This window comes from Sphingomonas cellulosilytica (assembly GCF_052321755.1).
GTDB lineage: Bacteria > Pseudomonadota > Alphaproteobacteria > Sphingomonadales > Sphingomonadaceae > Sphingomonas.
The window spans coordinates 563873-621543 of sequence record NZ_JBQRTT010000001.1; the positions used below are offsets into that span (position 1 = coordinate 563873).

46 protein-coding genes and 1 riboswitch (1 of these 47 cut by a window edge) are annotated in these 57671 nt (G+C 69.4%); of the genes, 25 read left to right on the plus strand and 21 right to left on the minus strand.

The window, feature by feature from the left end:
• The 4 genes from ACTZQ5_RS02640 to xseA all read right to left on the minus strand — a co-directional run.
• On the minus strand, positions 1-1108 hold the beginning of the coding sequence (locus ACTZQ5_RS02640; RefSeq protein ID WP_443583597.1) for a TonB-dependent receptor plug domain-containing protein. 1952 nt of this gene lie to the left of the window's left edge; 1108 of the gene's 3060 nt are visible here — the first part of the coding sequence; the start codon lies at positions 1106-1108; the stop codon falls past the left edge of the window.
• A 275-nt stretch (positions 1109-1383) separates the two neighbouring features.
• A complete protein-coding gene (locus ACTZQ5_RS02645; protein WP_443583598.1) occupies positions 1384-2238 on the minus strand; it encodes a M23 family metallopeptidase in 855 nt (284 codons plus the stop codon).
• Positions 2235-2435, minus strand: a complete 201-nt coding sequence (locus ACTZQ5_RS02650) for a DUF2093 domain-containing protein (protein ID WP_443583599.1) — start codon at positions 2433-2435, stop codon at positions 2235-2237. Before ACTZQ5_RS02650 ends, ACTZQ5_RS02645 begins: the two co-directional genes overlap by 4 nt.
• A gap of 12 nt (positions 2436-2447) precedes the next feature.
• The gene (gene xseA / locus ACTZQ5_RS02655) at positions 2448-3881 is read right to left on the minus strand and encodes an exodeoxyribonuclease VII large subunit (RefSeq protein ID WP_443583600.1); all 1434 of its coding nucleotides are present in this window, start codon (positions 3879-3881) and stop codon (positions 2448-2450) included.
• Between xseA and purD the strand changes: the two genes are divergently transcribed.
• On the plus strand, positions 3880-5139 hold the full coding sequence (gene purD / locus ACTZQ5_RS02660; RefSeq protein WP_443583601.1) for a phosphoribosylamine--glycine ligase: 1260 nt from the start codon (positions 3880-3882) through the stop codon (positions 5137-5139). The genes xseA and purD overlap by 2 nt on opposite strands.
• Before the next feature lie 59 nt (positions 5140-5198).
• Here purD and ACTZQ5_RS02665 read toward each other — a convergent pair whose 3' ends face one another.
• The 4 genes from ACTZQ5_RS02665 to tsaD form a co-directional block, all read right to left on the minus strand.
• On the minus strand, positions 5199-8273 hold the full coding sequence (locus tag ACTZQ5_RS02665; protein ID WP_443583602.1) for a TonB-dependent receptor domain-containing protein: 3075 nt from the start codon (positions 8271-8273) through the stop codon (positions 5199-5201).
• 235 nt (positions 8274-8508) lie between these two features.
• The gene (locus tag ACTZQ5_RS02670) at positions 8509-11610 is read right to left on the minus strand and encodes a TonB-dependent receptor domain-containing protein (protein ID WP_443583603.1); all 3102 of its coding nucleotides are present in this window, start codon (positions 11608-11610) and stop codon (positions 8509-8511) included.
• A gap of 158 nt (positions 11611-11768) precedes the next feature.
• On the minus strand, positions 11769-12746 hold the full coding sequence (locus ACTZQ5_RS02675) for an NAD(P)H-dependent glycerol-3-phosphate dehydrogenase (protein ID WP_443583604.1): 978 nt from the start codon (positions 12744-12746) through the stop codon (positions 11769-11771).
• The gene (gene tsaD, locus ACTZQ5_RS02680) at positions 12743-13771 is read right to left on the minus strand and encodes a tRNA (adenosine(37)-N6)-threonylcarbamoyltransferase complex transferase subunit TsaD (protein ID WP_443583605.1); all 1029 of its coding nucleotides are present in this window, start codon (positions 13769-13771) and stop codon (positions 12743-12745) included. The genes ACTZQ5_RS02675 and tsaD overlap by 4 nt, the downstream gene beginning before the upstream one ends.
• 175 nt (positions 13772-13946) lie before the next feature.
• Here tsaD and hemC point away from each other — a divergent pair, with 175 nt between their 5' ends.
• The 3 genes from hemC to ACTZQ5_RS02695 are packed head-to-tail and all read left to right on the plus strand — an operon-like array spanning position 13947 to position 16485.
• Positions 13947-14861 (plus strand): hydroxymethylbilane synthase, encoded by a 915-nt coding sequence (gene hemC, locus ACTZQ5_RS02685; RefSeq protein WP_443583606.1) that lies wholly within the window; start codon positions 13947-13949, stop codon positions 14859-14861.
• Complete coding sequence (locus tag ACTZQ5_RS02690; RefSeq protein WP_443583607.1) at positions 14858-15544, plus strand: uroporphyrinogen-III synthase; 687 nt, start codon at positions 14858-14860, stop codon at positions 15542-15544. Before hemC ends, ACTZQ5_RS02690 begins: the two co-directional genes overlap by 4 nt.
• Positions 15541-16485: a hypothetical protein gene (locus ACTZQ5_RS02695; protein WP_443583608.1), complete on the plus strand. Its 945-nt coding sequence runs from the start codon at positions 15541-15543 to the stop codon at positions 16483-16485. Before ACTZQ5_RS02690 ends, ACTZQ5_RS02695 begins: the two co-directional genes overlap by 4 nt.
• Positions 16486-16683: 198 nt before the next feature.
• On the opposite strand, the gene ACTZQ5_RS02700 is transcribed toward ACTZQ5_RS02695, so the two are convergent.
• The 3 genes from ACTZQ5_RS02700 to ACTZQ5_RS02710 are packed head-to-tail and all read right to left on the minus strand — an operon-like array spanning position 16684 to position 20185.
• Positions 16684-17481, minus strand: coding sequence for a DUF72 domain-containing protein (locus ACTZQ5_RS02700; protein WP_443583609.1), 798 nt, complete (start codon positions 17479-17481; stop codon positions 16684-16686).
• Positions 17478-18716, minus strand: coding sequence for an NAD(P)/FAD-dependent oxidoreductase (locus tag ACTZQ5_RS02705; protein WP_443583610.1), 1239 nt, complete (start codon positions 18714-18716; stop codon positions 17478-17480). The genes ACTZQ5_RS02700 and ACTZQ5_RS02705 overlap by 4 nt, the downstream gene beginning before the upstream one ends.
• Before the next feature lie 47 nt (positions 18717-18763).
• Positions 18764-20185 carry a helix-turn-helix domain-containing protein gene (locus ACTZQ5_RS02710; RefSeq protein ID WP_443583611.1) on the minus strand — a complete coding sequence of 474 codons (1422 nt, stop codon included), beginning with the start codon at positions 20183-20185 and terminating at the stop codon, positions 18764-18766.
• Between the two features lie 70 nt (positions 20186-20255).
• Between ACTZQ5_RS02710 and ACTZQ5_RS02715 the strand changes: the two genes are divergently transcribed.
• From ACTZQ5_RS02715 to ACTZQ5_RS02745, 7 genes are all read left to right on the plus strand, one after another.
• Positions 20256-21782, plus strand: a complete 1527-nt coding sequence (locus ACTZQ5_RS02715) for an acyl-CoA carboxylase subunit beta (RefSeq protein ID WP_443583612.1) — start codon at positions 20256-20258, stop codon at positions 21780-21782.
• A 99-nt stretch (positions 21783-21881) separates the two neighbouring features.
• Positions 21882-22172 (plus strand): GIY-YIG nuclease family protein, encoded by a 291-nt coding sequence (locus tag ACTZQ5_RS02720; protein ID WP_443583613.1) that lies wholly within the window; start codon positions 21882-21884, stop codon positions 22170-22172.
• Between the two features lie 105 nt (positions 22173-22277).
• Complete coding sequence (gene mce, locus ACTZQ5_RS02725; protein WP_443583614.1) at positions 22278-22697, plus strand: methylmalonyl-CoA epimerase; 420 nt, start codon at positions 22278-22280, stop codon at positions 22695-22697.
• Entirely contained in the window at positions 22684-25038 is a 2355-nt protein-coding gene (gene scpA / locus ACTZQ5_RS02730) for a methylmalonyl-CoA mutase (RefSeq protein WP_443583615.1), read from the plus strand. Before mce ends, scpA begins: the two co-directional genes overlap by 14 nt.
• Positions 25035-25415, plus strand: coding sequence for a lysozyme inhibitor LprI family protein (locus ACTZQ5_RS02735; protein ID WP_443583616.1), 381 nt, complete (start codon positions 25035-25037; stop codon positions 25413-25415). The genes scpA and ACTZQ5_RS02735 overlap by 4 nt, the downstream gene beginning before the upstream one ends.
• Positions 25412-26407, plus strand: a complete 996-nt coding sequence (bioB, locus tag ACTZQ5_RS02740) for a biotin synthase BioB (protein WP_443583706.1) — start codon at positions 25412-25414, stop codon at positions 26405-26407. Before ACTZQ5_RS02735 ends, bioB begins: the two co-directional genes overlap by 4 nt.
• 232 nt (positions 26408-26639) lie before the next feature.
• Positions 26640-28643, plus strand: coding sequence for an ATP-binding protein (locus ACTZQ5_RS02745; protein WP_443583617.1), 2004 nt, complete (start codon positions 26640-26642; stop codon positions 28641-28643).
• Positions 28644-28663: 20 nt separating this feature from the next.
• On the opposite strand, the gene ACTZQ5_RS02750 is transcribed toward ACTZQ5_RS02745, so the two are convergent.
• Positions 28664-29683, minus strand: coding sequence for a LacI family DNA-binding transcriptional regulator (locus tag ACTZQ5_RS02750; RefSeq protein ID WP_443583618.1), 1020 nt, complete (start codon positions 29681-29683; stop codon positions 28664-28666).
• Between the two features lie 33 nt (positions 29684-29716).
• On the minus strand, positions 29717-30385 hold the full coding sequence (locus ACTZQ5_RS02755) for a Crp/Fnr family transcriptional regulator (RefSeq protein ID WP_443583619.1): 669 nt from the start codon (positions 30383-30385) through the stop codon (positions 29717-29719).
• Positions 30386-30486: 101 nt separating this feature from the next.
• On the opposite strand from ACTZQ5_RS02755, the gene ACTZQ5_RS02760 reads away from it, so the two are divergent.
• The 3 genes from ACTZQ5_RS02760 to ACTZQ5_RS02770 all read left to right on the plus strand — a co-directional run bounded on the left by ACTZQ5_RS02760 (position 30487) and on the right by ACTZQ5_RS02770 (position 34317).
• Complete coding sequence (locus ACTZQ5_RS02760) at positions 30487-31257, plus strand: class II aldolase/adducin family protein (protein ID WP_443583620.1); 771 nt, start codon at positions 30487-30489, stop codon at positions 31255-31257.
• A gap of 196 nt (positions 31258-31453) precedes the next feature.
• Complete coding sequence (locus ACTZQ5_RS02765; protein ID WP_443583621.1) at positions 31454-32620, plus strand: alpha-hydroxy-acid oxidizing protein; 1167 nt, start codon at positions 31454-31456, stop codon at positions 32618-32620.
• Positions 32621-33045: 425 nt separating this feature from the next.
• A complete protein-coding gene (locus ACTZQ5_RS02770; protein ID WP_443583622.1) occupies positions 33046-34317 on the plus strand; it encodes a dicarboxylate/amino acid:cation symporter in 1272 nt (423 codons plus the stop codon).
• A gap of 176 nt (positions 34318-34493) precedes the next feature.
• On the opposite strand, the gene ACTZQ5_RS02775 is transcribed toward ACTZQ5_RS02770, so the two are convergent.
• Positions 34494-35075 (minus strand): NADPH-dependent FMN reductase, encoded by a 582-nt coding sequence (locus ACTZQ5_RS02775; RefSeq protein ID WP_443583623.1) that lies wholly within the window; start codon positions 35073-35075, stop codon positions 34494-34496.
• A gap of 117 nt (positions 35076-35192) precedes the next feature.
• On the opposite strand from ACTZQ5_RS02775, the gene ACTZQ5_RS02780 reads away from it, so the two are divergent.
• From ACTZQ5_RS02780 to ACTZQ5_RS02800, 5 genes are all read left to right on the plus strand, one after another.
• Positions 35193-37385 (plus strand): transglycosylase domain-containing protein, encoded by a 2193-nt coding sequence (locus ACTZQ5_RS02780; protein ID WP_443583624.1) that lies wholly within the window; start codon positions 35193-35195, stop codon positions 37383-37385.
• A gap of 175 nt (positions 37386-37560) precedes the next feature.
• The gene (locus ACTZQ5_RS02785; protein WP_443583625.1) at positions 37561-37755 is read left to right on the plus strand and encodes a hypothetical protein; all 195 of its coding nucleotides are present in this window, start codon (positions 37561-37563) and stop codon (positions 37753-37755) included.
• Entirely contained in the window at positions 37755-38303 is a 549-nt protein-coding gene (locus ACTZQ5_RS02790) for a hypothetical protein (protein ID WP_443583626.1), read from the plus strand. Before ACTZQ5_RS02785 ends, ACTZQ5_RS02790 begins: the two co-directional genes overlap by 1 nt.
• 86 nt (positions 38304-38389) lie before the next feature.
• Entirely contained in the window at positions 38390-39112 is a 723-nt protein-coding gene (locus tag ACTZQ5_RS02795; protein ID WP_443583627.1) for a potassium channel family protein, read from the plus strand.
• A 68-nt stretch (positions 39113-39180) separates the two neighbouring features.
• Positions 39181-39879, plus strand: coding sequence for a hypothetical protein (locus ACTZQ5_RS02800; protein ID WP_443583628.1), 699 nt, complete (start codon positions 39181-39183; stop codon positions 39877-39879).
• Positions 39880-39882: 3 nt separating this feature from the next.
• Here ACTZQ5_RS02800 and ACTZQ5_RS02805 read toward each other — a convergent pair whose 3' ends face one another.
• Positions 39883-41700, minus strand: a complete 1818-nt coding sequence (locus ACTZQ5_RS02805) for a DUF885 domain-containing protein (protein ID WP_443583629.1) — start codon at positions 41698-41700, stop codon at positions 39883-39885.
• Positions 41701-41792: 92 nt separating this feature from the next.
• On the opposite strand from ACTZQ5_RS02805, the gene ACTZQ5_RS02810 reads away from it, so the two are divergent.
• Positions 41793-42794 carry a threonine aldolase family protein gene (locus ACTZQ5_RS02810; protein WP_443583630.1) on the plus strand — a complete coding sequence of 334 codons (1002 nt, stop codon included), beginning with the start codon at positions 41793-41795 and terminating at the stop codon, positions 42792-42794.
• On the plus strand, positions 42791-43708 hold the full coding sequence (locus ACTZQ5_RS02815) for a DMT family transporter (protein WP_443583631.1): 918 nt from the start codon (positions 42791-42793) through the stop codon (positions 43706-43708). Before ACTZQ5_RS02810 ends, ACTZQ5_RS02815 begins: the two co-directional genes overlap by 4 nt.
• Here the strand turns inward: ACTZQ5_RS02815 and ACTZQ5_RS02820 are convergent.
• Positions 43618-44436 (minus strand): Rossmann-fold NAD(P)-binding domain-containing protein, encoded by an 819-nt coding sequence (locus tag ACTZQ5_RS02820; protein WP_443583632.1) that lies wholly within the window; start codon positions 44434-44436, stop codon positions 43618-43620. The two genes, ACTZQ5_RS02815 and ACTZQ5_RS02820, sit on opposite strands and share 91 nt — an antisense overlap.
• A gap of 13 nt (positions 44437-44449) precedes the next feature.
• The gene (locus ACTZQ5_RS02825) at positions 44450-46132 is read right to left on the minus strand and encodes a M28 family metallopeptidase (protein WP_443583633.1); all 1683 of its coding nucleotides are present in this window, start codon (positions 46130-46132) and stop codon (positions 44450-44452) included.
• Between the two features lie 114 nt (positions 46133-46246).
• On the opposite strand from ACTZQ5_RS02825, the gene pepN reads away from it, so the two are divergent.
• The 4 genes from pepN to ung all read left to right on the plus strand — a co-directional run bounded on the left by pepN (position 46247) and on the right by ung (position 51873).
• The gene (gene pepN / locus ACTZQ5_RS02830) at positions 46247-48871 is read left to right on the plus strand and encodes an aminopeptidase N (protein ID WP_443583634.1); all 2625 of its coding nucleotides are present in this window, start codon (positions 46247-46249) and stop codon (positions 48869-48871) included.
• Between the two features lie 120 nt (positions 48872-48991).
• On the plus strand, positions 48992-50398 hold the full coding sequence (locus tag ACTZQ5_RS02835; protein WP_443583635.1) for a S41 family peptidase: 1407 nt from the start codon (positions 48992-48994) through the stop codon (positions 50396-50398).
• A 22-nt stretch (positions 50399-50420) separates the two neighbouring features.
• Entirely contained in the window at positions 50421-51179 is a 759-nt protein-coding gene (locus tag ACTZQ5_RS02840; RefSeq protein ID WP_443583707.1) for a sulfite exporter TauE/SafE family protein, read from the plus strand.
• Position 51180: 1 nt separating this feature from the next.
• Positions 51181-51873 carry a uracil-DNA glycosylase gene (gene ung / locus ACTZQ5_RS02845; RefSeq protein ID WP_443583636.1) on the plus strand — a complete coding sequence of 231 codons (693 nt, stop codon included), beginning with the start codon at positions 51181-51183 and terminating at the stop codon, positions 51871-51873.
• A 5-nt stretch (positions 51874-51878) separates the two neighbouring features.
• Here the strand turns inward: ung and ACTZQ5_RS02850 are convergent, their stop codons facing one another.
• From ACTZQ5_RS02850 to ACTZQ5_RS02865, 4 genes are all read right to left on the minus strand, one after another.
• Complete coding sequence (locus ACTZQ5_RS02850) at positions 51879-53093, minus strand: hypothetical protein (protein ID WP_443583637.1); 1215 nt, start codon at positions 53091-53093, stop codon at positions 51879-51881.
• A 163-nt stretch (positions 53094-53256) separates the two neighbouring features.
• The gene (gene thiC, locus ACTZQ5_RS02855; RefSeq protein WP_443583638.1) at positions 53257-55155 is read right to left on the minus strand and encodes a phosphomethylpyrimidine synthase ThiC; all 1899 of its coding nucleotides are present in this window, start codon (positions 55153-55155) and stop codon (positions 53257-53259) included.
• A gap of 39 nt (positions 55156-55194) precedes the next feature.
• Positions 55195-55305, minus strand: a riboswitch (TPP riboswitch).
• A 106-nt stretch (positions 55306-55411) separates the two neighbouring features.
• Complete coding sequence (locus ACTZQ5_RS02860) at positions 55412-56428, minus strand: ferritin-like domain-containing protein (RefSeq protein WP_443583639.1); 1017 nt, start codon at positions 56426-56428, stop codon at positions 55412-55414.
• A gap of 47 nt (positions 56429-56475) precedes the next feature.
• Positions 56476-57573, minus strand: coding sequence for a ferritin-like domain-containing protein (locus tag ACTZQ5_RS02865; protein ID WP_443583640.1), 1098 nt, complete (start codon positions 57571-57573; stop codon positions 56476-56478).
• Positions 57574-57671: the final 98 nt, after the last annotated feature.

Here is a 57671-nt window from a genome sequence, read left to right on the forward strand (position 1 = left end):
TCTGCGGATTGATGACGCCATAGTTCTGCGTCAGGTCTTCCTGGCAGACGGTGCGCGGCGCGAGCGGGTTCGCGGCAAGATCCGCCGCCGTCAGGTTGTAGGCGGTGCTGCGGATGCAGCCGGTCGACGGATTGAGCAACTGGTACCGACCGACAGGATTGGTGAGGCCCGGGCCGCTCGGTGCGACATACAGGTTGGTGCCCGTGCTGGTGACGATCGGGTTGAACGCCTGGTAATTGCCGTCCGCGTCCAGGCCATTGACGACGTTGTTGCTGCCCTGCACCCCGTTGTTCGAGATACCGCGATAGTCGTCCGAATTGTACGGGTACGGCCGCTGGCGATTGAACAGCTGCGCCTGACGGTAATAGAAACCGCTGATGTAGGCGTTGTAGCCGTCCTTATCGAGATCGCCGATGCCGGCGGTCAGCGACAGGCGGTATTGCGAGGCGTCGCCGCGCTCGGAGATGCCGGCCTCGGCGCGGCCCTTGACGCCCGTGATCTGCTTCTTGGTGATGATGTTGACCACGCCCGCGATCGCGTCGGCGCCATAGGTCGACGACGCGCCATCGCGCAGCACCTGGATGTTCTCGACGATGTCGTCGGGAATGGTGTTGAGATCGACGAAGTTGCGCGTGCCGTCGTCGGCGAGCGGATAGTAAGCGGCGCGCATGCCGTCGAACAGCACCAGCGTCGAGTTGGTGCTGAGGCCGCGCAGCGAGATCGCCGATGCGCCGGATGCGAAGGCGCCATTGGCCGAGAAGCTGTTGGTGAGCGCCGGGCCGTTGTTCGAGGCGAGACGCTGGATGCCTTCCTGAACGGTGCTGATGCCGCGCTGGTCGAGATTCTCCGCGGTCACGACGGTGACGGGGGACGGGGTGACTTCCGTCCGCAGCAACGTGCCGGTGACGACGATGTCGGCGCCCTGCTGCTCCTGCGGCTGGTTGTTGGCGACGTTGGCATCGGCCGGCGCGGTGGTCTGCGGCGCCGTCGGCAGGATCGTGCCGGTTTCCTGCGCGGCGGCAGGTGCGGCGCCTGCACACAGGAGCGCAAACGGCGTCGCTGCGGCGAGCAGCGCGGCCTTGCGCGTCAAACGATTCATCGTGGTCATGATTTTCCCTCGCTTGACCGGATGGCCATGCCCGCTGTGACGGTGCCTGCCCCCGGTTTTGCCAAAGCCCCCCTAAGCCGCGGCGCGGCTCCCAAGAGACATGCAACAGGAATGCGAGGGTGACATTTCGCTGTAAAGGCGCCGCGAGGGAAGGGACGCGCCTTTGACGTAGAGTGTCGCTAAAATGACACAGAAGCTGCCACGTTTATGCGCAAGATTGCGCAAAACTGCCGCGGTATCGGGCAAAAGTGACAGGATCCCGCCGCCGCCATGCGTCAGGGTGTTGGTGGCATCGCTCCGGCGACGAGCAGCGGATCGAGCCGCGCGTCGTGCCAGCGCAGGCTCCAGTGGAGATGCGGCCCGGTCGCGCGGCCGCTCGCCCCGACCGCACCGATCACCTGGCCCTGGCGGACGTGATCGCCGACCGCGACGTCGATCCGCGACAGGTGCAGGAAGGCGCTGTTGAGGCCATGGCCATGGTCGATCATCAGCAGGTTGCCCTCCAGGGTGAAGGGATGGTCGGCGGCGAGGATCACCACGCCATCGGCCGGCGCCGCCACCGGGGTGCCGGTCGGCCGCGCGATGTCGATGCCCGAATGGTAGCTGCCCGGCTCGCCGCGATAGATGCGCTGCGCGCCGAACAGGCCGGAAATGCGCCCGGTCGCCGGCCAATGGAACGGCTGACGCCAGCCGGCCGCGTCCGTCTCCACCGCACGCGCCGCCGCGATCGCGGCGAGTTCGGCCGGGCGGAGCCGTGCCATCACCGGATCGGGCGCCGGGAAGCGCGGCAGGCGATCGAGCCGTTCGATCCGCCAGGCGCGCGGCGCGACCGCCAGCGTCTGCACCGCCTGCCGCCCGTCGGCGAAGGTCGCCACCAGTGTCGCGGTGGCCGGTGCGTCGCGATCGAAGCCGGCGACGAAGCGGCCATCGGGATCGAGTGCGATCGCCTTGCCGTCGAGCGTCACGCTCAGTGCCCCGGCGGGCGCTTCGCCCAGGATCAATCCGCCTTGCGTCGGATTGCCGGTCCAGCGGAACCCTGCGGCGACCGGCCGGGTCGTCGCCGCCTGCTGCGCCACGCTGCCGGAGGCCGTCGCAGCCGCCAGCAGGGCGAGCGCGAGTGTGCGCCTCATCGCGGTGCCAGCGCCTCGCTGGCGAGTTCGGCGGTCGCAAAGGCCTCCTGCCGCGCCACGCTCCAATAGCGCAGCAACTCTAACGGGATGCGCACGCCGGTGACGCCGCAGACGACATGGTCGCCGGGGGTGAGGACGCGAAACCCGTTGGCCATGTAATGCAGGCGCGCGGGGCGATCGGAATTGGAAACGAGCATGGCGGGTCCGTATCAGAGCAGGGTGGGTTGGTCGGCCTTGGCCGCGACCGTGGGCCTGGCGGGCTTGCGCTCGGCCTTGGCAGGCGTGGCGGCGGCGGGCACGGCGGGCGCATCGCCGACGGTCGCATCGACGCTGTCGTCGCGGAAGCGGAGCGTCACCGCCCCCGCCTCGCGGACCGCCGAGGCCGAGGCGAGTGTCTGCCCCTCCCGCGTGGTGACCCGCGCATAACCGCGATCGAGCACCGCATCGGGATTGAGCGACTGCACCAGCCGCCACGTCGCGGCGAGTCGGTCGCGGTCGCGATCGACCTGGCGCTGGAGCAGCGCAGGGCGCAGCGCCCCGGCAGAGCGGTCGAGCGCGCCGCGCGCCAGCGTCACGCGCCGCTCCAGGCCGCGGGTCAGCCGCTGCCCGGCATCGTCGGCGCGCTGCCGCTGGGGGCCGAGCAGCGCATCCCGCTTCGGCAGCAACCGCGCGGTCGCGGCCAGCCGCTCGCGGCCGCGCTCGACGTAGCGGTTGGCGCAGCGCTGCGTCCGCGAGGCGTGGCTCTGGATGGTGTAGCGCAGATCGGCGAGCACCGGCACCGCCAGCTCCGCCGCCGCGGTCGGCGTCGGTGCGCGCAGATCGGCGGCATAATCGCACAGCGTGGTGTCGGTCTCATGCCCGACCGCCGAGATGATCGGGATCGAACAGCCGGCGACGGCGCGCACCACGACCTCTTCGTTGAACGCCCACAGATCCTCGATCGAGCCACCGCCGCGCGCGACGATGACCAGATCGGGCCGCGGCACCGGGCCGCCCGGCGCCAGCGCGTCGAAGCCGCGCACCGCGGCGGCGACCTCTTCGGCGGCGCCCTGCCCCTGCACCTTCACCGGCCAGACGATGACGTGGCTGGGGCAGCGATCCTCCAGCCGGTGCAGGATGTCGCGGATCACCGCGCCGGTCGGCGAGGTGACGACGCCGATCGTCCGCGGCAAATAGGGCAGCGGCACCTTGCGCGCCGATTCGAACAGGCCCTCGCCCGCCAGCTTCGCCTTCAGCTTCTCGAACAGCGCCATCAGCGCGCCGGCACCGGCCAGCTCCATCCGCTCGATGACGATCTGGTATTTGGAGCGGCCGGGATAGGTGGTGAGCTTGCCGGTCGCGATCACCTCAATCCCGTCCTGCGGTGCGAAGGCGAGCGCGTTCACCTGCCCCTTCCACATCACGCCGTCGATCACCGCGGCATCGTCCTTGAGCGCGAGATAGACGTGGCCGGAGGCGGCGCGCTTGTAGCCCGAGATTTCGCCGCGCAGGCGGACGTGGCCGAACTCGCCCTCCACCATGCGCTTCAGCTTGAAGCTCAGCTCGCCGACGGACAGCGCGAGAGCGTTGTCGCCGGCGCGCTCCTCGGCTAGCAGCCGGGCATCGCCGGGATCGGCTGACGTATCGAAGGGAAAATCGGGCATGAACGTCCTGCTGCTGGGCTCAGGCGGCCGCGAACACGCACTGGCGTGGAAACTGGCACAATCGCCCTCTCTCGATACGCTCTATGCCGCGCCTGGCAACCCCGGCATCGCGGCCCATGCGACCTGCGTGGCGCTGGACGCGACGGATCACGGCGCGGTGGTGGAATTCGTGCGCGGCCATGCGGTTGAGCTGGTGGTGATCGGCCCCGAGGCGCCGCTGGTCGATGGCTTGGGCGACAGCCTGCGCGCCGCCGGCGTGCGCGTGTTCGGGCCGGACAAGGCGGCGGCGCAGCTGGAAGGATCCAAGGGCTTCACCAAGGACCTGTGCCGCCGCGCCGACATCCCGACCGCCGGCTATGTCCGCGTCGCCAGCCGCGCCGAGGCGGAGGCCGCGCTGGCCGGCACCTTCAGCTACCCCGTCGTCATCAAGGCGGACGGGCTCGCCGCGGGCAAGGGCGTGGTGATCGCCACCAGCGAAGCCGAGGCGGCCGGCGCCTTCGACGCGATGTTCGCCGGCGGCGATGCGCCCGTTGTGCTGGAGGAATTCCTCGACGGCGAGGAGGCGAGCCTGTTCGTCCTGACCGACGGCACCGCGCTGCTCCCCTTCGGCAGCGCGCAGGATCACAAGCGCGTCGGCGAGGGCGACACCGGCCCCAACACCGGCGGCATGGGCGCCTATAGCCCCGCCCCCGTGCTGACCGCCGCACTGGAGGCGCGCGCGATCGCCGAGATCGTGGCGCCGACCGTCAAGGCGCTGGCCGAGGACGGCACGCCGTTCAGCGGCGTGCTGTACGCCGGGCTGATGCTGACCGCGACCGGCCCCAAGCTGATCGAATATAATGCGCGGTTCGGCGACCCGGAATGCCAGGTGCTGATGCTGCGGTTCCAGGGCGACCTGCTCGCCCTGATGCTGGCGGTGGCAGAGGGGCGGCTCGCCGAGTTCGGGGATGCCCACTTCGCCGACGATGTCGCGATGACTGTGGTCGTGGCCGCGGCGGGCTATCCGGGAACGCCGCGCGCCGGCGGCGCGATCCGCGGCATCGACCGGGCAGAGGCCGGCGGTGCAGTCGTGTTCCAGGCGGGAACGCGACAGGCGGGCGAGACGCTGGTCGCCGCCGGCGGGCGCGTGCTGGCGGTGACCGCCGGCGGTCCCGACATCCGTGCCGCCCGCGATGCGGCCTATCGCGGCGTCGACGCGATCGACTTTGCGGATGGCTTCTGCCGCCGCGACATCGGCTGGCGCGAACTGGCGCGGTAGAACGACAAAAGGCCCGCTGGATCGCTCCGGCGGGCCTTTTGGTGTGCATTGCTGCGCGATCAGAAGTTGATCGTGGTGCCGATCGCGATGTTGCGGCCGAGCGAATCGTAGCGCTGCGGGATGGTGTTGCTGCGCGCCAGGCTGATGTTGTACGAATCGGGCACGATCGGTGCCGACTTGTCGAGCAGGTTGTTGGCGATCAGGCGCAGCGAGAACTGCTTGGCGATGGCGAAGTTGAGCGCCAGGTCGAAATAGTTCTGCGGCGACACGCGGTAATAGTTGGTCAGCACCCGATCCGGCGTGCCGCCGATCGCCGCATCGCCCGAATTGTTGGCATTGGTGAGCGAGCCGACATAGCGCCAGTTGAGCGAGGCGCTGAACATGCGGTTCGCCGTCGTGTAGGTGGTGCGCAGGCCATGGCTCCACTTCGGGATCAGCTGGCCACACCCGTTGCCGTAATAGCCCGCGCAGTTGCGCTCCGGCTGCACCGGCGAATCCTGGCCACCGGCGAAGGTGGTGAGGGAGCCGTTGAAGTTGAAGTCCAGCTTGCCGGCCGCGGCGAGATCGAGGGCATATTGCGCCTGGAAATCGTAACCGCGCGCGATCGAGGTGAAGTAGTTGGTGGTGCCCTGCCGGATGAAGCCGGTGGTCGGGTTGGACGCCGGGTTGGAGAACAGGGTGCCCGTGCCCGGATTGCGGACGATGCCCTGGCAGAAGAACTGGTCCCCGCCCGAACGCAGGCAGCCGTCGGTGTAATAGCTGTAGTCGTTATAGCCGAGCGAATTGTCGATCTTGATCCGGTAGCGGTCGACCGAGAACACCAGCCCCTTGATGAAGCGCGGCTTCAGCACCAGCCCGTAGGTCTGGGTGTAAGCGGTTTCCGGATCGGCGATGAAGCCGCCCGAGCGCACGGTGCAGCCGGCGCTGCCGTTCGGCGTGGTGCCGTTGCTGCACAGCAGGCTGGTGCTGCCGTAGAGCGCATCGCTGAGGCCGGTCGCGCGGCACACCTCGCGCGAGGCGACCGGCGCGCCATAGGTGACGCCGGTCGGGCCGGTGATGACGGTCGGCGCACAGAAATCGTTGAACGTGCCCGCCCCGCCGCTGGCGAAGTCGATGTTGGTCGCCTGCCGGATCTCGACCACCGTCGGCGCGCGCTGCGCCTTGTTGAACGAGGCGCGCAGCGTGATGTCGCGCACCGGCGCGTACACGCCCTCCAGCTTCCAGGTGTTGAAGGTGCTGGGATTGCTGCTGTACTTCGACACGCGATAGCCGCCGTTGGCCTGGAGCAGCTCGACGAACGGCTTGTGTTCGACCAGCGGCGCCTGCACCTCGATATTGGCTTCCCACACGTCCTGGCTGAGATAGATGTCGCTGCCGCCCAAGGCCGAGCGATAGCTGGCGTCCGCCGTCGATTTCAGCGTGTCCTTGCGATATTCCGTACCCAGCGCGATCGCGACGCCCTGTTCGGCGAACGGCGAGGTGATGCCATATTCGCCGAGGTCGCCGGTCATGTTCGCCTGCACGTCGTACAGCGTGCCGGTGGTCTGCGACGTGCCGGTGGCGAACAGATAGTTGATGAGCGCCGGATCGGTGTTGCCCGCGCTGAACGCGTCGAAGGGCACGCAGCCCGCCGCGCCGCTGAGGCAGGTCGGCGCCGCCTGCGTCCCGCCGACGGCGACCGCATTCTGCAACCGGCCCGGCTGGATGAAGCTCGGCGTGTAATCCTGGTGGTTGCGCGCATAGACGCCGCCGATGTCATAGGTCCACGCCGTGCCCACCTTGCCGCGGACGCCCGCGGTGAAGCGTGCGCCGGTGTTGAGGTAGGTATCCGGACGATCCGAATTCTCGCCCAGGCGATAGGCGAGGCTGACCGGCACGCTGGCGGTGCCGGCGGCGCAGCCGATCGCGGTCGCCTGGCTGCCCGACAGGAACGGATTGTTGCAGTTCACCTGCACCGTGCCGCTCGCGATGGTCGGATAGTTGTTGTACGATTTGTCGCGGAACCAGATGCCCGAACCGTACAGTTCCGCCTCCGGCGCGATGTCGAGGCTGACGAAGCCGCCGGCATTCACCCGCTCCGAGGGACGCTGATAGGCATAGCCGCTGAAATAGTTGGAGGCGTTGCCGGGACCGGCGGCGAACGGCACGAAGGTGCGCGTGCCGTTGGGATTGTTGACGAATTGCGCGCCGTTGTTGGCGCCGCTCTGCGGGGTGACGAGGCCGCTGGTCGAGCTGCTCGGCGTCAGGCCGCACGACAGCGGGCCGTTGAACTGGAGCTGCGTCAGGTAGCAGCCGGCGTTGGAGCGCGCGGTCAGCGCGACCTCGTCCGTCTTGCGATAGTTGACGAAGCCGTTGATGCGCAGCGCGCCGTCGAACAGCTTCTTGCCCGCGGTCAGCGTGATGTCGGCACGGCCGCCGTCGTTGGTCAGGCCGTTGCGGCTGCCGAAGCCGGCGGCGCGCGCCAGCGGCGACACCACCGTGTCCTTGTTGTCGTGGTTGTAGAAATTGTAGTTGGCGTCGAGTCGCAGCCCCTCGAAATCCTTGCGCAGGACGAAGTTGACGACGCCCGCGATGGCGTCCGAGCCATAGACCGACGAGGCGCCGCCGGTCAGCACGTCGACGCGCTCGAGCAGCGAGGGCGGGATGATGCCGACGTCCTGGCCGTTCTGCGTGCCCAGGCGCTTGCCGTCGATCAGCACCAGCGTGCGTTCGAAGCCGAGGCTGCGCAGCTTGATGCGCTGGCGGCCGTCGGAGTCGTTATAGGTCTGCTGGCTGTCGGGCGCGATCTGCGGCAGGCGGTTCAGCACGTCCTCGACGTTCACCGGCGCCTGCGCGCGGATATCCTGCGCGGTGACCGAGGTGATCGGCGCGGCCGAGGCGATGTTGGGTCGGGTGATGCGCGTGCCGGTGACGACGATCTCGCCGCCGCCGTTCGCGTCGGGCGTCTGCCCGGCGATCGTCGCCGACCGGGTGGCGATGCTGTCGTCCTGCAACTGCCCCGGATTGGCGCCCTCGGTGGCGGGCTGCGCCGCCGGCGTCGCAGGGGCCGGTGCCGTCTGGGCGCCCGCAGGCGCCGCCGCCAGTGCCAGGCCGCCGGCAAGGGCGGCAAGGGACACGTTGTTCTTCCAGGTCATAGCAAAGCCTCTCAACCGGGCAGCGCTCTTCCGCCGCCTATATGGCAGCTACGCTTCCCCAACAGGCTTATCTGGTCAATACCAAAATAAAACCTTTGAGAGACTTTTTGCAGAAATGTGACTGGAATGCCGCACATGGCTCCGACCGAAGCCACGACCATTCTTCGGTAGCGGTGCCACGAAAAAGGGCCCGCCGGACGAATCCGGCGAGCCCCCTTCCTCGTGTTGCCGCCGATCAGAAGGTGATCGTCGTGCCGATCGCGATCTGGCGGCCGAGCGCGTCGTAGCGCTGCGGGATCGTGTTGTTGCGCGCCAGGCTGATGTTGTACGAATTCGGCAGGATCGGCGGATTCTTGTCGAACAGGTTGTTCGCGATCACGCGGAAGGCGAATTGCCGCGCGATGTTGAAGGTCAGCGCGAGATCGAAATAGCTGACCGGATCGATCCGGTAGAAGGTCGTCTGCGCCCGGTCCGGCGTGCCGCCGATCGCCGCGTCACCCGAATTGTTGGCGCTGGTCAGCGAGCCGACATAGCGCCAGTTGAACGATGCGTTGAAGACGTTGTCGCTGGTCGAATAGGTGGTGCGCAGGCCATGGCTCCACTTCGGCAGCAGCTGGCTGCAACCGTTGCCGAAATAGCCGGTGCAGTTGCGCTGCGGCTGGACCGGCGAATCCTGGCCACCGGCGAAGGTGGTCAGCGAGCCGTTGAAGTCGAAATCCAGCCGGCCGCCGCTGCCGAGGCCGAGGGCGTAGCTGCCCTGGAAGTCCCAGCCGCGGGCGATCGAGAAGTAATAGTTGGTCGTGCCGGCGCGGATGAAGCCGCTGGTCGGGTTACCCGATGCCGCCGCATAGAGCGTGCCGTTGGCGGCACGGACGATCCCTGAGCAGAAGAACGGATCGCCGTTCGAACGCAGGCAGCCGTCGGTGTAATAGCTGTCGTCGTTATAGCCGAGCGAGTTGTTGATCTTGATCCGGTAGCGATCGACCGAGAACACCAGCCCCTTGATGAAGCGCGGCTTCAGCACCAGCCCGTAGGTCTGGGTATAGGCGGTTTCCGGGTCCGCGGTGAAGCCGCCCGAACGCACGGTGCACTGGTCGTTGGGGCAGAGCAGCGTCGCGCTGCCGTACAGCGCATCGCTGAGGCCCGTCGCCCGGCACACCTCGCGCGAGGCGATCGGCGCCGTCGTGGTGATCGTGCGGCCCGGATTGGCCGGATCGGCGATCTGGCGCGGCACCGGCGCGCAGAAGTCGTTCTGCGAGCCGCCCTGGCGCGAGAAGCTGATGTTGGTCGCCTGGAAGGCCTCGACCACCGTCGGCGCGCGCTGCGCCTTGTTGAACGAGGCGCGCAGCGTGATGTCACGCACCGGCGCGTACAGCCCCTCGATCTTCCAGGTGGTGAACTTGTCCGGGTTGCTGCTGTACTTCGACAGGCGATAGCCGCCGTTGGCCTGCAACAGGTGCGCGAACGGCCGATCCTGGATCAGCGGTGCCTGCACCTCGATGTTCGATTCCCAGACGTGCTGGGATCGGTCGGACGCCGCGCCGCCGAAATCCTCAATGAAGCCCGGCGTCAGTTCGGAGAACTGGCGATCCTTGCGGAATTCGGTGCCGAGCGCGAAGGCGACGCCATCCGTCGCCAGCGGCGAGGTGATGCCGTACTTGCCGAGGTCGCCGGTCATGTTCGCCTGCAGGTCGTAGAGCAGGCCGACCGTCTTCTGCCGGGCGGGGTCGAGATTGCCGTACAGGTAGTTGATGAGCGCCTGGTTGCCGTTGCCGGCGCTGAACGCGTCGAAGGGCACGCAGTCGCCGCCGACGACGCAGGTCGGCACGCCGTTCACGTTGACGACGTTCAGCGAATTATTGACCCGGTCGAAGCTCGGCAGGCGCGAGGAATCCCAGATCTGCTGGTTGCGCGCGAAGACGCCGCCGATGTCGTAGGTCCAGGCATCGCCCACCTTGCCGCGGATGCCGCCCGTCGCGCGGATGCCGGTGTTGGTATAGGTGTCGTTGAGATAGGGCGCGTTGAACCGGTAGCGGATGTCGACCGGCACGCGGGTGGCGGTGCCGACAGCGGCGGCCCCGCACAGGATGCCCGCCTGCTGCGTCGACAGGAACGGGTTGTTGCAGTTCACCAGGAACGGATCGGTGCCGTAATTGGCGGCGGCGAAGACGCGGGTCGGCACGCGGTTGATCGACTTGTCGCGGAACCAGAGGGCCGAGCCGTAGATCTCCGCCTCGTCGGCGAGCTTCAGCGTGACGAAGCCGCCGGCGTTCACGCGATTGTCCTGCCGCTGGTAGGAATAGCCGTCATACGGATTGGCGGCATTGCCCGCGCCGGTGCCGTAGGGGACGAAGGTGCGCGTGCCGTTGGGATTGTTGACGTACTGCGTGCCGGCATTGGCGCCGGCCCCCGGCGATACGAAGCCGCTGACCGAATAGGTGGAGAGCGAGCAGGCGAGCGGACCGTCCTTGACGCTCTGGGTCAGCTGACACGCCGAGGTCGAGCGCGCGTCATAGGGGACGAGGTCGGCATGGCGATAGTTGACGAAGCCCGACAGGTTGAGCTTGCCGTCGAACAGCGAGGTGCCCGCGGTGAGTGCGATATCGGCGCGGCCGCCGTCGTTGACCTGGCCGAGGCGCGGGCTGAAGCCCGATGCGCTCGCCGCCTGGCTGACGATGTTCGACTGATTGACGTGGTTGTAGAAATTGTAGTTGGCATCGATGCGGATGCCGGTGAAATTCTGCTTCAGGATGAAGTTGACGACGCCGGCGACCGCATCGGAGCCATAGACCGACGAGGCGCCGCCGGTCAGCACGTCGACGCGCTCCAGCAGCGACACCGGGATGATGTTGGTATCCTGGCCGTTCTGGGTGCCGAGGCGCTTGCCGTCGACCAGCACCAGCGTGCGTTCGAAGCCGAGGCTGCGCAGCTTGATGCGCTGGCGGCCGTCCGAATCCTGATAGTTCTGCTGGCTGTCCGGCGCGACCTGCGGCAGGCGGTTCAGCACCTCCTCGACGTTGACCGGCGCCTGGGCGCGGATGTCGGCCGCGGTGACCGAGGTGATCGGCGCGGCGGCGGCGATGTTCGGGCGCTGGATGCGCGTGCCGGTGACGACGATCTCGCCGTCGCCGGTGGTGTCGGCGGCCTGGCCGGCGATCGTCGCGGCCTTGGTGGCGGAGCTGTCGGCGCGCGTCTCGGGCGTGACGTCGTCCTGCGATTGTACGACATTGGTATTGTCATTGGCGGTGGGGCTGCCGGTCTGCGCCAGCGCCGGCGACGCCGCCAGCGCGAGGCTGCCCGCCAGCGCGGCCAACGACACAGTATTCTTCCAAGTCATCGCGGTATCCCTTTGTACGGGGCCGCGCTCTTCCGCTGACCCTCTGGACAGCGAAGCTTTCCTAACTGCTGGTGTCAGTCAATACCGATACCAAACCTATGTAGGACATTTTGCTGGATTGTGACAGAATCGCATCACTATGCAGCTAACCTGACCTTTTAGCCGCCCTCGCTGCGCAGCGGCCGGGCGAGCAGCGCACCGATCACCGCGTCGACCGGCGCGCCGTCCAGCAGCCGCCCGACCGCATCGACGATCGGCATGTCGACGCCCGCTTCGGCGGCCGCCTCGCGCAGCACCGGTGCGGTGAACGCCCCCTCCGCCACGGTGCGGCGATCGGCGAGCAGTTCGGCGGCGGAGCGCCCCTGCCCCAGCCCCAGCCCGAGCGAGAAGTTGCGGCTGCTGGTCGACGAACAGGTGAGCACCAGATCGCCGAGGCCCGACAGGCCGGCCAGCGTCTCCGCCCGTGCGCCACGCGCGAGGCCGAAGCGCGTCATCTCGGCAAAGCCGCGCGCGATCAGTGCGGCGCGGGCGTTCTGGCCGAGGCCCGCGCCGTCGACGACGCCGCAAGCGATCGCCAGCACGTTCTTGACCGCGCCGCCGATCTCGGCGCCGACGACGTCGCTGCTGGCATAGGGGCGGAAGTGCGGCGCGGCGAGCCGCTGCGACAGAGCGGCGCCGAGCGCGGCGTCGGCGACGGCGAGCGTCACCGCGGTCGGCAGGCCGGCCGCGACCTCGTGCGCGAAGGTCGGGCCGGACAGGACGGCGACCGGCGCCTGGGGATGCACCTGGCGCGCGACCTCGCCGACCAGCAGCCGCGTACCCGCCTCGATCCCCTTGGCGCACAGCACCAGCGGGCGAGTGCCGACGGCGATCCGGCCGAGCACGCTGCGCACGTGCTGCGCCGGTGCGACGACCAGCAGCGCATCGCTGTCGGCGAGGTCGGCGACATCGCCCGTCGCGCGGATCGACGGCGACAGCGGCACGCCGGCGAGGAACAGGTGATTCGCGTGGGTCGCGTTGATCCCTTCCACCACCTCGGGCTCGCGCGCCCAGAGCGTCACCGGCTCGCCCCGATGCGCCGCGACCTGCGCGAGCGCCGTTCCCCAGGCGCCGCCGCCGATGACCCCGATCTTCATGCCTTCACTCCTGCCCCGCGTACCGCCTCCGCGCCCGGATCGAGCGGCCAGCGCGCGCGCGCCGGCGTGTCGAGCGGGTCGGTCAGCCCGGCGGCGAAGCGCTCCGCCCCCGCCCAGGCGATCATCGCCGCATTGTCGGTGCACAGCCACAGCGGCGGCGCGACGAAGCGCAATCCGTGTTCCGCGGCGAGGCCCTGCAACGCCGCGCGCACCGCGCCATTGGCGGCGACACCGCCGGCGACGACCAGCGCGGTCGCATCGATCCCCGCGATCCCCCGCCGCGTGCGGTCGAGCAGGCAGTCGACCACCGCCGCCTGGAACGAGGCGGCGATATCCTCCGGCGCATGCTGCCCGACCGCGCGGGCGACGGCGCTCTTCAATCCGGCGAAGGAGAAATGCGGTTCGGCCGAGCCCTTGAGCGGACGCGGCAGGGGTACGATCGGGCGACCGAGCGCCGCCGCCTTCTCCACCATCGGCCCGCCGGGAAAGCCGAGGCCGAGCAGCTTGGCCGTCTTGTCGAACGCCTCGCCCGCGGCATCGTCGATCGTCGTCGCGAGGCGACGATAGCGCGCGACGCCCTCGACCAGCAGCAACTGGCAGTGACCGCCGGAGACGAGCAGCAGCAGATAGGGAAAGGCGAGGTCCGGGTCCGACAGGCGCGGGCTCAAGGCATGGCCTTCCAGATGGTTGACCGCGACCAGCGGCTTGCCCGCGGCATGGGCCAGCGCCTTGCCCGTGACGAGGCCGACCATTACCCCGCCGATCAGGCCGGGGCCGGCGGTCGCGGCGATCGCATCGACTTGGGTCAGCCGGAGCCCGGCGTCGGCGAGCGCCGCCTCGATCAGCGGCTCCAGCGCCTCGACATGCGCGCGCGCCGCGATCTCGGGGACGACGCCGCCGAAGGGCGCATGCGCCGCCTCCTGCCCGGCGAGACGGTGGCTGAGCACCTGGCGGTCGCTGGTCACGAGGGCGGCGGCGGTCTCGTCGCAGGAGGATTCGAGGCCGAGGATGATCCGGGGAGCCATCCGCCCCCTCTACGCGCGTCGCAAGTGGTTGTCGAAGGGGCGGCGTTTGGGCCATTGGCACGGGATCGGAAGCGGTGACGCCACCCTCACCCTTCCGCGGCTTCGCTGCTCCCTCCCTCTCCCGCCGGGAGAGGGAAGAGCCGGCGAAGGCGGCGAAGGGTGAGGGTGAGGTGGAATGGCGATCAGGTTCAGGCTGGGTACGCGGGGATCGCCGCTGGCGCTGACGCAGGCCAACATGGTGCGCGAGGCGTTGTGCGCCGCGCACGGCTGGCAGGCGGACGAGGTGGCGCTGGTGGTGATCCGCACCACCGGCGACACGGTGCAGGACCGCCCGCTTGCCGAGATCGGCGGCAAGGCGCTGTGGACCAAGGAACTCGACCGCGCCTTGCTGGAGCGGGAGATCGATGCCGCGGTGCATTCGATGAAGGACGTCGAGACGATCCGCCCGCCGGCGATCCGCATCGCCGCGATGCTGCCGCGTGCCGACGTGCGCGATCGGCTGATCGGCGCGGAGTCGGTCGCGGATCTGCCGCAGCAGGCGGTGGTCGGCACCAGTTCGCCGCGGCGGCGGGCGCAATTGCTGCGGGCGCGGCCCGACCTTCGCGTCATCACCTTCCGCGGCAATGTCGACACGCGGCTCGCCAAGCTGGCGGCGGGCGAGGCGGACGCGACCCTGCTCGCCGCCGCCGGACTCGACCGGCTGGGCCGCGACGGCGTCGGCCGCGCCATCCCGACCGACACGATGCTGCCCGCGCCGGCGCAGGGCGCGGTCGGGATCGAGGTGCGCAGTGCCGACGCGGTCGCCGCCGCGTGTCTCGGCGCGATCGACGACCCTGCCACCAGCGCCTGCGTGATGGCGGAGCGCGCCTTCCTTGCGGCCCTGGGCGCGGATTGCCATTCGCCGGTGGCGGCGCTGGCCGCGCTGGCGGGCGAGATGCTGACCCTGCGCGCCGAACTGATCGCGGAGGACGGCAGCGCCTGCGTCGAGGGCAGCGGCGAAGGGACCGATGGCGTGCTGATCGCCGCCGAACTCGCCCGCGACCTGCTGGCCAGCGCGCCCGACACGATCCGCCGCCTGTTCCGGCCGTGAGCCGGCCGCTGATCGTCGTCCGTCCCGAACCCGGCCTGTCGCGCACCGCCGCGCGGCTGCGGGCGGGCGGGGCGGCGGTGACGCAATGGCCGCTGTTCGCCGCCGCACCGGTGGCGTGGGAGGCGCCCGACCCCGCCCGCTTCGACGCGCTGCTGGTCACCAGCGCCAACGCCATCCGCCACGCCGGCGCAGGCCTCGCCCGCCTCGCCGCCCTGCCGGTGATCGCGGTCGGTGCGGAGAGCGCCGCGGTGGCCCGCGCCGCCGGGCTGGCGGTGGCGGCGACCGGCGACGGCGGCGTCGCGCAGGCGCTGGTCGCTGCGCGCGCGGCGGGGTTCCTCCGGCCGCTGCACCTGGCGGGGCGCGAGCATGTCGACAGCGGCCAGCCGACGGTGATCGTCTATGCGAGTGCCGATCTGCCCGCCGATGCGCCGGCGTTCGCCGCGGCGGCGGCGGGCGGCATCGTGCTGCTCCATTCGGTGCGGGCCGCGCGGCGGGTGGCGGCGCTCGTCGCGAAACGCGGCGGCACGGGAATCGCGGCGCTCAGCCCGGCGGTGCTGGCCGCGGCGGGCTCCGGCTGGGACATCGCCCTCGCGGCGCCCCTGCCGACCGATGCCGCGCTTTGCGCCCTCGCGCTCGAACGGGCGATTGACCGTGCGGCGGGGGCCGGGGATAAGACGGCATGACCGACTATCAGCCGATCGACCGGGAGCGTGAGGCGACGCGTCCACGCGGCCCCCGCACCGGCGTGTTCCTGGCGATCATCGCACTGGCCTTCATCGCTGGCGCGGCGCTCACCGGCTACATGGTCAAGCGCATGCCGTGGCTGACCGGCCAGCAGCAGGCCAAGACGGCGCAGCCCGAACCGACCGGCTTCAATCCCGCGCAGCCGCTGAACGCGCAGGGGCAGGCGAGCAACCCCGCGCTCGATCCCAATGCGCTCGCCTCGCGCGAGGCGACGCTCGCCGGGCAGCTCACCGCCTTGGAGGCGCGCACCGCGGCGGTCAGCACCGATGCCGCCGCCGCCGCGACGCAGGCGGGGCGGGCCGAGGGCATGCTGATCGCCTTCGCCGCCCGGCGCGCGCTCGATCGCGGTGTCGACCTTGGTTATCTGGAGGAGCAGCTGCGCCACCGCTTCGGCACCGCGCAGCCGCGCGCGGTCGCCTATGTCATCGACGCCGCGCATCAGCACGTGACGCTGGAGGCGCTGCGCCAGGGCCTCGATGCGATCGCGCCCGATATCGCCACGGTCAGCAGCGACGATTGGGCGACGAGCCTGCGACGCGAGCTTGCAGGGCTGGTCGTGCTGCGCAAGGCCGGCACGCCGTCGCTGCGCCCGTCCGACCGACTGTCGCGCGCCCGACAGGCGCTGGAAGACGGCCAGGTGGAAGCGGCGCGGGCGGAGGTCGCGCGCCTGCCGGGTGCCCGCAATGCCGGCAACTGGATGCAGGCGGCCGAGCGCTACATCCTCGCCCGCCGCGCGCTCGACGTGATCGAGAACGCCGCGATCATGGGCCAGGCCGCCAAGCCGACCGTCGCCGCCAGCGCCCCTGCCCCCGCGGCGGAACTGCCGGCGATGCCGAACGCGATGAGCAACGAGGAAGAAACCACCGCCGTCGGAATGTGAGTTGCCGACCGGGGTGCGCGTGCGGCCTGTCGCTCCGGACGCGGCATTGGAGCGGCAACACCCGTGTTCCAAACCTCATGCGTGATGAGATGATGCTGTTTCTGGCCGTCATTGCGAGCGCAGCGAAGCAATCCAGGGCGTCCTGATCCGGCGCTGGATTGCTTCGCTGCGCTCGCAATGACGGACAGGGCTGAAGGATTAGCCCCTACCCCGCACCCGCTCGATCAGCGCCATCGCCCCATGAGGGGCTCTGATCTTCGCGCCGTTGATGAAGAACACGAAGGTATCGCGCTGCGCCTGGGCCGGTGCGTCCGGGGTGACATAGGGCAACCCGTCCGGCCGCCCGCCCGCCTGCCAGTCGCGCGCCGCCCGCGCCCAATGGTCGAGCGCCGCGTCGTTATAGCCCGCCGGCTCCTCCTCCTGCGCCGCCTCCAGCCGGGCGTAGACGAAGTCGGCGGTCACGTCGGCGATCGCCGGATAGTCCGCCGAATCGGCATAGACGATCGCGACGTTCGCTGCCCGCGCCATCGCGACGAAGGCGGGATCGGCGAAGCTGTCGTGGCGCACCTGCACCGCATGGCGCAGCGGCACGCCGGCGTGAGAGGCGGGCAGCAGCGCCAGGAACGCCGCCATGTCGTCGGGATCGAAGCGCTTGGTCGCCATGAACTGCCACAGGATCGGCCCCAGCCGGTCGCCCAGCTCGACGATGCCCTGCCCGACGAAGCGCTCGATCGATTCTCCCGCTTCGGCCAGCACCTTGCGGTTGGTGCAATAGCGCGACGCCTTCAGCGTGAAGACGAAGCCGTCCGGCACCTGCGCCGCCCAGTTGGCGAAGCTTTGCGGCTTGAAGCTGGAATAATAGGTGCCGTTGATCTCGATCGCGGTCAGCGCGCTCGCGGCATAGTCGAGCTCGCGCTTCTGCGGCCATTTGGCGGGGTAGAAGGTGCCGCGCCACGGCTCGTAGGTCCAGCCGCCGATACCGATGCGAATCGTCATGCCACCATCTCCTTCAAGGGCACGCCCGCGTCCGCCAGGCGTGCAGGATCGGGCGCAGCGCCGGCCACCACCAGCGCGCGGCCCTGCACATAGTCTTTGGTCGCGTTGACGCAGTCGAGCGCGATCACCCGGCCGGCGCGCAGGTAGACGAGGGAGAAGCTGCGCATCCCGATGTCGCCACGCACCACCACCGCATCATGGCCGATCGACAGGCCGACGGTCTGCAGGCGAAGGTCGTATTGGTTCGACCAGAACCAGGGCACGGCGTGATAATCGACCGGCGTGCCGGCGATCGCCTTGGCCGCGACGGTCGCCTGGTCGTTGGCGTTCTGCACCGATTCGAGCCGCAGCCGCGCGCCGTCGGCGAAGGCATTGGCATGGCGCGCGCAGTCGCCGATCGCGAACACGTCGGGAAGGCTGGTACGGCAGCGCGCATCGACGTCGACGCCTGCGCCGTCTCCGGCCGCACCGGCGGCGAGCAGCGGTGCGACGGCGGGTTCGATGCCGATGCCGACGATCACCATGTCGGCCGCCACCGTCTCGCCATCGGCCAGCGTGACGCCGCAGGCACGCCCGTCGGTTTCCGCGATACAGGCGACCTGCACGCCCAACCGCACGTCGGCGCCGTGCGCACGGTGTTCGGCCTCGTAGAAGCGCGACAGCGGCTCGCCGGCGACGCGGGCGAGGACGCGCGGCAGCGCCTCCAGCACCGTCACCTGCTTGTCTGCCTTGGCCAGCACCGCCGCCGCCTCCAGCCCGATATAGCCGCCGCCGATCACCGCGACCCGCGTCGTCCCGGGCAGTTCGCCGACCAGCCGGTCGACATCGGCGCGGGTGCGCACCGCGTGGACGCCGGCAAGGTCGTGGCCCGAACAGCTGAGGCGGCGGGGCGCGCCGCCGGTCGCCCAGATCAGCTGCCCGTAACCGAACGTCGCGCCATCGTCCGTGGCGACCGTGCGCGCGTCCGGATCGACGCGCAGCGCGCGGCGGCCGAGCAGCATCGCCACCTGTCGCTCTTCCCAAAAGGTGGGCGGGCGGATCAGCAGCCGCTCGAACGGCTTGTCGCCCGACAGGTAATCCTTGGACAACGGCGGCCGTTCGTAGGGCAGCTCGGGCTCGTCGCCGAGGATCGCGATGCTGCCGGCGAACTTCGCCTGGCGCAGCGCAATCGCCGCCTGCGCGCCGCCGTGGCCAGCACCGACGATGAGGACGTCGTAATGGGCGTTGTCAGTCATGTCCGCTTCTGTGCCTCCGGTCGGCACCGCGCGGCAAGCCCGTGCGCTCAGTCGAACCGGTACGGCACCACCCCGCGCCGGTCCGGATCGACCAGCAGGTCGCGGCCCGCCGGCGGAAAGGCGCGCTGGTCGCAGTCGCGGCGCGGGCAGATGCGGCAGGAGGGGCCGATCGGCGTCGCCGCCTCCGCGCCGGCGAGGTCGAGGCCGTCGCCATAGACGAAGCTTGCCGCATGCTCGACCTCGCAGCCGAGCACCACGGCATAGCGGCGCGCGGCGCGGCGGTAGCTGGCGGTCGCCTTCACCAGCCCCTTGGCCATCGACACGTAGCGCGAACCGTCGGGCATCTCGGCGACCTGGACGAGGATGCGATCGGAGATCGCCACCGCCTCATGCGCCACCCACAAGGGGCAGGCGCCGCCATATTGCGCGAATTGCAGCCGCGTCGCCGAATGCCGCTTGGTGATGTTGCCCGCCATGTCGATGCGGCAGAAGAAGAAGGGGACGCCGGCGAGCCCCGGCCGTTGCAGCGTCGACAGGCGGTGGCAGACCTGTTCGAAGCTGACCCCGAACTGCTGGCGCAACGCGTCCACGTCATGCCGCCGCGCCCGCGCCGCCGCCCGGAAGCGCGCATAGGGCATCAACAGCGCGCCGGCGCCGTAATTGGCAAGACCGACGCGCAGCAACTCGCGCGCCGCATCGGAGCGCAGCGGCGCGCCCGCGACGATCCCCTCGATCAGCGCCGCCGCCTCCAGCCGGATCAGCTGGTGCGCCAGCTGGAAGCGGCGCGTCTCGATCGGCTGCGCGGCATCCACGGTCAGCACGCCCGTGCCGGCATCGAAGGCGCGCAGCGGGGCCGCATCGCCGCGATCGACGACGCGCACGCCATGCGCCGCCTCCAGCCGCTCCTCCAGCGCGGGCAGGTCTTCCCCCAGATCCTCCGCAAAGCGATCGAGCGCGTCGATGTAATTGCCGCTGCCCTGGAACCAGTCGCGCACCTCTTCCCAGGGCAGCAAATTGGGCTGGTCGCCCCGCGCATCGACGCGGTCGTCCAGCACGCGCAGCTGCTCCTGCGAACGGCGCAACGCCGCATGGAGCGCGACCATCCGCCGCGCGAGCAGCGGCTGCTGCTTGGCGCCGCGGCGCGCATCGTCCTCGCCGAGCAGCGCCGCCGGCACCGACGGATCGGCGCCTGCGTCGAGCGCGGCGACCAGCAGCGCGCTGTCCTCCTCGGGCGCGACGTCGACCCAATCGAGCGGAAAGGCGCGGGCGAGCGCCGCCAGCACGCCGCCGGTGAGCGGCCGGTCGCCGCTCTCGATCTGCGACAGATAGCTGGTCGAGATGCCGAGGCGCCGGGCGAGCGCGCCCTGGCTCAGCGACAGGCGCGCGCGCAGCCCCCGCACGCGGTCGCCGGCGAAGATGCGGAGGCGGGTCGGTGCGGCCATCGCCGCGACCGTAGTTTGCAAACCCATCGATCGCAATTTCGCAAAACCACAATTGCGCCGAACCGTTACAAGGTCCGAAAAGGCATCAGGAGCTGCCATGACCGCCACATTGACCGAACTCGAACGCCGCCGTGCCGCCGCCAGAGCCGGAGGCGGCGCAAAGCGCGTCGCCGCGCAGCATGCCAAGGGCAAGCTGACCGCGCGTGAGCGGCTCGACGTCCTGCTCGACGAAGGATCGTTCGAAGAGGTCGACATGTACGTCGAGCACAATTGCGTCGACTTCGGCATGGCGGAGCAGGTGATCCCCGGCGACGGCGTGGTCACCGGATCGGGAACGATCAACGGCCGGCTCGTCTATGTCTTCAGCCAGGATTTCACCGTCTTCGGCGGATCCTTGTCCGAACGCCACGCGCAGAAGATCTGCAAGGTGATGGACATGGCGCTGAAGGTCGGCGCACCGGTGATCGGCCTCAACGATTCGGGCGGCGCCCGCATCCAGGAGGGCGTGGCATCGCTCGGCGGCTATGCCGAGGTGTTCCAGCGCAACGTGCTGGCATCGGGCGTGGTGCCGCAGCTGTCGCTCATCATGGGTCCCTGCGCGGGCGGCGCGGTCTATTCGCCGGCGATGACCGACTTCATCTTCATGGTGAAGGATTCAAGCTACATGTTCGTCACCGGCCCCGACGTGGTGAAGACGGTGACCAACGAGGTGGTGACGCAGGAGGCCTTGGGCGGTGCCGTCACGCACACCACCAGGACCAGCGTCGCCGACAATGCCTTCGAGAACGATATCGAGGCGCTGCTCGCCGCGCGCGACTTCATCGACTTCCTGCCCGCCTCCAACCGCGAGCCCGTGCCGGAACGGCCGACCGCCGACGCCTGGGACCGGCTGGAGCCCAGCCTCGACACGCTGGTGCCGGCCAGCGCCAACCAGCCCTACGACATGCACGAGCTGATCCGGAAGGTGGTGGACGAGGGCGACTTCTTCGAAACGCAGCCCGGCCACGCCGCCAACATCATCACCGGCTTCGGCCGGATCGAGGGGCGGACGGTGGGCTTCGTCGCCAACCAGCCGATGGTGCTGGCCGGCGTGCTCGACATCAACAGCTCGAAGAAGGCGGCGCGGTTCGTCCGCTTCTGCGACGCGTTCGAGATTCCGATCGTGACGTTCGTCGACGTCCCCGGCTTCCTGCCCGGCACCGCGCAGGAGCATAACGGCATCATCAAGCACGGCGCCAAACTGCTGTTCGCCTATGGCGAGGCGACCGTGCCCAAGATCACCGTCATCACCCGCAAGGCCTATGGCGGCGCCTATGACGTGATGGCGTCCAAGCACCTGCGCGGCGACCTCAACTACGCCTGGCCGACCGCGGAGATCGCGGTGATGGGCGCCAAGGGCGCGGTGGAGATCATCTTCCGCGGGCGCACTCCGCAAGAGATCGCCGAACGCACCGCCGAATACGAAGCGCGCTTCGCCAACCCCTTCGTCGCGGCGAGCAAGGGCTTCATCGACGAGGTGATCCAGCCGCATTCCACCCGGCGACGGATCGCGCTGGGATTGCGGAAGCTCAAGGGCAAGGCCCTGGAGAACCCTTGGAAGAAGCATGACAACATCCCACTCTGACCCCGTCATTGCGAGCGTAGCGAAGCAATCCAGAGCGTCCTGCCGTGGAACTCTGGATTGCTTCGCTGCGCTCGCAACGACGAACAGGGGCAGGTGGTGATGCGGCCGGCGATCTACATGATGGCGAGCAAAAGGAACGGCACGATCTACGTCGGTGTCACATCCAACCTGCCGCAACGCGCATGGCAGCATCGTGAGGGCGTCGTGGACGGCTTCACCAAGCGCTATGGTTGCAAGCTGTTGGTCTGGTTCGAAGTCGCCGACACGATGGAAGGAGCGATCCTGCGTGAAAAGCAGATCAAGGCCGGATCGCGCACGAAGAAGCTGGCACTGATCGAAGGGATGAACCCCGGCTGGCACGACCTTTACGAGCAGATCGCCCATGGCTGACTGCGCATACAGCCCGTCATTGCGAGCGCAGCGAAGCAATCCAGAGCCGGATCAGGACGCCCTGGATTGCCGCGCTACGCTCGCAATGACGGCAGGAGCAAGCAAATGACCCTCGGCCGCCTCAACCACGTCGGCATCGCGACGCCGTCGATCGCACGCGCGATCGAGAGCTACCGCACGCTGCTCGGCGCCACCGCGATCGGCGAGCCGTTCGACCTGCCCGCGCAGGGCGTGAAGGTGTGCTTCATCGACACGCCCAACACGCAGATCGAACTGATCGAGCCCTATGACGATGCCTCCCCGATCGCCGGCTTCCTCAGGAAGAACCCGGCCGGCGGCCAGCATCACGTCTGTTTCGAGGTGGCCGACATCCACGTCGCGGTCGCCGACCTCAAGGCCAAGGGCGCGACCGTGCTCGGCGAGCCCCGCATCGGCGCGCACGGCACGCCGATCGTGTTCGTGCACCCCAGGGACATGGGCGGCGTACTCGTCGAACTGATGGAGACGCCTGATGGCGATCATTGAGACCAACACCGGCGAGGACAGCGGCGCGGCACCCAAGGCGCAGGCTACCCCCGAGCCGACGCCGCAGCCCACGCTTGCCGACTGGCAGGCCGCCGCCGCCAGGGAGGTGAAGGGCAAGGACCTCACCTGGCACACGCCCGAGGGGATCGCGGTCAAGCCGCTCTACACCGCGGAGGATGTGCGGGAGGATCCCGGCCTGCCCGGCTTCGCGCCGTTCACCCGCGGCGTGCGCGCGTCGATGTATGCCGGCCGGCCGTGGACGATCCGCCAATACGCCGGTTTCTCGACCGCGGAGGAATCCAACGCCTTCTACCGCCGCAACCTCGCCGCGGGGCAGAAGGGCCTTTCCGTCGCCTTCGATCTCGCCACGCACCGCGGCTATGACAGCGACCATCCGCGCGTCACCGGCGACGTCGGCAAGGCGGGCGTCGCGATCGACAGCGTCGAGGACATGAAGATCCTGTTCGACGGCATCCCGCTCGACCAAATGAGCGTCAGCATGACGATGAACGGCGCGGTGATCCCGATCCTCGCCTTCTTCATCGTCGCGGGCGAGGAACAGGGCGTTGCGCGGAGCTTGCTCGACGGGACCATCCAGAACGACATCCTCAAGGAGTTCATGGTCCGCAACACCTATATCTACCCGCCCGAACCGAGCATGCGGATCATCAGCGACATCTTCGGCTATACCAGCCGCGAGATGCCGAAGTTCAACAGCATCTCGATCAGCGGCTATCACATGCAGGAGGCGGGGGCGACGCAGCTCCACGAGCTCGCCTTCACCATCGCCGACGGCATGGAATATGTGAAATACGGCGTCGCATCGGGCCTCGACATCGACACGTTCGCCGGACGCCTCAGCTTCTTCTTCGCGATCGGCATGAACTTCTTCATGGAGGTCGCCAAGCTGCGCGCCGCGCGCGTGCTGTGGCATCGCGCGATGACGCAGCTGGGGGCCAGGGACGAACGCAGCAAGATGCTGCGCACCCACTGCCAGACGTCGGGCGTGTCGCTCACCGAGCAGGACCCGTACAATAACGTCATGCGCACGACGATCGAGGCGATGGCGGCGATGCTCGGCGGCACCCAGTCGCTGCACACCAACGCGCTCGACGAGGCGATCGCGCTGCCGACCGATTTCTCCGCCCGCATCGCGCGCAACACGCAGATCGTGCTGCAGGAAGAGACGGGGATGACCAGGGTCGTCGATCCGCTCGGCGGCAGCTATTATGTCGAGAGCCTGACGCAGAGCCTGGTCGATGGCGCCTGGGAGATCATCGAGCGCGTCCAGGCGGAAGGCGGCATGGCCAAGGCGGTCGCCGCCGGCTGGCCCAAGGCGATGATCGAGGAAGCCTCCGCCGCCAGGGCCGCGCGCGTCGACCGCGGCGAGGACGTGATCGTCGGCGTCAACAGATACCGCAAGGCGGACGAAGACCCGATCGACATCCTCGACGTCGACAACATCGCCGTCCGCGAAGCGCAGATCCGGAGGATCGAGCGGGTCAAGGCCACCCGCGACGAGGCGGCATGCCAGCGCGCGCTGGACGCACTGCGGGAAGGCGCACGTGCCGGCAATAATCCTCCCCAAGCACCGCTTGGGGAGGGGGACCAGCCGCAGGCTGGTGGAGGGGCGCCGGCGCAGCCGGCGGCTGACGCCGCCGCCCCTCTACCCCGCCCTGCTGGCGCGGTCCCCCTCCCCGAGCAAGCTCGGGGAGGACGCGAGACGAACCTCCTCGCCCTCGCCGTCGACGCCGCCCGCGCCCGCGCGACGCTGGGCGAGATTTCCTCCGCGATGGAGGACGTCTTCGGCCGCTTCGGCACGCAGCCGACGCCGGTCAAGGGCATCTACGGCGGCGCCTATACCGACGATGCGCGCTGGACCCGCCTCATCGCCGGCGTCACCGCGACCGAGCGGCGGCTGGGCCGCAAACCGCGCATGCTCGTCGCCAAGATGGGGCAGGACGGGCATGATCGCGGCGCCAACCTCGTCAGCTCGATGTTCGGCGATCTCGGCTTCGACGTGGTGCCCGGCCCGCTGTTCCAGACGCCGAAGGAGGCCGCCGTGCTGGCGCTGGAGAGCGATGTCGACGTGGTCGGCGCCTCCAGCCTCGCCGCCGGTCACAAGACGCTGATCCCCGAACTGATCGGCCACCTGCGCGATGCCGGCCGCGCCGACATCAAGGTGATCGCCGGCGGCGTCATCCCTGCGCAGGATTACCAGGCGCTGCGCGATGCGGGCGTGCAGGCGATCTTCGGCCCCGGCACCAATCTGGTGAAGGCGGCGGAGGACGTGCTCCGCCTGCTCGGCCACAACATGCCCCCTGAGGAGGATGCCGCATGATCCGTTACGCCCTGATCGCAGCCCTGGCCTGCGCCGCGCCCGCCGCCGCCCAGACGCAGACCGCGCTCAACCAGCAGGCCGGCGCGGCGTGGAAGGCGGCGGATGCGACGATGACCGCGCAGTGGCAGCGCACCTATGCCGCGATGAAGCGCCGCGACGCCGCCGATACCAGCCGTGGCGGCGGGTTCGGCTATGCCGCCGCGACGCTCGCCAGCCAGCGCGCCTGGCTCGCCTTTCGCGACGCGCAATGCGTGATCGAGGGCGGGGAATATGCGGGCGGATCGATGCAGCCGATGGTACAGCGCCAATGCCTCGCGCGGCTGACGCGCGAACGGACGGCACAGTTGAAGGATTTGATGTGGCAGCGGGGACGATGAGCGCGGTACGCAACGACTGGACGCGCGAGGAGATCGCCGCGCTGTTCGACCTGCCGTTCGACGAACTGATGTGGCAGGCGCAGGGCGTGCACCGCGCGCACCACGCGCCCGGGCAGGTGCAGCTGTCGACGCTGCTGTCGATCAAGACCGGCGGCTGTCCGGAGGATTGCGGCTATTGCTCGCAGTCGGTCAGCGCCGAAAGCGGCGTCAAGGCGACCAAGCTGATGGACGTGCGTAGCGTTCTGCAGGCGGCGGCGCAGGCCAAGGACGCCGGCTCCACCCGCTTCTGCATGGGCGCGGCCTGGCGCAATCCCAAGGACCGCGACATGGGCGCGATCGTCGCGATGGTCGAGGGCGTGCGCGGCATGGGGCTCGAAACCTGCATGACGCTCGGCATGCTGGAGCCGCACCAGGCCCGGCAGCTCGCCGCCGCCGGCCTCGATTACTACAACCACAATATCGATACCTCGCCCGAACGCTACGGCGACGTCATTACCACGCGCAGCTTCCAGCAGCGGCTCGACACGCTAGACGCGGTGCGCGGCGCCGGGATCAACGTGTGCTGCGGCGGCATCGTCGGCATGGGCGAGACGCGCGAGGACCGCGTCGGCTTCGTCCACGCGCTGGCGACCTTGCCCGAGCATCCCGGCAGCGTGCCGGTCAACGCGCTGGTGCCGGTGAAGGGCACGGTGCTCGGCGACATGCTCGCCGACACGCCGCTGGCGAAGATCGACGAGATCGAGTTCGTGCGGACGGTGGCGGTCGCCCGCATCACCATGCCCGAAAGCATGGTCCGCCTGTCGGCGGGCCGCGAGAGCATGTCGGATTCGACGCAGGCGCTGTGCTTCATGGCCGGCGCCAATTCGATCTTCACCGGCGACAAATTGCTCACCGCCGGCAACGCCGGCGACGACAGGGACACCGCGCTGTTCGCGAAATTGGGCGTGACGCCGATGGCGGCGGAATGCCGCATGGCCGAGGCGGCGGAGTGAGGTGGCGCAGGATCATCGCTTTCGTCCTTTGGACGGCGGCATTGTTCCTGCTTTTCTCAATTATTACAATCGTGACACTGATCGGTGACTGTCCGGAGCATGTCATCAGTGGATGGCAAGGTGGCAATGCCTGCGGGGATCAAAAAAGACTGATAGCCCGAAGTCTTCTGATCGGCTTTCCGTTTCTGTGGTTGCTGGGCACGATCGCTATATTTCGTCGCTGGAGACGTTGATGTTCAAGAAAATCCTGGTCGCCAATCGTGGCGAGATCGCGTGCCGGGTGTTCCGCACCGCCAAGCGGATGGGGATCGCGACGGTCGCGGTCTATTCGGATGCCGATGCGCGCAGCCCGCACGTGCTGATGGCGGACGAGGCGGTGCGCCTCGGGCCGGCACCGGCGGCGGAGAGCTATCTGCGCGCCGACCTGATCCTGCTCGCCGCCAGGGAGACGGGTGCCGACTGCATCCACCCCGGCTACGGCTTCCTCAGCGAACGCGAAAGCTTCGCGCGCGCCTGCGCGGAGGCGGGCATCGCCTTCGTCGGGCCGCCGCCGGGCGCGATCGCGGCGATGGGCGACAAGATCGAATCCAAGAAGCTCGCCAAGGCCGCCGGCGTCAACGTCGTCCCCGGCTATCTGGGCGAGATCGCCGACACCGACGAGGCGGTGCGGATCGCGTCCGACATCGGCTATCCGGTGATGATGAAGGCCTCGGCCGGCGGCGGCGGCAAGGGCATGCGCCTCGCCTGGAGCGAGGCCGACGTGCGCGAGGGCTTCGAGGCGACCAAGCGCGAGGGCCTGGCCTCCTTCGGCGACGACCGGGTGTTCATCGAGAAGTTCATCGAGAGCCCGCGCCATATCGAGATCCAGGTGCTCGGCGACCAGCACGGCAATATCCTCTACCTCAACGAACGCGAATGTTCGGTGCAGCGCCGCCACCAGAAGGTGGTGGAGGAGGCCCCCTCCCCCTTCGTCACCCCGGTGATGCGCAAGGCGATGGGCGAGCAGGCGGTCGCGCTCGCCCGCGCCGTCGGCTATTACAGCGCCGGCACCGTCGAGCTGATCGTGTCGGGCGCGGACACCAGCGGGCAGGGCTTCTACTTCCTCGAAATGAACACCCGGCTGCAGGTCGAGCATCCGGTGACCGAGGAGATCACCGGCCTCGACCTCGTCGAACAGATGATCCGCGTCGCCGCCGGCGAGCCGCTGGGCATCACCCAGGATCAGGTCGGCATCCACGGCTGGTCGATCGAGAACCGCGTCTATGCCGAAGACCCGTATCGCGGCTTCCTGCCCAGTATCGGCCGGCTGGTGCGCTACAATCCGCCTAGCCCCTCCCCTGAAGGGGAGGGGCTTGTCAGGATCCGCGTCGACGACGGCGTCGCCGAGGGCGGCGAGGTCAGCATGTTCTACGACCCGATGATCGCCAAGCTCGTCACCTGGGCACCGACGCGCGAGGCCGCGATCGATGCGCAGATCGCGGCGCTGGACGCCTTCGAGATCGAAGGGCCGGGGACCAACATCGATTTCCTGTCGGCGCTGATGCAGCATCCCCGCTTCCGCGAAGGCGCGCTGACCACCGGCTTCATCGCCGAGGAATATCCCGACGGCTTCCACGGCGCGCCGGCGGACGCGGCGTTGCTGCGCACGCTTGCCGCGATCGCCGCCTTCGCCGCCACCGCGCAGGCGGATCGTGCCCGGCGCATCGACGGCCAGCTCGGCCGCCGCCTGCCGCCGCCCGCCGCATGGGTGGTGCGGATCGGCGAGCGCGACCATGCGGTGACCGTCTCCACCGACGGGCTCAGCGTCGATGGCGAGGACCTCGACCTCGCGCTCGAATATACGCCGGGCGACCGGATGGTGGAGGCCGAGATCGGCGAGGACGCGCATCTCTCCGTCCGCATCGCGCCGGTCCGCGCCGGGTTCCGCCTGACGACGCGCGGGGCGAGCCACGTCGCGCGCGTGCTGCCCGCGCATGCCGCGCCCTATGCGACGCACCTGATCGAGAAGGTGCCGCCGGACCTCTCCAAATTCCTGATCGCGCCGATGCCGGGGCTGCTCGTGCGGCTCGACGTCGGTGCCGGCGACACGGTGGAGGCGGGCCAGCCGCTCGCCGTGGTCGAGGCGATGAAGATGGAGAATATCCTGCGCGCCGAAAAGTCCGGCCGGGTGAAGGCGGTATCCGCCGCGACGGGCGACAGCCTGGCGGTGGACCAGGTGATCCTGGAGCTGGAATAAGCGACGCGCGGATCGGGGGGTTACCCCGAATCGCGCTCCACCAGCACCGGCGGCATCACCACCGACGGTGCGTCGCGCCCCTCCATCCGCGCGAACAGCGCGCGGATCATCGCCGCGGCGCCGGTGGGAATGTCCTGCCGGATCGTCGTCAGCCGCGGGATCACCGTGCTGGCGAAGGGCAGGTCGTCGAACCCGACCACCGGCATCCCCTGCGGCACCGCCACGCCGCGATCGGCGAGCGCGCGCAGGCTGTGCATGGCGATGACGTCCGATGCCGCGGCGATGCCGTCGATCTCGCCCGCCAGCCGGTCGACGTGCGCGGCGATCTCGTCCGCCATCACGTCGGAGGCGAGGTGCGTCGCGCACAGCGTCGGTTCGGCCAGCCCCGCCTCGCGCAGCGCCTGGCGGACGCCCTCGTAGCGTTCGGACAGTTCCAGCGTCCGCGTCTCGCCGAAGAAGGCGACGCGGCGGCACCCGCGCGCGATCAGCCGCCGCCCCGCCAACAGGCCGCCCAGCCGGTTGTCGACGCCGACCGCGCAATGCCGCTGCCCGTCGAGATGGCTGCCCCACACCACCAGCGGCCGATAGCGTTCCGCGACCCGCTCGATCACCGCGACCTGATCCGACTGGCCGATCAGCAGCACGCCGTCGAGCATGCCCGAATCGACGATCCGCTCCAGCCAGTCGTCGGCATTGGGGATGACGCGCGACAGCATCAGGTCGTAGCCGTTCTCGGTGAGGCCGTCGGCCAGGTGGCCGAGCAGCGTCATGAAGAAGGGATCGGACAGGTGCTGGCGCTGTTCGTGGCCCAGCGGCACGACGACGCCGATCACGTTGGTGCGCTGCGTGCGCAGCCGGCTCGCCATCTGGTTGGGGCGAAAGCCGTGTTCGCCGGCCAGCGCCTGGATGCGCGCCCGCGTTTCGGCATTGACCAGCGGATTGTCGGCGAGCGCGCGCGACACCGTGCCGGGATGCACTCCGGCGAGCTTCGCTATGTCGTTGAGCGTGCGCGCTCTTGCCGGTGGCGGCGTGTCGGTCATGGCGTCACTATATGCCGCGCCTTTGCGCCATGGCTAGGCGTCGCCGGCGGCGAGCCGGGACAGTCTTGGCCGATCGAGCACCTCGATCCGGCCATAGGAGCGGCGCACCACCCCCGCCGCCGCCAGCCGCGCGAGGTGGCGGTTGAGCGTCTGCCGCGACACGTTGAGCATCGCCGCCACATCCTCCTGCCGGATGCGCAGGCCATCCTGCGGGTGCGCGCGATCGGCGAGCAGGCGGGCGAGCCGGGCGGCGAGCGGCAGCGCCAGCGTCTGCGCGATGAAGTCCAGCGCGACGCGCTGATGCTGGCAGACCAGCCGGCCGAGATCGTGGTAGAGCGCCGGAACCTCGCCGGCGATCCGGTGAAAGGCGGCCATCGGCACGGTGAGCACCCGCGCCGGGCCGAAGGCGGTGGCATCGTGCGGCCGCGGTCCGCCGTCCAGCGTCGACACTTCGCCGAACCAGGTGCCCGGCCGCAGGATCAGCGCCAGCACCTCATGCCCCGCGACCGGATGCCCGGTCAGCCGCACCTCGCCCGCCGTCACCGCCCACAGGCCGTTGGGGGGATCGCCCGCGGCGTAGATGGTCGCGCCCGCGGCCAGGCTGCGCGGGCGGGCCTCCGCCAGCAGCGCGTCGCGCCGCGCCGGCGGCAGGCTGCCGAACCAGCCGTCGGCATCGAGCAATGCGCGTGTTTCCGCGTCCATCCTCCTGATAAGGCGACCGAAGGCACGACTTTGTCAACATCGCGACATTCTGTCCCTGCGAAACGTGCCATCCTCGTGCGATAACGAGAGAGGATCGACCGATGGCGACCGCATTGCAGCCCGCGCACCTTCCGATGTCCGACGAGGAATGGGCGCTGCGCGTCGACCTCGCCGCCGCCTATCGCCTTGTCGCGCTTTATGGCTGGGACGACCTGATCTTCACGCACCTGTCGGCGCGGGTGCCGGGGCCGGAGCATCATTTCCTCATCAACCCCTACACCATGATGTTCGAGGAGATCACCGCCTCGTCGCTGGTCAAGATCGACCTCGACGGCAATCCGGTCGGCGACGATCCGGCGCCGGTGAACCGCGCGGGCTTCGTGATCCATTCGGCGATCCATGCCGCGCGCGAGGACGCCGCCGCCGTGCTCCACCTGCACACGCCGCACGGCCAGGCGGTGTCGGCGATGAAGGAAGGGCTGCTGCCCCATACCCAGACCGCGATGATCGCCGGCCACGACGTCGCCTATCACGACTTCGAGGGGATCGCGACGGAACTGGACGAACGCGAGCGGCTGGTCGCCGATCTCGGCACCCGCAACACGATGATCCTGCGCAACCACGGCACGCTCGCCGTCGGGGCGAGCGTCGCCCAGGCCTTCCTGCGCATGTATTTCCTGGAACGTGCCTGCGAGGCGCAGATCCTGATGCTGAGCGCCGGGCGCGACGCGCTGAACGACCCCAACCACGGCGTCGCCGCAAAGGTGGAACAGCAATCCACCGGCCAGGGCATGGCCCTGCTCGCCCAGCGCCTCGCCTGGCCGGCGCTGTTGCGCAAGCTCGACCGGATCGACCCCGGCTTCCGCAACTGAACGGGCGCGCGAAGCCGCGAAGCCGATCGTTCACGCGGAGGCGCGGAGGCGCGGAGGTGTTGTACCCGGCCGCACCCGCGGCCCGCCCTCTCTCGCATGGCGATGAAGCCTGTGCGCTGCCGCGCACGAACCATCTCCGCGCCTCCGCGCCTCCGCGTGAACCTGAACGAAAGCCTCCTGTCACGGAACCGGCAGCATGCCTCATTACGGCGATTACCAGAACGCGATCTACGGCGCCGGCTTGGCCGGCGTCGTGCCAAGGCTGCCCGTCGACTTCGCGACGCTGGAGGCACGGGCCGTGGCCGCGATGCCGGCGTCGGTGCGCGACTATGTGCAGGGCGGTTGCGGCGACGAGACGACCCAGGCGCGCAACGCGGGCGCGTTCGGCCATTGGGGCATGGTGCCGCGGATGATGGTCGACGGCAGCCGCCGCGACCTGTCGATCGACCTGCTCGGGCTGCGCCTGCCGCATCCGCTGTTCATGGCGCCGATCGGGGTCAACGGCATCTGCACGCCCGATGGCCATGGCGACCTTGCCGCCGCCCGCGCCGCGGCGGAGACGGGGGTGCCGTTCATGGCGTCGACGCTCGCCAACGATCCGCTGGAGGCGGTCGCCGGGGCGATGGGGGACACGCCCGGCTTCTTCCAGCTCTACACGCCCAAGGACGTGGAGCTTGCCGCCAGCCTCGTGACCCGCGCGGAGGCGGCAGGGTACAAGGGGATCGTCGTCACGCTCGACACATGGGTCACCGGCTGGCGGCCGCGCGACCTCAACACCGGCAATTTCCCGCAGCTGCGCGGCGCCGTGCTGACCAATTATTTCAGCGATCCCGTCTTCCGCGCCGCACTCGCCGCGCCGCCCGAGGCCGATCCCGCCGCGGCGATCCGGCAATGGATGGGGACGTTCGGTAAGGTGCTGACCTGGGACGACATGCCCTGGCTGCGCTCGCTCACCCGCCTGCCGCTGATCCTGAAGGGCATCTGCCACCCCGACGATGCGCGCCGGGCGATCGATCTGGGTGCCGACGCGATCTATTGCTCCAATCATGGCGGCAGGCAGGCGAACGGCGGCATCGCCGCGATCGACTGCCTGCCGGATGTCGTCGCCGCCGCCGGCGATACGCCGGTGCTGTTCGATTCGGGCGTCCGTTCGGGCAGCGACGTGGTGAAGGCGCTGGCGCTCGGCGCGACCGCGGTCGGCGTCGGCCGCCCCTATGCCTATGGCCTCGCGCTCGATGGCGCCGCGGGGGCGGCGCACGTGCTGCGCTGCATCCTCGCAGAGGCGGACCTGCTGATGGCGGTCAACGGCTATCCGACGATTCCGGCGGTGCGCGCGGCGGGGGCGCAGCGGATCGCGCGTTGAGCCAAAGCGCCAGGACCAATCGACATGCAATCCTCCCCGCCAGGGGGAGGGCTACCGGGCTTCGGGTGAAGGGGCATGCCAACCCGAAATTCTCCGTCACCCCGGACTTGGTCCGGGGTCCACCGTGCCGCAAAATGCATAGTGTAGGGGTGTGCGGCACGGTGGATGCCGGACCAAGTCCGGCATGACAAAGGATTGAAGAACACCAACCCGGATCGGACAGCCCATATGCGATAGCCCTGCCCGCCGGGGGGAGGATGAAGAGGCCCCCTCATCTTGCATGTCGATCAGCCCTGGCCGGCGCCCGGCCTTCCCTCACGGCTCCGGTACGATACGGACGTTGACTTTACCTGCCCCACCCTTTTCTTCTGTCGCAACCGGGAAAGGGCCTCCTACATGCGCGGTATGATACGGGATTCCGCAACGTGACGCGCCCTTCGTTCGGGGTGCAGGTGTTCATCGGCATGGCCATCGGCCTCGTGCTCGGCTTTGTGGCGCGCGAACATGACGTCGCGGGGCTGGCCGAGGGGCTGCGGATCGTCGGCGAGATCTTCGTGCAGCTGCTGAAGGCGCTGGTGGTGCCCTTGGTGTTCACCGCGATCGTCGCCTCGATCGCGGCGTTGCGCGATCTCGACAATGCGGCGCGGCTGGTCGGCGGCACCTTCCTGTGGTTCGGGATCAGCGCGCTGATCGCCGTGTCGATCGGCCTGACGCTCGGCACCGTGCTGCAACCCGGCGCGCATGCCGGGGTCAGTGCCGCCGCGGCGGCCCGGCCGGACACGGCGGGATCGTGGCTCGACTTCCTGCGCGGGCTGGTCCCCGGCAACATCCTCGGGCTGGAGGCGTCGACCAAGCTGGCGGATGGCGCGCCGAAGACCGGCCTGTCGTTCAACGTGCTGCAACTGATCGTCATCGCGGTGGCGATCGGCGTCGCCGCGGTGCGCACGGGAGAGGCGGGCGCGCCGTTCCTCGCCTTCAACGCCTCGGCGCTCGCTATCTTTCGCCGCATCCTGCGCTGGGTCGTGCGGCTGACCCCGATCGGCACCGGTGCGCTGCTCGGCAGTGCGGTGGTGCGCTATGGCTGGCAGTCGCTGTCGGCGCTCGGCACCTTTGCGATCGCGGTCTACCTCGGCCTCGCGCTGGTGTTGTTCGTCGTCTATCCGCTGTTGCTCGTCGTCAACGGCATGAGCCCGCGCCGCTTCTTCGCCGCCGCCTGGCCCGCGATCCAGCTCGGCTTCGTCTCGCGTTCGTCGATCGCCACCCTGCCGGTGACCGAACAGGTCGTCGAAAAGGGGCTGGGCGTGCCGCGCAGCTATGCCGCCTTCGCCGTCCCCTTCGCCGCGACCACCAAGATGGACGGCTGTGCCGCCATCTACCCGGCCGTCGCCGCGCTGTTCGTCGCCCAATATTACAACATCCCGCTGCACGGCGTGGACTATCTGCTGATCGTGCTGGTGTCGGTGCTCGGATCGGCGGCCACCGCCGGACTGACCGGCGCGCTGGTGATGCTGACGCTGACCCTGTCGACGCTCGGCCTGCCGCTGGAGGGCGCCGGGCTGTTGCTGGCGATCGACCCGATCCTCGACATGGGGCGCACCGCGGTCAATGTCGCCGGCCAGGCGCTGATCCCGACCATCGTCGCCAAGCGGCAGGGCCTGCTCGGCACGCCCGCGGAGGGGGAACCGGCGCTCGCCTGATGGATCGCGCGGCGGCCAAGTCCTTAGAAGGGCAGAATTTTCCCCCGCCCCCTGTCCTACCGCCACGCGCTGTGCCACGCACCCCATCCGGCCGGCGGGCCGGATCGATCGTCCGTTCCGCCCCGCCGTCGGGACATAGGCGTGGGCGTGACTTTTGTGACTTTCCGCCGCCCCGGTCAGGCCGCCGCCAGCGGCGCGAAGCGGGCGACCTGGCGACCGATCAGGCAGAGCTGCTCCACCACCGCAGGGTCGCTCGCGCCGCCCTCGTCGTCGAACTTGGTGATCTGCGTGTTGATCGCCGCGGCAAAGGGCGTCGGCCAGCCGCGCAGGGCGTGGACGATCGAGCGCAGGGCCGCGATCGTCGATCCCGTCGCCTGCCAGCCATACGCGGTGGCGATCAGCCCGACCGGCATGTCGGCGAGGTAGGGCCGCGCGTCCCTGGCGGTTTCCTCCAGCAGGTCGAGCGCGTTCTTGACCACGCCCGAGATGCTGCCGTGATAGCCCGGACTGGCGATGATGACCGCCGAGGCCTGCCGCACCGCATCGACGAACGCCTGTTCGTCCGCGGTCCGGCTGGTCGCGCGCGGATCGTAGAGCGGCAGCCGCGCCATGTCGGCGCCCCCGAACATGCGCGTGCGGAATCCCTCGCGCTCGGCGGCGTCCAGCGCGATGCGCAGCGCGCGTTCGGTGGAGGAGATGCCGCCGATCGTACCGCCGATGCCGACGACGAGGGGGGCGGAGGAGCGATCAACGGCCATGCCGGGGCGATAGCGCGGCTCGACGGGCGGCGCCAGCCGCGGTAGATGCGCGCCTTCGACGACGACGCGCGGTCGCAGGCCCTTGCGCCAGCTGCTTTAGGATTATAATACACCTGTATGGCTGACCGCTGGGACGAGCCGATGCGTCACGATCCTGCCGATCCCGTTCGTGGCGACCGCGGCCGGGACAGCATCGGCCGGCGCTACGATCTGGACGATGCACCCGCCCCGCGCCGGGACGACCGGTACGCCGGCCGCTTCGACGCCTTCGTCGACGACGGCCATGGCGATGAGGATGCGCCACAGCATGGCACGCCGCCCCGCCGCCCGCGCGCCATCGGCCGCTGGATCCTGCGCGGGCTCGCCGCCGCGATCATCCTGCTGGTCATCGCGATCGGCTGGCTCGCCGTCACCGCCCCGCTCAGCAAGTCGCTGCAACCGCCCACCCCGCCATCGATCACGCTGACCGCCGACGACGGCACGCCGATCGCCCGGCGCGGCGCGATCATCGACAGGCCCGTCGACGCCGCCAAGCTGCCGCCGCACGTGACGGAGGCCTTCATGGCGATCGAGGACCGCCGCTTCCGCTCGCATTGGGGGATCGACCCGCGCGGCATCCTGCGCGCCTTCGTCCACAATGTCGGGTCGGGCGGCGTGCGCGAGGGCGGCAGCACGATCACGCAACAGCTCGCCAAGAACGCCTTTCTCGATTCGGATCGCACCGCCGCGCGCAAGCTGCGCGAGGTGATGATCGCCTTCTGGCTGGAGGCGTGGCTGTCGAAGGACGAGATCCTGTCGCGCTACCTCTCCAACGTCTATTTCGGCGACAACGTCTACGGCCTGCGCGCGGCATCGAAGCATTATTTCGGCCGCGAGCCGGAAAAGATGAACATCGGCCAGGCGGCGATGCTGGCCGGCCTGGTCAAGGCGCCCTCGCGCCTCGCGCCCACCAGCAACCTCGCCGGCGCCCGCAAGCGCGAGATGCTGGTGGTGGCGGCGATGGCCGATGCCGGCTTCCTCACCAAGGCGGAGGCGGCCGCGGTACAGCCGCAGCGCGTGCTCGCCAGCCGGCCGACCCAGCTGCCCAGCGGCACCTATTTCGCCGACTGGGTCCTGCCCGACGCCCGCGACCAGGCGGGAGAGGTGAAGACCGAAGCGACGGTGAAGACCACGCTCGACCGCCGCCTGCAACGCACCGCCGAGCGCGTGGTGCGCCAGGCCGGGCTCCGCCAGGCGCAGGTCGCGCTGGTGGCGATGCGGCGCGACGGGCGCGTCGTCGCGATGGTCGGCGGGCGGGATTACGCCAAGAGCCCGTTCAACCGCGCGACGCAGGCGCGGCGCCAGCCGGGTTCGACCTTCAAGCTGTTCGTCTATCTCGCCGCGATGCGCGCCGGCATGACGCCCGATACGATGGCGGACGATACGCCGGTGGAGATCGCCGGCTGGAAGCCGAAGAACGACGACGGCCGCTATCTCGGCCCGATCCCGCTGCGCCGCGCCTTCGCCCGCTCCTCCAACGTCGTCGCCGCGCGGCTGACCCAGGAGGTCGGCGTGCGCAACGTCATCAAGGCGGCGCGCGATCTCGGTATCTCGACGCCGATCCCCAACGAGGCGACGATCGGCCTCGGCACCGCGGAGGTATCGCTGCTCGAACTGACCGCGGCCTATGCGGCGGTCGCCAACGGCCATTATCCGGTCCGTCCCCGCGGCCTGGAAGAAGTGCAGGCCAACAAGAGCTGGTACCAGTCGCTGACCGGCGGCACGACCAAGATGCCCGACGACATCCGCGAAAAGATGCTCGACCTGCTCTCCTCTTCGCTGCGCGGCACCGGGCGCGAGGCGGTGTTGACGATGGACGCCTATGGCAAGACCGGCACGTCGCAGCAGAGCCGCGATGCCTGGTTCATCGGCTTCGCCGGCGATCTGGTGGTCGGCGTGTGGGTCGGCAACGACGACAGCACGCCCAATCCCGGCCTGCACGGCGGCGGCATCCCGGCGCAGCTGTGGCGGCAGTTCATGATCTCCGCGCTCGGCATAGCGCCGGTGCAGGCGCCGGTGGTGGTCGAGGAGAATGCGATCGATCCCGAGGCGGTCGGCCCCGAGGATGCGATCGAGGACCAGATGGGCGACGCCATCCCGGAAGAGGGCACGATCGACGGTTTCGGCCTCCAGATGAAGATGGGCCGCGACGGCAGCATCAGCATCTCGCCCGGCCGCGATCGCGAACCGCCGCAGGGGCCGCCGCCGGGCGCGCGCGATCCGCGCGACCGGCGTGGCGGCGGCGAGGGCGAGGACGGCGGGCTGGAATGACCGCCCTCGCGTCGGCGATGACGACGGGATTGCGTACGGGCGGCAACGACCCCACATAGGCCAGGCTGAAGTCGTATATCGACGGGTGCCGGCGCCCTTGGCGCGTGTGGTCCATCTTTCCCTGCAGCCACGGCATCGCGGACCGACTCCCGGCCCGTGACACAGGGGAGAACCCATGAGCAACACCGCGACCTTCTGCCGCGAGCAGGCGACCTTGCAACGCACCGCTTCCGCGCAGGCGACGCTCGCCAACGTCCGCCAGCAGTGCGACCGCGCCGCGGCATCCTGGGATGCCATGGCGGTCCGTGCGGAGCGGACGGAAAAGCTGCGCGCCGACCGTGAAGCCAAGACGCTCACCATCGCGGAATGATGCGCGCACCCGTTGCGCAGGCCTATGACACACTGGATCGCGGCACCCGCCGCCTGACCGCTCTGGCGGCCGCGTCGCGGCTCGCCGATCCCTGGCCGGTCGCCGGTACCGATCGCGTGCGTATCCGGTACATCGGCAACTGTATGCGCGAACTCGACCGGTTCCTGCACATCCTGATCGACGAGCTGGTCGAAGACGCCGTCGGCGATGCCGCGCCCGCATCTCCGACGCCGTCGCAGCTGACGTTGGCGGCGACCACCGCGGGCAAGCTCGGCCATCACGCTACGCCGTATCGCGACCGCGCCGCCGACCAGTTTCGCCTGCATGCGCTGGCCCGCACCCGGCTGTGCCTGTCGCATGGCGATGGCCGCGCGAACCGGCCGGACCGGCGCGACGGCGACCGGATGACCGCCGGATGGTTCGCGCCGGCCTCCACCGCGCTGCGCCGCTACGCGATCGGCGAGCGGCTGCGCCCGTCCGGCCACGACCTGATCGGCATATCCGCCTTCTACCGGCAGCTCGCCGACCGGATCGTCGCCGGCCGCTGATCGGGGCAGACTCGGATCCGTCAGGCGGCGTACAGGAACGCTGCGTCACAGGCAGGGCGCACGTGACGACAGGAACGCCATCGGCCATGATTCCGGACCGTACCGCAGAGGACCGTCGCGACCGGCAGGTCGATATCGGGCTCACCGCCCTGCTGGTGCTGCAGGGCGTCACGCTGTTTGCGATCATCCCGCTGGGCGGCGGCCTGTCCGGCCGGCTGGCGCTGGATATCAGCCACGTCTGCTATGCGCTCGTCAGCGTGGCGGTGCTGACGCAGAACCGGCCGCTGCGCGTGCTGCTGTGCGCGACGATCGGGCTGCTCATCGGCTGGCCGCTGATCGGCACGGCCGCCATCGCGGCGCTGCACCTCGATCCGACCCAGCAGCATGAGATCATCGCCGCCACCGCCTTCGCCTTCAACGCCGCGGTGACGATGCTGGTCGCCCGCCATGTCTTCGCCGCCCGCCGCGTCACCGTGCATCGTGTCCGCGGCGCGATCCTGGTCTACCTCAACCTCGCCGCGCTGTTCGCGCTCGCCTATGGCGCGATCCAGGCGCATGTCGCCGGTGCGTTCGGTGGCAGCCTGTTTCCGCTCCACCCCCGCGATGCCACCGCCGCCTTCACCTATTTCAGCCTCAGCACGATCACCACCACCGGCTATGGCGACGTGGTGCCGATGATCCCGCTGACCCGCAGCCTCGCCAATCTCGAATCGGTGGTGGGCCAGCTGTTTCCGGCGACTTTGCTCGCCCGCCTCGTCGCGCTTCACCTCGCCCACGAAAGCCGCCGCTTCGGCGATCCGCAGGCATGAGCGGCAGCATTTGCCTCGGCGGCCAACAGGTCTAGGATCGCCGCCCATCCGATGCGGGAGTGGCCGGGATGCGGTTCGATGCGACGCGCGCGCTGATCCTCTATGCCGGCGGGCTGACGGCGGTGCTGGGCTGGCTGCTGGTCACCGGCGCCGCCACGCCGCGCCGGGTCGACACGCTCGACGTGGGCCGCATCAACGTGCGCGAAGCCGACGGGACGATCCGCCTGGTGATCGCGGCGCGCGACCGGTTCCCCGGCCTCATCATCCGCAAGGCGGAGCATCCGCACCCGGGCCGCACCGATTCCGCCGGTCTGCTGTTCTACAACGACGAAGGCACGGAGAATGGCGGCCTGGTCTTCGGCGGTGCTCGGCAGGGCGGGCGGGCCAGCGGCTTCGGCCATCTCAGCTTCGACCAGTATGAACAGGATCAGGTCGTCGCCCTCGATCAGAGCGAGGACGGCGGCCGCCGGACGGCGGGGCTCAGGATCGCCGACCGGCCGGATGCTCCGCTCGACCCGGCCGCGATCCACCGGCTCGATGCGCTGAGCCCGGCGGCGCGGGCCGCGGCGCTGGCGCGCATGCAGGCGAGCGGCGATTTCGGCTACCAGCGCGCCTTCTTCGGCAAGGATGGCGCGGGTGACGCGACGCTCGACCTCAAGGACGGTGCCGGCCGCCCGCGCCTGCGCCTCAGCGTCGACACGGGTGGAACGGCGCGGATCGCGTTCCTCGACGCCGCCGGCCGGATCACCCGCACGATCCGGCCCTGACGGTCAGCGGCTGCCGGCGATCCAGCCGCGCACCTTCGCCTCCAGCACCGGCATCGGCAGCGCCCCGCTGTCCAGCACCGCGGCGTGGAAGGCGCGCGGATCGAAGGCGCCGCCCTGTTTCGCCTGCGCCTCCGCCTTGAGGCGCAGGATGGTCAGCTGGCCGATCTTGTAGGCGAGCGCCTGTCCCGGAATGGCGATATAGCGTTCGACCTCGGCGGTGGCATCGGTCTTCGGCATCGCGGAATGGTCGAGCATATAGGCGATCGCCTGGTCGCGGCCCCAACCCTTGGCGTGGATGCCGGTATCGACGACCAGCCGCATCGCGCGCAGCATCTCGTCGTTGAGGCCGCCCATCCGCTGATAGGGGTCGGTTTCCATGCCGAGCGGCTTCCACAAGGTCTCGGCATAGAGCGCCCAGCCCTCGACATAGGCGGTGTTGCCGCCGAAGCGCATGAACGCGGGCAACGCCGTATTTTCCTGCGCCAGCGCGATCTGGAAATGGTGACCCGGCACCGCCTCGTGCAGGTACAGCGTCTCCATGCCCCAGGTGTAGCGGCTAGGCAGGTCGTAGGTGTTGTAATAGAAGATGCCGGGCCGCGACCCGTCCGGCGTACCGTCCTGATAGCTGCCGGCGGCATCCGTCTTGGCGCGATAATCGGGCACGGGGCGGATTTCGAGCGGCGTCTTGGGGATCAGCGCGAACTGTTCGCGCACGCGCGCATCGACCCGCTTGCCGATGCTTTCGAAATCGCGGCGGATCTCATCGGCGCTGGCCGGCTGGAAACGCTTTTCGGTGCGCAGATAGGTGAAAAATTCGGGCAGCGTCCCTTTGAATCCCGCCGCGGTCTTCTGCGCCTCCATCTCGCGGGTGATGCGGGCGACCTCGGACAGGCCGAGCTGGTGGACCGCCTCCGCCTGCAAAGGCAGCGTGGTGTTCTGCTCGATCCGATAGGCGTAGAGCGCGTCGCCACCTGGGATCGCCGACAGGCCGACGCTGGCGCGCGCCTTGGGCAGATATTCGGTCTTCAGGAAATCGCGGATCCTGACGTGCGCGGGCGTGATGACGTCGCGGACCTGCCTGGCATAAGCGGCGGTCAGCCGCTGGCGGTCGGCGGCGGGGATGCTCGCCGGGAACATGGTGACCGGCGCATAGAAGACGGAGCCTTCCGTCCCTTGCGCGATCAGATTGTCGAACTGCCCGATCATGTTCTCGACGACCAGGCGCGGCTGCACGATGCCCTTGGCCATGCCTTCGCGGAAGCGGGCGATGATGCGATCGTAGAGCGCGGCATAGCCGATGTTGCGCTTCAGGTTGTTGTCGTAATCGGCGACGGTCTTGAACGGCGCACCGCCCTTGCCGCCGGCGAAATCGGGGTAGAAGGTCTGGATGCCGCCGAAATGGCCGATCGGCAGCAGGCGGGTGACCGACTGGATGGCGGGCGCATAACCGCGCAGGTTCACCGTCACCATGTTGCGGAACACGTCGTAGGCGAGCTGGTCGACGCGGGTCAGCTTCGCGCGATCGATCGCGTTGAGCGCGGCGAGGTCGGCCTCGAGGTTGCGCTTCTCCCGCGCGGTGGCGGCGTCGGTCAGGTAATCGCCGAACCGGTCGGCATAGCGCATGTCGCCGCGAAAGATCGCCGCGATCGGATCGAGCGCGAGGTCGCGTTCGTCGCTGTCGTAGAACAGGCGCTTCAGCCGGGCATCCTCGGGACCGTCGCCGGGCACTGGCACGGGCGGCGGCAGCGCCTGCCCGAACGCCGGCGCGGCGCCGATGAGGCTGGTGGTGGCAAGCAGCAGGCTGGCGAACAGATGGCGCATCGATGATCCCCTTTGCGCGATCTTTAGCAAGCCCTGGCCGCCACGCGATAGGGCGGTTGACGCTGCCGCCCGGCGACAGCAAGGCGCTGGCCATGCGCTTCTTTTCCGACAATGCCGCTCCCGTTCATCCCAAGGTGATGGCCGCGCTGGCCGACGCCAACACGCTCGACACCGCCTATGACGGCGATGCGCGATCCCGCGCGCTCGATGCGCGCCTGTCCGACCTGTTCGGCCGCGAGGTCGCGGCGCTGTGGGTGCCGACCGGTACCGCCGCCAACTGCCTCGCCCTGGCCGCGCTCTGCCCGCCTCATGGCGGCGTGGTCTGCCACCGGGACGCCCATATCCAGAACGACGAAGGCGGCGCTCCCGAATTCTACACCCACGGCGCCAAACTCTTCCTCGCCGACGGCGAGGGTGCGAAGCTGACGCCGGAGACGATCACGACGGTGATCGATGGGATTGCCAACGACGTCCACCGCGTCCAGCCGCACGCGATCTCGATCACCAACGCCACCGAATACGGCCGGGTCTACACGCCCGACGAGGTGGCGGCGATCGGCGCGCTGGCGAAGGAGCGCGGGCTGGGCCTGCACATGGATGGCGCCCGCTTCGCCAATGCGGTGGCGACTCTGGGCTGCACGCCGGCCGCCGTGACGTGCGACGCGGGCGTCGATGCGCTGAGCTTCGGCTTCGTCAAGAACGGCGCGATGAGCGCGGAGCTGCTGGTCTTCTTCCGCACCGATCTTGCCGCAGCGACGCTCCACCGCCGCAAGCGTGCCGGGCTGCTGTTCTCCAAGGGGCGGTATCTGGCGGCACAGGTGCTGGCGATGCTGGAGGACGACCTGTGGCTGGACAATGCCCGCGCCGCCAATGCGCGGGCGGGCGAACTGGCCGCCGCGGCGGGGGCGCGGCTGGTCCATCCGGTCGAGGCGAACGAGGTGTTCCTGCGCGCCACTCCCGAAGAAGCGGCAGCGCTGCGCGCCGAGGGCTTCGACTTCTACGACTGGGCGGCCGGCGAAATCCGGCTGGTCACCGCCTGGGACAGCCCGGCGGATCAGGTCGCCGCGCTCGCCGCGGCGATCCGCCGGCTGTGAGCGAGGCGCCCGCGCCCCAGTCGACCCGCGCGGCGATCCTCGTCCCCTTCGCGCTCGTCACGCTGATCTGGGGATCGACGTGGCTGGTGATCCGCGACCAGCTGGCGGTGGTGCCGCCGAGCTGGTCGGTCACCTACCGTTTCCTCGTCGCCGGCCTCGCCATGGCGGTGGTGGCGAAGGTGAAGGGTGAGCGCGTGGCGCTCGACGGACGCGGATGGATGTTCGCCGGCGCGATCGGCCTGTTCCAATTCTGCCTCAACTTCAATTTCGTCTATCGCGCCGAGCATCACATCACCTCCGGCCTGGTCGCGGTGGTGTTCGCGCTGTTGCTGGTGCCGAACGCGCTGCTGGCACGCGTACTGCTCGGACAGCGGATGGGGCGGCAGCTGGTCGTCGGTTCCGGCGTCGCGATGGCGGGCATCGCGCTCCTGTTCCTGCACGAGGCGCGGGTCGGGCCGGCGGGCACGGCGGCGACGCTCGCCGGGATCGGTTTCACCGGTGTCGCGATCCTGGCGGCATCGATGGCGAACGTGTTGCAGGCGACGCCGACCGCCCGACGCTATCCGATGATGGCGACGCTGGCCGTCGCAATGCTGATCGGGGCGGCGATCGATGGCGCGGTCGCATGGTGGCTGACCGGGCCGCCGGTGGTCGAGATGCGCGCGGCCTATTGGGCGGGCATCCTCTATCTCGGGCTGGCCGGATCGGCGCTGGCCTTCCCACTTTATTACCGCGTGCTGCGTGTGATCGGGCCGGCCAAGGCGGCCTATTCCAGCGTCATCGTGCCCGTCATCGCGATGCTGCTGTCGACGCTGTTCGAGGGCTATCGCTGGTCGCCGCTTGCCGCCTTGGGTGCAGCGCTCGCCGGCGTCGGGCTGGTGATCGCATTGAGGGCGCGCAGGCCGAATCGATAATCGGGATAGCGCGGGCGCCAGCCGAGCACCCGCTTCGCCCGGCCGTTGGCGACCCGGCGATTCTCGGCATAGAAACCGCGCGCCATCGGCGACAGCGTGTCAAGCGCGACCAGCGGCGGCGGCGGCAACCCGAGCAGCCCGGCCGCAAAGGCGACCACATCGTCCTGCGGACACGGTCGATCGTCGGCGAGGTTGTAGGCACCGGCCGGGGCGCCACGCGCGGCGATCACGCCCGATACGATGTCGTCGACATGGACGCGGCTGAACACCTGATCGGGCAGGCCGACGCGATGCGCCCGCCCCTGCCGCACGCGATCGAGTGGCGAGCGGCCCGGACCATAGATGCCGGGCAGACGGAACACGCGGGCGCCGCGTGCCAGCCAGTCCGAATCCGCCGCCGCCCGCGCAGACCGCCGTCCGCCGCCGGTCGGCGCGCCTTCATCCACCCAGGCGCCACCGGCATCGCCATAGACGCCGGTCGACGACAGATAGCCGAGCCATCGCCCGGCGAGCGCGTCGCCATAGCGGACAAGCACCGGATCGGCCCCGTCCTCCGGCGGCACCGACGACAGGATGTGCGTCGCGGCCGCGATCGCGGATCGCACCGCCGCTCCGTCGTCGAAACGGACGGTGCCGTCTCGTCCGTCGCGCGTCGTGCCGATCACCGCGCCCGGCCAGGCGGCGGCGACGCGCGCAGCGGTGTAGCCGAGGCCGAAGATCAGCAGCATCGGGCTCGACCGGTCATCGCTGCGCCATCGGTCCCTTGTAGGTGGTGCCGAAATAGTCGCCCTTGTTCCACACCGGCCGGCTCGGACCGTCGGCGATCTCGCGGGCGATGGCGTAATTGGTGGCGACGAAGCGCACGCCCTGATCCCACAGGATCGGCTGCGTCAGGTCGTCGCCCGGCCGGTGATAGCGGTTCTCCATGAAATCCTCGAACGGCGCCTTGCCCGCGCCCTTGATCCCCGGCCACAGGAAGACCGACGGGATGCCCTTGCGCACGAAGTTGAAATGGTCGGACCGGGCGAAGAAGCCCTGTTCGGGCATCGGATCGGGTGACAGGCCGACGCCGACGCTGTTCACCGCGCGGGTGACGATCGGCCCCAGCGTCGAACGCTGCGCGCCGAAGGCGATCATGTCCTCGAACTTGTAGAGCAGCACAGGCATGTCGAGGTTGACGTCGGCGACGATGTCGCGGAGCGGCACGGTCGGGTGATTGACGAAATAGCTCGACCCGATCAGCCCCTTCTCCTCGCCGGTCACGGCCAGGAACATGACGGTGCGCTTGGGCGGCTTGCCGCTGGCGGTGAAGCGCTTCGCCTCCTCGATCAGGCTGGCGATCCCGATCGCATTGTCGAGCGCGCCGTTGTTGATCCGGTCGCGGCCCGGCGCATCGTTCACCCCGGCGGCAGAGACGCCGATATGGTCGAGGTGCGCGGACAGGACGACCACTTCCTTCGACAGCGCAGGATCGGCGCCCGGCACGACGCCGATGACGTTGCTGCTGTCGGCCGGGGTGAAGGCGGTGCGCGTCGTCGCGGACAATGTGCCGGTCAGCGCCACCGGGGTATAGCGGGAATCCTTCTTCTGCGCCTCGGCGACGATCGCCTTCCAGGGGGTGGCGCTGCCGGCGAACAGCCGCTCGGCCGTGGCGGTGCTGAGCGTACCGAGCACCGGTGTCGTAGGCGCGGGGCTGTAGCCCACCCCGGCCGGCGTCGCCCAGGTGGTGCGGCCGTAGGCATAACTGCGCGCCATGTCCTTGGGCAGGTTGCGGTCCCCTCCCGCACGTGGGGTAGGAAGCATGACGATGCCGACCGCACCGTGTGCCGCCGCGATCTCCGCCTTGGTCGCCATGGAGCCGAAATAGGCGCGCTCCTCGCCCGGGAAGCTGGTCGGCGATCCGCCGAAGATCGCGACGATCTTGCCGCGTGCATCGACGCCGGCATAATCGTCGATACCGAACTGCGGCGCGACGATCCCGCGGCCGGCGAAGACGAGCGGGGCCGATACCGTCGTTTCCGCGCTCGCCGGGTTGGCGGCGGGCACATAGTCGACGCCGAAGGTCAGCGCCTGCCGCTTGCCATCCCTGCCGGTCAACGCCATCGCGCCCTCGCCTGCCGCCTTGTAGGTGACGAGCGGCACGCGTTGCAGATAGCTGCCGTCGTCCCCCGCCGGGCGCAGGCCGGCGGCGTAGAATTGCGCCGCGACATATTGCGCCGCCACGTCATAGTCGGGCGTGCCCGCCTCGCGCCCCTTCATGGCATCGGAGGCGAGGAACATGACATGCGCCTTCATCGCTGCCTGATCGGCCGGCAAGGCTCGGTTAAGAAGGGCATTAGCCGCCGCCGTATCGGCGCCCGGCGCTTGCGCCACGACGGGCGTGGCAAGGGCGAGCGCAGCGAGCACGCCGAAGGAACGGATCATGTGGGGGTAATCCTGGTTAAGATGACGTTGCCCGTACCGTAACAGCGCCGCCGCCCCATGCAAGTCGTCGGCAGAAGGACTGGCAGGCCGCGCCCGCGCTCCTATAAAGGAGACATGCTCGACGTCTCGCAATCCATCGCCCAGCCCGTTCATCAGGCGCCCGCAGGGGGTGCACCCCATGCGATCGGGCGGCACGATTACCACCCGCCGGTGTGGATGGTGCCGGATATGCGCTTGATATTCGACCTTGATCCCGCCGCGACGCGGGTGACGGCGACATTGTCGGTGACGCGCAACGGCGCGGCGGGCGAGCCGCTGCGGCTGGACGGTGCGGGGCAGGAACCGCTCGCGGTGCGCGTCGACGGCGTCGCCGTGAACGACTGGCGGATCGAAGGCGAGCAGCTGGTCGTGCCGCTGGCCGGCGATGCCCATAGCATCGAAACCGAAGTGGTCATCGCGCCCGACCGCAACACGCAGCTGATGGGCCTCTATGCCAGCGGCGGCATCCTGTGCACGCAATGCGAGGCGGAGGGGTTCCGGCGGATCACCTATTTCCCCGATCGTCCCGATGTGCTGACCCGCTACAGCGTGCGACTGGTGGCGGACAAGGCGCGCTATCCGGTGCTGCTGGCCAACGGCGATCCGGTCGATGCGGGGGACCTCGCCGATGGACGCCACTGGGCGGAATGGAACGACCCCTTCCCCAAACCCTCCTATCTGTTCGCGCTGGTGGCGGGCGACCTGGCGGTCAATCGCGGCAGCTTCACCACGCAATCGGGCCGCGAGGTCGCGCTCGGCATCTGGGTGCGCGCCGCCGATATCGACAAGACGCATCATGCGCTCCACGCGCTCAAGCTGTCGATGGCGTGGGACGAGCGCGTCTACGGCCGCGAATACGACCTCGACGTGTTCAACATCGTCGCCGTGGACGATTTCAACTTCGGCGCGATGGAGAACAAGGGGCTGAACATCTTCAACAGCCGCTACATCCTCGCCGATCCCGATACCGCCACCGATTACGATTACGACGCGATCGCCGCGGTGGTGGCGCACGAATATTTCCACAACTGGTCGGGCAACCGCATCACCTGCCGCGACTGGTTCCAGCTGTCGCTGAAGGAGGGCTTCACCGTCTACCGCGACCAGGGCTTTTCGGCGGACCAGGGGTCTGCCGCAGTCAAGCGGATCGAGGATGTGCGCGGGCTTCGCGCGGCGCAATTCCCCGAGGATGCCGGGCCGCTCGCCCATCCGGTGCGCCCCGAAAGCTACCTCGAGATCAGCAATTTCTACACCGCGACGATCTACAACAAGGGTGCCGAGCTGATCCGGATGATGGCGACGATCCTGGGTCCGACGGCGTTCCGCGCGGCGACCGACCTCTACTTCCAGCGTTTCGACGGGACGGCGGCGACCTGCGAGGATTTCGTCGCCTGCATGGAAGAGGCGAGCGGCGTGGACCTGGCGCAGTTCCGCCTCTGGTATTCCCAGGCCGGCACGCCGCGCGTCGCCGCCAGCCTGTCCCATGTCGCAGGTGCGGGGCGGGCCACCCTGCGCCTCGCCCAGCACGTGCCGGGGACACCGGGCCAGCCCGACAAGCAGCCGATGGTGCTGCCGCTCAAGATCAAGCTGTTCGGCGGCGAAACCGGTCGCGCGCTCGGTGACGAGCAGCTGGTGCTTCTGAACGAGGCATCGAGCACCATCGTCTTCGACGGCATCACCGAACGCCCCGTGCTGTCGATCAATCGCGGCTTTTCGGCACCGGTCATCATCGAAAGCGACCGCAGCGCCGCCGAACTCGCCTTCCTCAGCGCGCAGGACGACGATCCCTTCGCCCGCTACGAGGCGATGCAGCAGCTGATGCTCGACACGCTGGTGGCCGGCGCCGTCGAGGGCCGCGCCGACCACGATGCCGTGGTGACCGCGGTCGCCAATACGCTCGCCGACCGGACGCTCGATCCCGCCTTCGTCGCGGAAGCGGTGCTGTTGCCGTCCGAAAGCTTCGTCGGCGACCAGCTGGCGCTGGTCGATCCGGAGGCGATCTTCCGGGCGCGCGAGGCGCTGCGCCGCGACCTCGGCGAAGCGCTGATCCAGCAATGGCGCGATGCCTATGCGCAGGCGCCGGGCGGCCCGTACGTCTATTCGCCCGCCGCCAAGGGTGCGCGGCGGCTGCGCAGCGTCGCGCTCGGCTATATCGCGGCGAGCGGTGCGCCCGATGCCGCCACCCTCGCCTTCCGCCAGTTCGAGGCGGCGGACAACATGACCGACCGGCAGGGCGCGCTGACCACGCTCGCCAACGGCAAGGCCGACGAGCGCGAGGCGGCGCTGGACATCTTCTACAACCGCTATGCCGGCAACAGCCTGGTCATCGACAAATGGTTCCAGACGCAGGCGCTGTCGTCGCGCGACGACACCGGCCAGGCGGTGGCGATGCTGGCGCAGCATCCCGACTTCACGCTCGCCAACCCCAACCGGGCGCGGTCGCTGGTCGGGGCGTTCGGGGCCAACCAGCGGGCGTTCAACGCCGTGGACGGTTCGGGCTATCGCTTCCTTGCCGACCAATTGATCGCGCTCGACAAGCTCAACCCGCAGACCGCGGCGAAGCTGCTGCCGCCGCTCGGCCGCTGGCGCCGCTTCGACGCCGGCCGATCGGCGCTGATGCGCGCCGAGCTGGAGCGGATCGTCGCAACGCCCGGCCTGTCCAGGGACCTGTTCGAGCAGGCATCGAAAAGCCTGGGCTGATTGGGGCTTATCCCAGGTGAGCGGATAAGCATTGCCGGTCGGCGGCGGCCGGCCTACGCTCCGGCCGTCGGGCTGGGAGAGTCGTCCGTGGTAGTAAGGCGTTGGGTTGCGGCGGTAGCGATGAGCGCGCTTCTGGCGGGCTGCGGCGGCGATGGCGGAGGCGGCGGCGGGTCGGGCAGCACCGCGGCGAGCGGCGGCACCGTCACGACGGCGGGCTGTTCGCTGCGCGAGCGGCAGGACTGGGTGAACGCGCAGATGCGCGAATGGTACCTGTTCCCCGACACCCTGCCCGCCAGTCTCGATCCCGCCAACTATGGCACCGTCCCGGATTACCTGAACGCGCTGACCGCGACGGCACGGGGGCAGGGCAAGGATCGCTATTTCACCTATCTCACCTCGATCAAGAGCGAGAACGCATTCTATGGATCGGGGTCCAGCGCCGGTTTCGGCTGGCGGCTGGCGATCGACGGCAGCGGGCGGTTGCAGGTGACCGAAGCGTTCGAAGGCGCGCCGGCGCTTGCCGCTGGTATCGATCGCGGCGCCGAGATCCTGGCGATCGGCACCACCACCGGCAATCTGCAGACGGTGAGCAGCCTGTATGCCGCCGGCGGCTCCGCGCTGAGCGATGCGCTGGGGGCCAACACGGCGGGGACGGCGCGCGTGTTCCAGATTCGCGACGGCAGCGGCACGCGCAATGTGTCGGTGGCCAAGGCGGACTTCACGCTGGCGCCGGTATCGAGCCGCTATGGCGCGCAGATCATCACCGACGGCGGCCAGCGCTACGGCTATGTCAACCTGCGCACCTTCATCGACACCGCCGATCCCGCCTTGCGCGCCGCCTTTGCGCAATTCCAGTCGGCGGGTGTCACCAACGTCGTCGTCGACCTGCGCTACAACGGTGGTGGCCTCGTCACCATCGCCGAACTGATGAGCAACCTGCTCGGTGCCAATCGCCAGACGTCGGAGGTAATGACCTATACCACCTTCCGTTCCGATAAGGCGGCGCGCAACACAACGACCTATTTCAACCCCCAGCCGCAATCGGTCGCGGCGATGCGCATCGCCTTCATCGGCACCGGCGCCACCGCCTCGGCGAGCGAATATGTCATCAACGCCTTCATCCCCTACCTCCACGCCAATGCCGGGCTGATCGGCAGCAACACCTATGGCAAGCCGGTCGGCCAGATCGCGCTCGACAAGAGCGAGTGCGACGACCGGCTGCGCGTCATCGCCTTCGCCCTCCAGAACGCGGCGCGGCAGGGCGCCTATTACAGCGGCCTCGCCGGCACGGTGGAGGCGAGCTGCCGCGCGGCGGACGACATCAACTATCCGATGGGCGATCCGCGCGAAGCCTCGACGCGGGCGGCGCTCGACTTCCTGCAAGGCAAGAGCTGTACGCCGATCGGTGGCTCCGCGACGGCGAGCGCCGAGGCGCGCGCGCTGTCGGTGCCGGTGAGCCGCGAGGCGTTGCAGCCCGATCCGGCGAAGATGTCGCCGGCGCAGCGTGAGGTGCCGGGGCTGTTCTAAGCCGTGCCCGGCGGCTAACCGGCTGCCTGTGCTCGACGATCCCCTGTTCCTTGCCATGGCCGCGCTGGCGGTGATCCTGGTCGGCCTCGCCAAGGGCGGGCTGTCGGGATTGGGCGCGCTCGGCACGCCGTTGCTCGCGCTCGCCGTGCCGCCGGTGGAAGCGGCCGCGATCCTGCTGCCCATCCTGGTGGTGCAGGATGCCGTCAGCGTCTGGGCGTTCCGGCGGACGTGGGACGGCTGGGTGATCGGCTGGATGCTGCCGGGCGCGCTCGCCGGCATCGCCGCCGGCTGGGCCTTTGCCGCGGTGCTGCCGACGCCGGCGGTGATGGCGATGCTGGGCGGCATCACGCTCGGCTTCGGCCTGTGGCGGCTGTGGATCGAGCGCGGCGGCCGGGCGGTTGCCGCGTCGCGTTCGCCGGGCTGGGTCGGCAGCCTGTTCGGTCTCGGCATGGGCTTCGCCAGCCAGATCGCCCATGCCGGCGGCCCGCCGTTCCAGATGTGGGTGGCGCCGCGCAAGCTGCCGCACGAGCGCTTCGTCGGCACCGGCGCGATCCTGTTCGCCATCGTCAACTGGGCCAAGGTGCCGGCGTATCTGGCGCTGGGGGCGTTCACCCACCAATCGCTGATCGCGTCGGCGGCGCTGCTGCCGCTGGCGATCGCGAGCACGCTGGCCGGGGTGTGGGTGATCCGGCGGATGAGCCCGCAGCGCTTCTATGGCATCGTCTATGCGCTGATGGTGCTGCTCGGCGCGAAACTGCTGTGGGACGGGATCGGAGGATAGGATGACACCGCGGATCGACCCGAGCTGGATGGCGCCGCTCGCCGAGGCGCTGGCCTGCCCGAGCATGGCGGCGCTCGATGCCTTCCTTGCGGCCGAAGCGGCGGCGGGCAAGGCGATCTTTCCCCCCGCGGCGGACCGGTTCCGCGCGCTGGAGCTGACGCCATTGCCGCGCGTCAAGGTCCTGATCCTGGGGCAGGACCCCTATCATGGACCGGGACAGGCGCACGGCCTCGCCTTTTCGGTGCAGCGCGGCGTCAAGGTGCCGCCGAGCCTGATCAACATTTACAAAGAGCTGGACGCCGACCTCGGCATCGCACCACCGGGCCACGGCCATCTGGAGCATTGGGCGCGGGCCGGCGTGCTGCTGCTCAACACGGTGATGACCGTGGAGAGCGGCAAGGCCGCCTCGCACCGCGCCCGCGGCTGGGAGCGATTCACCGATGCGGTGATCCGCGCGGTCGCCGCCAAACCGGAGCCGGTCGTCTTCCTGCTGTGGGGCGCGCATGCGCAGGCCAAGGCGGGCTTCGTGCGCACGGTGGAGCAAGGCGGCGCGCATCTGGTGCTCGCCGCGCCGCATCCCTCGCCGCTGTCGGCCTACAAGGGCTGGTTCGGCAGCCGCCCGTTCAGCCGGACCAACGCCTTTCTGGCGAGTCACGGCGTGGCGCCGGTGAATTGGGCGCTGCCGGACGCGTGACGGGGTCAGCGCTGTGCGGTCTCGACGGCCGCAGGCAGTGTTTCGACCCCATCGATATCCCAACGCGTCATGGTGATCGCATTGCACGCATAGGTCGCGCCGTTGCGCAGCGGCGCGATCTTGAGCTGCGCCGCGAGAGCCGGCTGCGATCCGGCAAGCGTACGGCGGGCATCGTCGGGATGGCTGGCGTAGACGAGCCCGCTCATCTTGCCGCCGGTGCTGAGCCGGGCGTCCATGTAGGGAATGAAGTCGCCCAGATAGGCGACCTCGCCGGCTTCGACATGGATGAGCGGGGCGCCGAAGCAGTGGCTGGTGGTCAGGGGTACCTTGCCGACCGCGAAACTCTTGACCACGTAATCGCCCGGCGTGACGCGCAGCACCTGCACCTCATAGCTGGCCTGCTTGTCTTTGCTATCCGCGATCACGCCATAGACGGTCTTGTCCCCGGTCTTCTTCCAGTCTTTGGGCCGGTAGGCGAGATCGCGGTGGGACAGATCGTAGCGGGCGAGTTCGACGGAGGCCGAACGTCCGGCGGCAGGCGCCTCGACCCGCCGATAGCCGATCACCAAGGCCGCTTCCCCAGGAGCGAGGACGAAGGGTGTCGCGGGATCCACCTTCTTGCCGAGCCAGACCTGTCCGGGTGTCGTCAGCGGCGCCTCCGGATGCAGGGCGGGATCCGGCGCGAAGCTGAAGCGGGTGAGTTCGGTCACCTTGCCGGGAACAGTCGAGGCTCCGACGATGGTGTCGAAAAACGCGCTGCGTTGTTCATCGCTCATCGTCGCGATCTTCGCCGTCTCCGCGTCGGGCAGTTCGACGAGACGCCAGCCGCCGATCATCAGGCATGACCGGCGATTGTCACGCCGTTGCTGCCCCTGTGCGATCGCGCCCGCGATCAAGCCGCCGATGCCGCCGCCGATCCCGGCGGCCAGGGGCGAGATATAGGCAGGGTTGTAGAAGAGCGGGACAGTGCCCGCCGGCGTCCGCGATCCACGCGCGATGAGCCGACAGCGTTGCCAGTCGGCGTTGTATGCGGCGCGGGTCGCGCCCGGCTTGTTGTAGAAGCGCGTGTCCTTCAGATCGCGTGCCGCATCCTTGGCGATCTCCTCCGGCGAATCATCAGCCACCAGCGCCGGTTCGGCGGCAGGGGCGGCGGCCTGCACCTGTACCGCCGGCAGCGGCTCCGCGCCCGCCATCACGGCTGCGGCCCATACGATCGTCATCGTCATACATCCCCCCGGAAGTCTGTTGTGGAGAGATGCTATACCGGGCCGGTCGACGTGGCAATGTAAGGCCGAAACGGCCTGACAAGACCGGGCTCGACGGGGCTAGCGAGCGGTGCGGAGGGTCGCCATACCCCCCGCCCCCGCGCGCGATCGGCCGGTGTCACTCCGCCGCCGGCAGATACACCTCGCTCCCCTTCTCGCGGAAGCGCTCGCTCATTGCGGCCATGCCGGCTTCGGCGTCCGCTGCCGCGGACTTGCCGCCGGCGAACAGGGCGCGATCCGCGTCGGCGGCGTCCGCTGCGACGAAGGTGTCTACCGGGGCATTCTGCTTCGCGGCGAAGTCGCGGACTTCCTGGGTGATCTTCATGCTGCAGAATTTGGGGCCGCACATCGAGCAGAAGTGGGCGGTCTTGGCGCCTTCCGCGGGGAGGGTCTGGTCGTGGTACTGCTCGGCCGTGTCGGGGTCGAGGCTCAGGTTGAACTGGTCGCGCCAGCGGAATTCGAAGCGGGCGCGGCTGAGGGCGTCGTCGCGCAGCTTGGCGGCGGGGTGGCCCTTGGCGAGGTCGGCGGCGTGGGCGGCGAGCTTGTAGGTGACCACGCCGACCTTCACGTCGTCGCGATCGGGCAGGCCGAGATGCTCCTTGGGCGTGACGTAGCAGAGCATCGCCGTGCCGTACCAGCCGATCATCGCCGCACCGATGCCGCTGGTGATGTGGTCGTAGCCGGGCGCGATATCGGTGGTGAGCGGCCCAAGCGTGTAGAAGGGCGCCTCGCCGCACACCTCGAGCTGCTTGTCCATGTTTTCCTTGATCTTGTGCATCGGCACGTGGCCGGGGCCTTCGATCATCACCTGCACGTCCTGCGCCCAGGCGCGGTGGGTGAGCTCGCCCAAGGTGTAGAGCTCGCTGAACTGCGCCTCGTCGTTGGCGTCGGCGATGCTGCCGGGGCGCAGGCCGTCGCCGAGGCTGTAGGCGATGTCATACGCCTTCATGATCTCGGTGATCTCGTCGAAGCGTTCGTAGAGAAACGATTCCTTGTGGTGCGCGAGGCACCATTTCGCCATGATGCTGCCGCCGCGGCTGACGATGCCGGTGACGCGCTTGGCGGTCATCGGGATGTAGGGCAGGCGGACGCCGGCGTGGATGGTGAAATAGTCGACGCCCTGCTCGGCCTGCTCGATCAGCGTGTCGCGGAAGATCTCCCACGTCAGCTCCTCGGCGATGCCGCCGACCTTTTCGAGCGCCTGGTAGATGGGGACGGTGCCGATCGGCACGGGCGAGTTGCGGATGATCCATTCGCGCGTGTCGTGGATGTTGCGGCCCGTCGACAGGTCCATCACCGTGTCGGCGCCCCAGCGGATCGACCAGACGAGCTTGTCGACTTCGCTGGCGACGTTGCTGGCGACGGCGCTGTTGCCGATGTTGGCGTTGATCTTCACGAGGAAGTTGCGGCCGATCGCCATCGGTTCGGATTCGGGGTGGTTGACGTTGTTGGGGATGATCGCGCGGCCGCGCGCGACCTCGTCGCGGACGAATTCGGGCGTCACGAAATCGGGGATGGCGGCGCCGAATGATTCGCCGTCGCGGGCATATTCGCGCAGCCGCTCGCGGCCGAGGTTTTCGCGGGTCGCGACATATTCCATCTCGGGCGTGATGATGCCGCGGCGGGCGTAGTGCATCTGGCTGACGTTGGCGCCGGCTTTCGCCCGCAGGGGGCGACGGACGGTGTTGGGGAATTGCGGCACGCCGCCCGAACGGTCGGGACCGAGCTGACCGTTGTCCTCCGGCCGGATCTCGCGGCCGTCATAGGCCTCGACGTCGCCGCGGGCCATGATCCAGTCGCGGCGCAGCTGCGGCAGGCCGGCCATGATGTCGATGCGGGCGTTGGGATCGGTATAGGGGCCCGACGTGTCGTAGACGCGCAGGGGCGGCTCGCCCGAGGCGGGGTCGAGGTGGATTTCGCGCATGGCGACGCCCAGCGGGCCGACATGGACCTTGTGCGATCCGCGGATCGGCCCGGTGGTGACGCCGATTTCGGTGCGGGCGGGAACGTCGGCCATGTGTCGTCTCTCCAAGAACGGAGAGACAAGCGGTTCATGGGTGTGAAACCGCTCCCTCCCTCCGCCGGTGTCAACCGGATCAGGTTCAGCGGGTCGAGGGCTGCGGCCCTCCTCTCAAGCGCCGGTTATCGCGCTCCCCCGGGGATGGGGAGGGTGTACGCGCTTTTTGGCACATTGGCCAATCGAAACGTCGTGCCTGTGGCGAGCCCTTAACTGCGCGCTCCTCCCCTGCTGCCCAGGGGAGGAGCGTGCGAGATCAGCCGCTGGCGGCGCTGGTGCGGATGTTGCCGTTGACGCCCGAGGGGAAGAACCCGCCCGATCCGACCGCTGCCTTGTTGAGGTAGACGATGTTGAGCACCTGGCCGGTCGACCGGCTGTAGGCGAGGCCGTTGGGGTCGGTCGGCACGATGTTGGCCGTGGTCGCGTCGCCGATGCCCTGGTCGATATCGCCGCTGCCATCCAGGCTGTCGCGCGCATCGGAGATGAGGCGGGCGTTGTTGAGGATGGTGGGGTTGTAGAGCGCCTGGGTCGCATCGACGCCCTTGCGGTAGAGCGTCGAGCGGATCAGGCCGGCGTGGTAGCTTTCGGTGGCGAGGATGCCGGCCGCCGCCTCCAGGAACACCGCATTGTTGATGAGCGGCGAGGCGCCCTTGTACGCGGACACGCCGACATCCTCGAACAGATAGGCGCCGAGCAGGAAGCTGATGTCGTCGGCATAGGGGTTGAACACCCCTGTCGCACCGACGACGCCCGCCGCGCGCGCGGCGGCGGTGAAGGCGCCGGTCGCATCGCCGGCGATGTTGATCGCCGGCATCGCCACCGCCGAACTGCCGAGCACGGAGCGGAGGAAGACGACGTGCTGGATCTCGTCGAAGGCGATCTCGCGCGCATATTGCGCGACGATGGGATCGGAGAAGCTGACGGCGGCGCCGCCGGTCACCGCGCCCAGCGTGCCGATGCCGGTGGTGAGGCCGGCGGACAGCGGCTGGCCGAACGCCGCCCAGCTGTAGAATTGCGCCTCGAGATATTCGAGGTTCAGCGCGAAATTGAGCACGTCGGCATCGGCGCCGACGGTGGGCACGGTCGCACTGGGCGTCGGCGTCGGCGACGAACTGCCGGTGTCGCCGCCGCAGGCGTTGAGCAGCGACAGCGCGCCGGCCGACGCGGCGGCGCCGCCGGCATAGCGCAGGAAGTTGCGGCGTTCGGCGCGGCGTTCGGCGATCTTGTCGAAGATGGCGGCGTTGCGCGCGATGTCGGTCGAATGGTCGGTCATCGGGTCAGATCCCCTGGATACGCGAGGGTGAGGGACGAGCGGACGGATCAGGAGGCGACCGCCGCCTTGATCGTGCCGTTGAGGCCGGAGGGGAAGAACCCGCCCGCGCTCGCCGCTGCGGCGTTGAGGTAGACGATGTTGAGCACCTGGTTGGGGGTGCGGGTGTAGGTGATGCCGTTGGCATCGACCGGCGCGATGTTGGACACCGTGTAGGACACCGACGGCGTCGGCGTCGGCGACGGGGTAGCCGTGGAGGTCGGCGTGGGCGTCGGCGTCGGAGTCGGCGTTGCGGTGGACGAAGGCGTCGGGGTCGGCGCGACCGAGACGGTGCGCGTCTGGGCGGCGATGCCCTGGTCGATATCGGTGCCGCCATCCAGGCTGTCGCGCGCGTCGGAGATCTTGCCGGCTTGGTCGATCAGCGTCGAACCGGTGGCGAGCCCCTTGCGGTAGAGTTCGCTGCGGATCGTCGCGGCATGATAGGCCTCGACGGCGAGGATGCCGGCGGCCGCCTCGACATAGGTCTTGGTGAGCAGCGGGGCCGCGCCCTTGTAGGCGGTGACGCCGACGTCCTCGAACAGGAAGGCGCCGAGCAGGAAATTCTCGTCGCTGGCATAGGGATTGAAGGTGCCGCCGGCGGCGATCAGCCCGGCGGCGGTCGCGGCGAGCGAAAAGGCGGTGCCTGGCCCGACCGAGATGTCGATCACCGGCTGCGCCACCGCGACGCTCGCCCCCAACGTGTTGCGCAGATAGGTGACGTGGGCGAGTTCGTCCGCCGCGATCTCGCGCGCGTAGCGGGCGATGACGGGATCGCTGAACTGCACCTGCTGGCCGCCGCGCACCGTGCCTGCGGTGCCGGTGCCGCCGAGCAGGCTGGCGGGCAGGCCGGCACCGGTGGTGGCATAGGCATAGAATTGCGCCTCGAGATATTCGAGGTTCAACGCGAAATTGAGGATATCCTGATCCGTATAGGTCGTGGTCTGCGCCTCGGCCCGCTGCGCCAGCGTCAGCGCGGCGGTGCCGGCGGCGGTGACGGCCATCGCGCCGAAAGCGTTGCGGAAGAAGTCGCGGCGTTCCTCGCGACGGGCGACGCGAGCGTCAAGCGCCGCGGTCATCACGGCGCTGTCGATATCGGTTCGGGCGGTCATTACTCGGGTTCTCCCCATGACGCGGGCGGAAACGAGCCGCCCAGGATGCCCGCAGCCGTTCCGCATCCGGCCCGGTGCGTCAAGCCCGGACGCGTGCG

What these genes read in the sequence shown, in the direction of transcription:
- ACTZQ5_RS02675 (WP_443583604.1), bottom strand. Translation starts at nt 12,746, where the DNA reads ATGAAGATCGGGGTCATCGGCGGCGGCGCCTGGGGAACGGCGCTCGCG.
- hemC (WP_443583606.1), top strand. Translation starts at nt 13,947, where the DNA reads ATGGCGATCAGGTTCAGGCTGGGTACGCGGGGATCGCCGCTGGCGCTG.
- scpA (WP_443583615.1), top strand. Translation starts at nt 22,684, where the DNA reads ATGGCGATCATTGAGACCAACACCGGCGAGGACAGCGGCGCGGCACCC.
- tsaD (WP_443583605.1), bottom strand. Translation starts at nt 13,771, where the DNA reads ATGGCTCCCCGGATCATCCTCGGCCTCGAATCCTCCTGCGACGAGACC.
- purD (WP_443583601.1), top strand. Translation starts at nt 3,880, where the DNA reads ATGAACGTCCTGCTGCTGGGCTCAGGCGGCCGCGAACACGCACTGGCG.
- ACTZQ5_RS02765 (WP_443583621.1), top strand. Translation starts at nt 31,454, where the DNA reads ATGCCTCATTACGGCGATTACCAGAACGCGATCTACGGCGCCGGCTTG.
- ACTZQ5_RS02860 (WP_443583639.1), bottom strand. Translation starts at nt 56,428, where the DNA reads ATGACCGACCATTCGACCGACATCGCGCGCAACGCCGCCATCTTCGAC.
- ACTZQ5_RS02820 (WP_443583632.1), bottom strand. Translation starts at nt 44,436, where the DNA reads ATGCTGCTGATCTTCGGCCTCGGCTACACCGCTGCGCGCGTCGCCGCC.
- ACTZQ5_RS02705 (WP_443583610.1), bottom strand. Translation starts at nt 18,716, where the DNA reads ATGACTGACAACGCCCATTACGACGTCCTCATCGTCGGTGCTGGCCAC.
- ACTZQ5_RS02700 (WP_443583609.1), bottom strand. Translation starts at nt 17,481, where the DNA reads ATGACGATTCGCATCGGTATCGGCGGCTGGACCTACGAGCCGTGGCGC.
- ACTZQ5_RS02755 (WP_443583619.1), bottom strand. Translation starts at nt 30,385, where the DNA reads ATGGACGCGGAAACACGCGCATTGCTCGATGCCGACGGCTGGTTCGGC.
- ACTZQ5_RS02850 (WP_443583637.1), bottom strand. Translation starts at nt 53,093, where the DNA reads ATGACGATCGTATGGGCCGCAGCCGTGATGGCGGGCGCGGAGCCGCTG.
- ACTZQ5_RS02780 (WP_443583624.1), top strand. Translation starts at nt 35,193, where the DNA reads ATGGCTGACCGCTGGGACGAGCCGATGCGTCACGATCCTGCCGATCCC.
- ACTZQ5_RS02825 (WP_443583633.1), bottom strand. Translation starts at nt 46,132, where the DNA reads ATGATCCGTTCCTTCGGCGTGCTCGCTGCGCTCGCCCTTGCCACGCCC.
- ACTZQ5_RS02805 (WP_443583629.1), bottom strand. Translation starts at nt 41,700, where the DNA reads ATGCGCCATCTGTTCGCCAGCCTGCTGCTTGCCACCACCAGCCTCATC.
- ACTZQ5_RS02790 (WP_443583626.1), top strand. Translation starts at nt 37,755, where the DNA reads ATGCGCGCACCCGTTGCGCAGGCCTATGACACACTGGATCGCGGCACC.
- mce (WP_443583614.1), top strand. Translation starts at nt 22,278, where the DNA reads ATGACCCTCGGCCGCCTCAACCACGTCGGCATCGCGACGCCGTCGATC.
- ACTZQ5_RS02735 (WP_443583616.1), top strand. Translation starts at nt 25,035, where the DNA reads ATGATCCGTTACGCCCTGATCGCAGCCCTGGCCTGCGCCGCGCCCGCC.
- ACTZQ5_RS02650 (WP_443583599.1), bottom strand. Translation starts at nt 2,435, where the DNA reads ATGCTCGTTTCCAATTCCGATCGCCCCGCGCGCCTGCATTACATGGCC.
- thiC (WP_443583638.1), bottom strand. Translation starts at nt 55,155, where the DNA reads ATGGCCGACGTTCCCGCCCGCACCGAAATCGGCGTCACCACCGGGCCG.
- ACTZQ5_RS02835 (WP_443583635.1), top strand. Translation starts at nt 48,992, where the DNA reads ATGAGCGCGCTTCTGGCGGGCTGCGGCGGCGATGGCGGAGGCGGCGGC.
- ACTZQ5_RS02645 (WP_443583598.1), bottom strand. Translation starts at nt 2,238, where the DNA reads ATGAGGCGCACACTCGCGCTCGCCCTGCTGGCGGCTGCGACGGCCTCC.
- ACTZQ5_RS02665 (WP_443583602.1), bottom strand. Translation starts at nt 8,273, where the DNA reads ATGACCTGGAAGAACAACGTGTCCCTTGCCGCCCTTGCCGGCGGCCTG.
- ACTZQ5_RS02750 (WP_443583618.1), bottom strand. Translation starts at nt 29,683, where the DNA reads ATGACCGACACGCCGCCACCGGCAAGAGCGCGCACGCTCAACGACATA.
- bioB (WP_443583706.1), top strand. Translation starts at nt 25,412, where the DNA reads ATGAGCGCGGTACGCAACGACTGGACGCGCGAGGAGATCGCCGCGCTG.
- ACTZQ5_RS02800 (WP_443583628.1), top strand. Translation starts at nt 39,181, where the DNA reads ATGCGGTTCGATGCGACGCGCGCGCTGATCCTCTATGCCGGCGGGCTG.
- ACTZQ5_RS02715 (WP_443583612.1), top strand. Translation starts at nt 20,256, where the DNA reads ATGACCGCCACATTGACCGAACTCGAACGCCGCCGTGCCGCCGCCAGA.
- ACTZQ5_RS02760 (WP_443583620.1), top strand. Translation starts at nt 30,487, where the DNA reads ATGGCGACCGCATTGCAGCCCGCGCACCTTCCGATGTCCGACGAGGAA.
- ACTZQ5_RS02670 (WP_443583603.1), bottom strand. Translation starts at nt 11,610, where the DNA reads ATGACTTGGAAGAATACTGTGTCGTTGGCCGCGCTGGCGGGCAGCCTC.
- ACTZQ5_RS02745 (WP_443583617.1), top strand. Translation starts at nt 26,640, where the DNA reads ATGTTCAAGAAAATCCTGGTCGCCAATCGTGGCGAGATCGCGTGCCGG.
- ACTZQ5_RS02775 (WP_443583623.1), bottom strand. Translation starts at nt 35,075, where the DNA reads ATGGCCGTTGATCGCTCCTCCGCCCCCCTCGTCGTCGGCATCGGCGGT.
- pepN (WP_443583634.1), top strand. Translation starts at nt 46,247, where the DNA reads ATGCTCGACGTCTCGCAATCCATCGCCCAGCCCGTTCATCAGGCGCCC.
- ACTZQ5_RS02695 (WP_443583608.1), top strand. Translation starts at nt 15,541, where the DNA reads ATGACCGACTATCAGCCGATCGACCGGGAGCGTGAGGCGACGCGTCCA.
- ACTZQ5_RS02795 (WP_443583627.1), top strand. Translation starts at nt 38,390, where the DNA reads ATGATTCCGGACCGTACCGCAGAGGACCGTCGCGACCGGCAGGTCGAT.
- ACTZQ5_RS02710 (WP_443583611.1), bottom strand. Translation starts at nt 20,185, where the DNA reads ATGGGTTTGCAAACTACGGTCGCGGCGATGGCCGCACCGACCCGCCTC.
- ung (WP_443583636.1), top strand. Translation starts at nt 51,181, where the DNA reads ATGACACCGCGGATCGACCCGAGCTGGATGGCGCCGCTCGCCGAGGCG.
- ACTZQ5_RS02810 (WP_443583630.1), top strand. Translation starts at nt 41,793, where the DNA reads ATGCGCTTCTTTTCCGACAATGCCGCTCCCGTTCATCCCAAGGTGATG.
- ACTZQ5_RS02865 (WP_443583640.1), bottom strand. Translation starts at nt 57,573, where the DNA reads ATGACCGCCCGAACCGATATCGACAGCGCCGTGATGACCGCGGCGCTT.
- ACTZQ5_RS02720 (WP_443583613.1), top strand. Translation starts at nt 21,882, where the DNA reads ATGCGGCCGGCGATCTACATGATGGCGAGCAAAAGGAACGGCACGATC.
- xseA (WP_443583600.1), bottom strand. Translation starts at nt 3,881, where the DNA reads ATGCCCGATTTTCCCTTCGATACGTCAGCCGATCCCGGCGATGCCCGG.
- ACTZQ5_RS02785 (WP_443583625.1), top strand. Translation starts at nt 37,561, where the DNA reads ATGAGCAACACCGCGACCTTCTGCCGCGAGCAGGCGACCTTGCAACGC.